Source organism: Cardinium endosymbiont of Oedothorax gibbosus (assembly GCF_936981045.1).
Taxonomy (GTDB): Bacteria; Bacteroidota; Bacteroidia; order Cytophagales; family Amoebophilaceae; genus Cardinium.
In genome coordinates this window covers 865073-922743 of the sequence record NZ_OW441264.1, presented here as the reverse complement: position 1 = coordinate 922743, position 57671 = coordinate 865073, and the positions used below count along the sequence as shown (strand labels likewise).

General features: G+C 36.5%; 41 protein-coding genes and 19 pseudogenes (2 of these 60 running past the window's edge). 34 read left to right on the top strand and 26 right to left on the bottom strand.

The genetic code is table 11. The features are described from left to right. From ltrA (NBW36_RS04330) to NBW36_RS04320, 3 genes and pseudogenes are all read right to left on the bottom strand, one after another. Window positions 1-829, bottom strand: the 5' portion of a protein-coding gene (gene ltrA, locus NBW36_RS04330) for a group II intron reverse transcriptase/maturase (RefSeq protein ID WP_250238031.1). Its footprint begins 362 nt before the window's first position; only the first 829 of its 1191 coding nucleotides appear in the window; it begins with the start codon at window positions 827-829; the stop codon falls past the left edge of the window. Between the two features lie 488 nt (window positions 830-1317). Beyond that, window positions 1318-1917 (bottom strand): annotated as a pseudogene (locus NBW36_RS04325) (IS6 family transposase); the annotation flags it as partial. A 63-nt stretch (window positions 1918-1980) separates the two neighbouring features. Continuing rightward, window positions 1981-2283, bottom strand: a pseudogene (locus tag NBW36_RS04320) (DDE-type integrase/transposase/recombinase); the annotation flags it as partial. Between the two features lie 540 nt (window positions 2284-2823). On the opposite strand from NBW36_RS04320, the gene NBW36_RS04315 reads away from it, so the two are divergent. The 6 genes from NBW36_RS04315 (at window position 2824) to NBW36_RS04290 (ending at window position 8697) form a co-directional block, all read left to right on the top strand. After that, a complete protein-coding gene (locus NBW36_RS04315) occupies window positions 2824-3096 on the top strand; it encodes a BBE domain-containing protein (protein WP_250238026.1) in 273 nt (90 codons plus the stop codon). A 524-nt stretch (window positions 3097-3620) separates the two neighbouring features. Then, window positions 3621-5084 carry an OstA-like protein gene (locus NBW36_RS04310; RefSeq protein ID WP_250238025.1) on the top strand — a complete coding sequence of 488 codons (1464 nt, stop codon included), beginning with the start codon at window positions 3621-3623 and terminating at the stop codon, window positions 5082-5084. Window positions 5085-5333: 249 nt separating this feature from the next. Next, window positions 5334-6200 carry an outer membrane protein assembly factor BamD gene (locus NBW36_RS04305; RefSeq protein ID WP_250238024.1) on the top strand — a complete coding sequence of 289 codons (867 nt, stop codon included), beginning with the start codon at window positions 5334-5336 and terminating at the stop codon, window positions 6198-6200. Window positions 6201-6315: 115 nt separating this feature from the next. Further along, window positions 6316-6603: a DNA-directed RNA polymerase subunit omega gene (locus NBW36_RS04300; protein WP_250238023.1), complete on the top strand. Its 288-nt coding sequence runs from the start codon at window positions 6316-6318 to the stop codon at window positions 6601-6603. A 141-nt stretch (window positions 6604-6744) separates the two neighbouring features. Continuing rightward, window positions 6745-7467 (top strand): DUF4292 domain-containing protein, encoded by a 723-nt coding sequence (locus NBW36_RS04295; RefSeq protein WP_250238017.1) that lies wholly within the window; start codon window positions 6745-6747, stop codon window positions 7465-7467. A 522-nt stretch (window positions 7468-7989) separates the two neighbouring features. Continuing rightward, the gene (locus NBW36_RS04290) at window positions 7990-8697 is read left to right on the top strand and encodes an IS6 family transposase (RefSeq protein ID WP_250239135.1); all 708 of its coding nucleotides are present in this window, start codon (window positions 7990-7992) and stop codon (window positions 8695-8697) included. An 82-nt stretch (window positions 8698-8779) separates the two neighbouring features. On the opposite strand, the pseudogene NBW36_RS04285 reads toward NBW36_RS04290, so the two are convergent. After that, window positions 8780-8857, bottom strand: a pseudogene (locus NBW36_RS04285) (IS6 family transposase); the annotation flags it as partial. Between the two features lie 64 nt (window positions 8858-8921). Here NBW36_RS04285 and secDF point away from each other — a divergent pair. Continuing rightward, complete coding sequence (gene secDF, locus NBW36_RS04280; RefSeq protein ID WP_250238016.1) at window positions 8922-11810, top strand: protein translocase subunit SecDF; 2889 nt, start codon at window positions 8922-8924, stop codon at window positions 11808-11810. Between the two features lie 70 nt (window positions 11811-11880). Further along, window positions 11881-13107, top strand: a complete 1227-nt coding sequence (locus NBW36_RS04275) for an MFS transporter (protein ID WP_250238015.1) — start codon at window positions 11881-11883, stop codon at window positions 13105-13107. A 111-nt stretch (window positions 13108-13218) separates the two neighbouring features. Here the strand turns inward: NBW36_RS04275 and NBW36_RS04270 are convergent, their stop codons facing one another. Continuing rightward, window positions 13219-13926: an IS6 family transposase gene (locus tag NBW36_RS04270; protein WP_250239141.1), complete on the bottom strand. Its 708-nt coding sequence runs from the start codon at window positions 13924-13926 to the stop codon at window positions 13219-13221. 344 nt (window positions 13927-14270) lie between these two features. On the opposite strand from NBW36_RS04270, the pseudogene NBW36_RS04265 reads away from it, so the two are divergent. The 4 genes and pseudogenes from NBW36_RS04265 (at window position 14271) to NBW36_RS04250 (ending at window position 18027) form a co-directional block, all read left to right on the top strand. After that, window positions 14271-14980, top strand: a pseudogene (locus tag NBW36_RS04265) (IS6 family transposase). A gap of 159 nt (window positions 14981-15139) precedes the next feature. Further along, window positions 15140-15343: a hypothetical protein gene (locus NBW36_RS04260; protein ID WP_250238013.1), complete on the top strand. Its 204-nt coding sequence runs from the start codon at window positions 15140-15142 to the stop codon at window positions 15341-15343. A gap of 37 nt (window positions 15344-15380) precedes the next feature. Next, the gene (locus NBW36_RS04255) at window positions 15381-16016 is read left to right on the top strand and encodes a nicotinamide mononucleotide transporter family protein (RefSeq protein WP_250238011.1); all 636 of its coding nucleotides are present in this window, start codon (window positions 15381-15383) and stop codon (window positions 16014-16016) included. Window positions 16017-16473: 457 nt separating this feature from the next. Further along, window positions 16474-18027, top strand: coding sequence for an Rne/Rng family ribonuclease (locus tag NBW36_RS04250; protein WP_250238009.1), 1554 nt, complete (start codon window positions 16474-16476; stop codon window positions 18025-18027). A 115-nt stretch (window positions 18028-18142) separates the two neighbouring features. Here NBW36_RS04250 and NBW36_RS04245 read toward each other — a convergent pair. The 5 genes and pseudogenes from NBW36_RS04245 to mgtE form a co-directional block, all read right to left on the bottom strand. After that, window positions 18143-18310 (bottom strand): annotated as a pseudogene (locus tag NBW36_RS04245) (DDE-type integrase/transposase/recombinase); the annotation flags it as partial. A gap of 58 nt (window positions 18311-18368) precedes the next feature. Beyond that, window positions 18369-19076 carry an IS6 family transposase gene (locus NBW36_RS04240; protein ID WP_250239140.1) on the bottom strand — a complete coding sequence of 236 codons (708 nt, stop codon included), beginning with the start codon at window positions 19074-19076 and terminating at the stop codon, window positions 18369-18371. Between the two features lie 173 nt (window positions 19077-19249). Beyond that, entirely contained in the window at window positions 19250-20500 is a 1251-nt protein-coding gene (locus NBW36_RS04235; RefSeq protein WP_439099488.1) for a dihydrolipoamide acetyltransferase family protein, read from the bottom strand. A gap of 94 nt (window positions 20501-20594) precedes the next feature. Beyond that, window positions 20595-21020, bottom strand: coding sequence for a hypothetical protein (locus NBW36_RS04230; protein ID WP_250238008.1), 426 nt, complete (start codon window positions 21018-21020; stop codon window positions 20595-20597). Between the two features lie 77 nt (window positions 21021-21097). After that, entirely contained in the window at window positions 21098-22489 is a 1392-nt protein-coding gene (mgtE, locus tag NBW36_RS04225) for a magnesium transporter (RefSeq protein ID WP_250238007.1), read from the bottom strand. Window positions 22490-22861: 372 nt separating this feature from the next. Here mgtE and NBW36_RS04220 point away from each other — a divergent pair. Next, a pseudogene (locus NBW36_RS04220) lies at window positions 22862-23170 on the top strand (IS6 family transposase); the annotation flags it as partial. A gap of 132 nt (window positions 23171-23302) precedes the next feature. Here NBW36_RS04220 and NBW36_RS04215 read toward each other — a convergent pair. Beyond that, entirely contained in the window at window positions 23303-24010 is a 708-nt protein-coding gene (locus NBW36_RS04215) for an IS6 family transposase (protein WP_250239133.1), read from the bottom strand. Window positions 24011-24073: 63 nt separating this feature from the next. On the opposite strand from NBW36_RS04215, the pseudogene NBW36_RS04210 reads away from it, so the two are divergent. The 3 pseudogenes from NBW36_RS04210 to NBW36_RS04200 all read left to right on the top strand — a co-directional run. After that, window positions 24074-24445 (top strand): annotated as a pseudogene (locus NBW36_RS04210) (transposase); the annotation flags it as partial. A gap of 29 nt (window positions 24446-24474) precedes the next feature. Further along, window positions 24475-24711, top strand: a pseudogene (locus NBW36_RS04205) (DDE-type integrase/transposase/recombinase); the annotation flags it as partial. 75 nt (window positions 24712-24786) lie between these two features. Then, a pseudogene (locus NBW36_RS04200) lies at window positions 24787-25176 on the top strand (IS1634-like element ISCca6 family transposase); the annotation flags it as partial. A 337-nt stretch (window positions 25177-25513) separates the two neighbouring features. On the opposite strand, the gene obgE reads toward NBW36_RS04200, so the two are convergent. The 5 genes from obgE to NBW36_RS04175 form a co-directional block, all read right to left on the bottom strand. Then, window positions 25514-26515: a GTPase ObgE gene (obgE, locus tag NBW36_RS04195; protein WP_250239138.1), complete on the bottom strand. Its 1002-nt coding sequence runs from the start codon at window positions 26513-26515 to the stop codon at window positions 25514-25516. Window positions 26516-26520: 5 nt separating this feature from the next. Next, a complete protein-coding gene (locus tag NBW36_RS04190; RefSeq protein ID WP_250238006.1) occupies window positions 26521-27099 on the bottom strand; it encodes an adenylate kinase in 579 nt (192 codons plus the stop codon). Window positions 27100-27273: 174 nt separating this feature from the next. Further along, entirely contained in the window at window positions 27274-29604 is a 2331-nt protein-coding gene (locus tag NBW36_RS04185; RefSeq protein ID WP_250238005.1) for a ribonucleoside-diphosphate reductase subunit alpha, read from the bottom strand. A gap of 170 nt (window positions 29605-29774) precedes the next feature. Continuing rightward, the gene (locus NBW36_RS04180; RefSeq protein WP_250238004.1) at window positions 29775-30317 is read right to left on the bottom strand and encodes a GNAT family N-acetyltransferase; all 543 of its coding nucleotides are present in this window, start codon (window positions 30315-30317) and stop codon (window positions 29775-29777) included. Between the two features lie 210 nt (window positions 30318-30527). Continuing rightward, complete coding sequence (locus NBW36_RS04175; protein WP_250237977.1) at window positions 30528-31523, bottom strand: ribonucleotide-diphosphate reductase subunit beta; 996 nt, start codon at window positions 31521-31523, stop codon at window positions 30528-30530. Between the two features lie 575 nt (window positions 31524-32098). Here NBW36_RS04175 and NBW36_RS04170 point away from each other — a divergent pair. After that, window positions 32099-32980, top strand: a pseudogene (locus NBW36_RS04170) (IS982 family transposase). Between the two features lie 265 nt (window positions 32981-33245). Here the strand turns inward: NBW36_RS04170 and NBW36_RS04165 are convergent. The 3 genes and pseudogenes from NBW36_RS04165 to NBW36_RS04155 all read right to left on the bottom strand — a co-directional run. Further along, window positions 33246-33800: pseudogene (locus NBW36_RS04165) on the bottom strand (IS3 family transposase); the annotation flags it as partial. A 370-nt stretch (window positions 33801-34170) separates the two neighbouring features. Continuing rightward, window positions 34171-34629, bottom strand: coding sequence for a transposase (locus NBW36_RS04160; RefSeq protein ID WP_250237975.1), 459 nt, complete (start codon window positions 34627-34629; stop codon window positions 34171-34173). Window positions 34630-34850: 221 nt separating this feature from the next. Further along, a complete protein-coding gene (locus NBW36_RS04155) occupies window positions 34851-35222 on the bottom strand; it encodes an IS110 family transposase (RefSeq protein WP_256465611.1) in 372 nt (123 codons plus the stop codon). A gap of 47 nt (window positions 35223-35269) precedes the next feature. Here NBW36_RS04155 and NBW36_RS04150 point away from each other — a divergent pair. The 3 genes and pseudogenes from NBW36_RS04150 (at window position 35270) to NBW36_RS04140 (ending at window position 37887) form a co-directional block, all read left to right on the top strand. After that, window positions 35270-35977 (top strand): annotated as a pseudogene (locus NBW36_RS04150) (IS6 family transposase). Window positions 35978-36113: 136 nt separating this feature from the next. Beyond that, window positions 36114-37175, top strand: coding sequence for an Mrp/NBP35 family ATP-binding protein (locus tag NBW36_RS04145; protein WP_250237972.1), 1062 nt, complete (start codon window positions 36114-36116; stop codon window positions 37173-37175). A 235-nt stretch (window positions 37176-37410) separates the two neighbouring features. Next, the gene (locus NBW36_RS04140) at window positions 37411-37887 is read left to right on the top strand and encodes an HIT family protein (RefSeq protein WP_250237970.1); all 477 of its coding nucleotides are present in this window, start codon (window positions 37411-37413) and stop codon (window positions 37885-37887) included. An 84-nt stretch (window positions 37888-37971) separates the two neighbouring features. Here the strand turns inward: NBW36_RS04140 and NBW36_RS04135 are convergent. From NBW36_RS04135 to NBW36_RS04115, 6 genes and pseudogenes are all read right to left on the bottom strand, one after another. Then, window positions 37972-38079, bottom strand: a pseudogene (locus NBW36_RS04135) (IS6 family transposase); the annotation flags it as partial. 576 nt (window positions 38080-38655) lie between these two features. After that, window positions 38656-39516 (bottom strand): annotated as a pseudogene (locus tag NBW36_RS04130) (IS982 family transposase). A gap of 100 nt (window positions 39517-39616) precedes the next feature. Beyond that, window positions 39617-39721 carry a group II intron maturase-specific domain-containing protein gene (locus NBW36_RS05665; RefSeq protein ID WP_369127317.1) on the bottom strand — a complete coding sequence of 35 codons (105 nt, stop codon included), beginning with the start codon at window positions 39719-39721 and terminating at the stop codon, window positions 39617-39619. A gap of 12 nt (window positions 39722-39733) precedes the next feature. Then, window positions 39734-40810, bottom strand: a complete 1077-nt coding sequence (gene ltrA, locus NBW36_RS04125; RefSeq protein ID WP_250237969.1) for a group II intron reverse transcriptase/maturase — start codon at window positions 40808-40810, stop codon at window positions 39734-39736. 488 nt (window positions 40811-41298) lie between these two features. After that, window positions 41299-41898 (bottom strand): annotated as a pseudogene (locus tag NBW36_RS04120) (IS6 family transposase); the annotation flags it as partial. A 569-nt stretch (window positions 41899-42467) separates the two neighbouring features. Next, the gene (locus tag NBW36_RS04115) at window positions 42468-42860 is read right to left on the bottom strand and encodes a hypothetical protein (protein WP_250237968.1); all 393 of its coding nucleotides are present in this window, start codon (window positions 42858-42860) and stop codon (window positions 42468-42470) included. A gap of 117 nt (window positions 42861-42977) precedes the next feature. Here NBW36_RS04115 and NBW36_RS04110 point away from each other — a divergent pair, with 117 nt between their 5' ends. From NBW36_RS04110 to NBW36_RS04095, 4 genes and pseudogenes are all read left to right on the top strand, one after another. Then, window positions 42978-43310 carry a DUF4158 domain-containing protein gene (locus tag NBW36_RS04110; protein WP_250237967.1) on the top strand — a complete coding sequence of 111 codons (333 nt, stop codon included), beginning with the start codon at window positions 42978-42980 and terminating at the stop codon, window positions 43308-43310. Window positions 43311-43632: 322 nt separating this feature from the next. Further along, the gene (locus NBW36_RS04105; RefSeq protein WP_250237966.1) at window positions 43633-44580 is read left to right on the top strand and encodes a hypothetical protein; all 948 of its coding nucleotides are present in this window, start codon (window positions 43633-43635) and stop codon (window positions 44578-44580) included. A 239-nt stretch (window positions 44581-44819) separates the two neighbouring features. After that, window positions 44820-45532 (top strand): annotated as a pseudogene (locus NBW36_RS04100) (Tn3 family transposase); the annotation flags it as partial. 123 nt (window positions 45533-45655) lie between these two features. Beyond that, window positions 45656-46000: pseudogene (locus NBW36_RS04095) on the top strand (transposase); the annotation flags it as partial. Between the two features lie 61 nt (window positions 46001-46061). Here the strand turns inward: NBW36_RS04095 and NBW36_RS04090 are convergent. Further along, window positions 46062-46769: an IS6 family transposase gene (locus tag NBW36_RS04090; RefSeq protein ID WP_250239135.1), complete on the bottom strand. Its 708-nt coding sequence runs from the start codon at window positions 46767-46769 to the stop codon at window positions 46062-46064. A gap of 63 nt (window positions 46770-46832) precedes the next feature. Here NBW36_RS04090 and NBW36_RS04085 point away from each other — a divergent pair. The 10 genes and pseudogenes from NBW36_RS04085 to NBW36_RS04035 form a co-directional block, all read left to right on the top strand. After that, window positions 46833-47357, top strand: a pseudogene (locus NBW36_RS04085) (transposase); the annotation flags it as partial. Window positions 47358-47922: 565 nt separating this feature from the next. Beyond that, a pseudogene (locus NBW36_RS04075) lies at window positions 47923-48499 on the top strand (Tn3 family transposase); the annotation flags it as partial. A gap of 280 nt (window positions 48500-48779) precedes the next feature. Further along, entirely contained in the window at window positions 48780-49259 is a 480-nt protein-coding gene (locus NBW36_RS04070) for a hypothetical protein (RefSeq protein WP_250237965.1), read from the top strand. Window positions 49260-49624: 365 nt separating this feature from the next. Beyond that, window positions 49625-50557 carry a tRNA (adenosine(37)-N6)-dimethylallyltransferase MiaA gene (gene miaA / locus NBW36_RS04065; RefSeq protein WP_250237964.1) on the top strand — a complete coding sequence of 311 codons (933 nt, stop codon included), beginning with the start codon at window positions 49625-49627 and terminating at the stop codon, window positions 50555-50557. Window positions 50558-50718: 161 nt separating this feature from the next. After that, the gene (locus NBW36_RS04060; protein WP_305883057.1) at window positions 50719-51441 is read left to right on the top strand and encodes an ATP-dependent Clp protease proteolytic subunit; all 723 of its coding nucleotides are present in this window, start codon (window positions 50719-50721) and stop codon (window positions 51439-51441) included. Window positions 51442-51460: 19 nt separating this feature from the next. Further along, window positions 51461-52726, top strand: a complete 1266-nt coding sequence (clpX, locus tag NBW36_RS04055; RefSeq protein ID WP_250237962.1) for an ATP-dependent Clp protease ATP-binding subunit ClpX — start codon at window positions 51461-51463, stop codon at window positions 52724-52726. 232 nt (window positions 52727-52958) lie between these two features. Beyond that, the gene (locus tag NBW36_RS04050) at window positions 52959-54359 is read left to right on the top strand and encodes a D-alanine--D-alanine ligase family protein (protein ID WP_250237959.1); all 1401 of its coding nucleotides are present in this window, start codon (window positions 52959-52961) and stop codon (window positions 54357-54359) included. 138 nt (window positions 54360-54497) lie between these two features. Further along, entirely contained in the window at window positions 54498-54917 is a 420-nt protein-coding gene (locus NBW36_RS04045; RefSeq protein WP_250237957.1) for a single-stranded DNA-binding protein, read from the top strand. Between the two features lie 212 nt (window positions 54918-55129). Continuing rightward, window positions 55130-56623, top strand: coding sequence for a leucyl aminopeptidase (locus NBW36_RS04040; RefSeq protein ID WP_250237949.1), 1494 nt, complete (start codon window positions 55130-55132; stop codon window positions 56621-56623). A gap of 185 nt (window positions 56624-56808) precedes the next feature. Beyond that, window positions 56809-57671: the 5' portion of a prolipoprotein diacylglyceryl transferase gene (locus NBW36_RS04035; RefSeq protein WP_250237947.1), read on the top strand. Its footprint extends 310 nt past the window's final position; 863 of the gene's 1173 nt are visible here — the first part of the coding sequence; the start codon lies at window positions 56809-56811; its stop codon lies off the right edge, out of view.

Here is a 57671-nt window from a genome sequence, read left to right as displayed (position 1 = left end):
GCGCTAAGCTAGCACTCTTACGACATACCAAAATTGCATCATCACAATACCTATGCAAGGTTGCGCTTAGCTTTTCTGGATACCCCCTTGAGTGCCACACTTGGTCTATAACATTTAGGTAGATATTACTATACAACGGTGATATTGGTGATCCTTGCGGTACTCCAACTTTCTTGCATGTAATTTTACCTTGTTTTACTATTGACGTTGTTAGGGTTTGTTTAATTAGCTTCAACATACTGCCATCTGCTATCCTTTTACTAATAAGTTTTAATAATTTTTCGTGTGAGATGCTAGTAAAGTATGATTGAAAATCAATCTCAACTACGCCCCATGCCTGCTGGTATAGATCTTCTCGGATCACTAAACTCGCTTGTTTGGCTCCTCGTTTCGGTCTATAGCCGTATGAACATTCATGAAAATCAGCTTCGAAGATCGGTTCAATGACTATTTTCATTGCTGTGAGCACTATGAGATCTTCTACGGTCATTACCTCTAGTGGCCTTGTTCCACCTTTAGCTTTGGGTATTTCTACCAACCTGCTTGAGGTAAATTTGTATAGCTTTGCGCGTAGTTGCTGCTGCAATTTATTGATAATCTTTGCCTCACCTTGATCTATTATATCACTTATGCTTTTACCATCAATCCCTGCTGAACCTTGATTTGCTTTGACTTGACGCCAAGCTTCCCAAAGTACATCTTTTAGATAAATTTTATCATATATACTATAAAATCTGACTTCCTTACATTGCTTGGATTTGAGATATAGAGTTCTTTGGAGTTGCTGAACTTTTAATGTTCCGTTCATAGCTTTAGGGCAATCAGACATTCTCAACTCTTTTAAACTCGTTAACTGAAGTAGGGTCCCTTTCCTCTTGAGTGGTTTCCCAATCAATACGAACGGTATTATAGACCCCGCGGACTTCTGATATCACCCTTATTGATTTCGCTTTACTTATACAATAAAGTTTCCAGTGGCCTACTGGATTCATATCAGATCTCCCGGACTACGATGTGAAACATTCATAGCGTGCAACCCCTAACACCCCGGCACTTGTATGATGGTCATGGTCTATTTTTTCCATCCTACTATCAGCCTTCCTGTAGCCACTAGATAGTCGGCAAATGCGCTTAAACGGCTTAACGAGGCTAATTTAGGTTCACTTTTGTTGCAGCCCGCTATTTTGCAGATGCATTTAAAGGTAACTTAAACCTGTAAATCACCCCACAAATCCAACCTCCTGCTAGACTCCCGAAATAGACAAATTAGAGTCAGGGGACTTACACCCCATTTGTTGCACACCTGTGCCGGCGTGCAATGGCTGCAGCCTTAAAACACTTAAAACTAAGCATAGGTTTTAGCCGTTTTTTGATAAACCTATGATCTTGTTCAACTCTATTATTCAAGTATTTGTTTTGAAATATTTGAATGGTATGATCTTGATCAAGTTCTGTATTGATCGTATCAAGGGCAGCTTTATTACTACCGCTTTTGTCAATTACTACTTTCTTAGGAATATTATTTTCTGTGATCGCCTTACGAAAAAAAGAAAAAGCTACAGACTTGTCTCTATGCTCAGATAGAAAAAAGTTAACTGTATCACCATAACGATCTACTGCTCTATATAAATAGATCCACTTCCCGTTTAGTTTAACATAGGTTTCATCCATTCTCCAACTACCACCAACTGGTCGTTTTCTTTTGCTTACTGCTTCATCTATAAGAGGAACAAACTTAATAACCCATCTTTGTAGCGTAGAATGATCAACTCTTGCGCCTCTCATACGCATCATATCTTCCAAATCTCTATAGCTCAAGGAAAAACGACACTTCATCTAGACAAATAACAGGATGACTTCTGCTGAAGAACAATAGCTCTTAAAATAAGGTAATAATTTGGGCGAAATATTAAACATAATAACTACTTTTTTAACTGCAGATACTAAAATGATTTTTTAGAATAAACGCGACAAAACCAAACAGACTCGATCGAAAATATGTACAAAACTGTGGCGATCTTTTTGCCTATTACAAAACTGGATCCCATTGTCTGTGAGTATAGTATGTATTTTATAAGGAGTCGATTTAATCACATTTTCGAGAAAAGTTGCAGCTATCATTTTAGTCATTTTGGGATGTAGCTCCACATAAACAAATTTAGAGGTTCGATCAATGGCTACAAATAAATATAATTTGCCTCCTTCAGTACTCACTTCTGCAATATCGATATGGAAATAACCAATAGGATATACTTTAAACTTCTTTTTAGCTGTATGTTCTTTCTCTACAGATTCACTTATACAGGTCGCCAAATATCATATTAAAAGGTTTTTAGGGGGATGGTCTGTCTAAAATAGAATAAAAGTACTTGAAAATCAATAAATAATAAAATTAATATCTCTATAACATCAAATAACACTAGAAGCAATAGCAAAATTATACTATCGACCTATCACAACGGACTCAGTTTATAGAACACTTCCGGTAAAACATTAAAGGTTATAGATAAATATTATTCCCAACCTAATATTAATGCTAATTATACTATAAACGTGAGTTCGGGATTAGATTATTTTTTCATTTGATAATCAATATCAATGAAAATTTATAAAATTTGTTTTATTAGACAGTTAAATAGGTAGTTGAATAACAAATAATACTGGTAATCAGTTTATTATATATATTATATTTATAAAATTAGATATAAAAACTTGTTAAATAGGTGCAAATATTAACTAAATAATTGATATTAAATTGTTGTAAATCAGTCAAATAAATACCGAACTCACGTTATAATTGATAGTTATGGTGGACAAATTAATATGTTGTCTTTAGATTTTAATGCATTTGCTCATAGAGATGCTATAGCCTCTATACAAATCTTGGCATATTGGCAAAATGAGGCTAAAAAGCATATGCAATTAAAATGGTCTAAGCAATATTACTTAGCACTAAAAAAGTTTGGCAAAGGAGTCTACAGAAATTATCCTGATTTATGGTTAAATGATTGGGGTAGAGAATACTATGGTAATAATTGGGGTAGGTTAAAACAGAATAATTTATTTAATTATGAACAATCTATTCTGGCAAAGTGATCGTATCGCTAGGTGTGTAAGTAGAATTTAAATTATATTTATATGTAACTTACGTTGAATAAGCTCTAAACTTTAGACCATTGTGGTATATCCGTTTATGCAATGGTGTCAACTTAAGGAAAATATTTAGTGGTTAATACAAGGCATAGCCTATTGAAAATAAAATTATTCATTCAGAAAGTATGCTACTTGCTAGCCCCTATTACGAAATAGAACGCCCCTTGTAAAAAGTTGCGATTCAAAGATGTATGCATTAAAATTGCATAGAAAATCAGTTTGGTTAAGCTTGCAGAGCGGATGCTGATTTCCCAGCTTTAAGTCATAACACTTTCAGTGGCTTTTTGCACAGGCCTTGTATACTTTTTAAGTAGGTAAAAGGTAAAATACAAATTCCTTATCTTACTTTATTATTAAATTTGACCAAGCAATTCATGTTTTGTTGAAAAGGTAGAAAAGTGGTTAAAAGAGCTATTTATTTTGTTGTATATCTACTGGCTTGGCCCTTTTGCGCTTTGGCTGATACAATGACCTATAAAGCCGATCAGTTGGAAGGTGACGTAGTTAACGATAAACCTTGCAAGAAATTAGAAGGGAATGTGGTCTTTACGTTTCATGCTAGTGGCATGGTGTTGACAGCAGATAAGGCCTATAAATATGATGATCAGGAGCCGATAGAGGCACAGGGCAATGTTAAAATTGTGGATCAAAAAGGTGACGTGATAGAAAGTGAACTTTTAACGTATTATCCAGCACAGAAGCGTGCTATTTTTGAAAATAATGTAAGCTATTCATCTAAAAAAGCTACCTTTTATACCCATAAGCTCATCTACGATGTGGAAAAGAAACAAGGTAAGTTTTTGCAAGGGGGGAAATTGGTACAGGATCAAATGGTTTTAACCAGCAATAGAGGCGTCTATGATGGTGCCAACCATCAAGTTGCTTTTTCAGAAAGGGTGGTAGGAGTGGATCAGGATTATACACTTTATTGTGACCAGTTGCATTACCATACTGAATTAGAAATCGCTGATTTTAAGGGACATACTGAAATTATCCATCAGGATGGGGTCCTTACGACTACTAAGGGTGGGCGCTATTTATTGCCTAAAAAACAGCTTACCTTTGACCAAGGAACACTGACTACAAAAGATATTATCCTTACCGCGGACCGCTTAGAGGTATTTAATGGGCAAGATTGTGTGGCTACTGGTCATGTCTTGCTTCGGGCGCAGAAGCATGATGCAGTAATTGTTGGTGAAAAGGCTAATTATTCTGAAAAAGAGAAAAAAGGAGTAATAACAGGCCACCCATTGTTAACTAAGGTGGTCCATGATGAACCCATGTATTTACGTGCCGATACTTTTATTGTTTTAGAAAAAAATATAAAAAATCAGCCACCAGTGCAAGAAGTTCATGCTTTGCATCATGTCAGGCTCTATCAAACAGATGTACAGGGTGTGGCAGATGGAGCTGTTTATAATACCAGTAAAAATACGATTCATTTACATCATAAGCCAATTATTTGGTGCAGCAATTACCAGATTACAGGAGAATCAGTTTACTTCACTATAGAGGCAGGGGATCAGGTTGAACTGTTTGTGGATAAAAATTTGTTTATGGCATCAGTCGATCCGGTTGGTAATTACAACCAAGTAAAGGGCCATAAGATGGTTGCATGTTTTAAGGAGGGTGCTATTCAGGAAATGTCAATAACCGGTAATAGTGAAAGTCTTTATTTTGCACTTGGCGATAAAAATGAGTTGATGGGTATGAACCATATCAAGTGTGATCAAATGGAAATGACTATGGTAGATAATGCACTAGAGCAAATGACATGCAAACCCAAACCTTGTGGTACCTTTTATCCAGCAAAAAAAATTGAAGCAACGCAAATGAAATTGGATGGTTTTGTTTGGCATGGTGAAAAATGGCCTACTAAAGAAAATATTTTAGAGGCGCTTCCTAAATATGAAACGGATGAAAATGCATAATATGCGTAAGTTTAATATACTTGCGTGGTGCAATGGCTTATGTAAGCCAGATTTTTAGTTTGGTCCATCCACTTGGCTAGCCGTCCTATAAAAGAAACGCCCCTTTTGATTAAGCAAAAAGCATATAAATTCCTTTTTGTTGCTATAAAGCGATGGGCATCTAGCTTTAATTTAGTAAACTTGTGTGCGTAGGGGTTTTATTTCTATTTATTTCTGAAAATGAATAGCGCTATTCATTTAAGTTAGGATATGCCATCTGCATATAGTAGCGGCTATCCTTTTATTCCATTTGCTATGAAAGATTATCTAGTCAATCTATCCTTTATATACAGACTCAGGTGGCTATTTTTATTGCCCTTTACTTTAGTAGGCAATACTTTTTACTTGCTTGCAGCTGCTCCGGACTATAAAAACGAGTCTTTAATCATACAAAAGAAGGAAGAGGTGATTCGGCTTTATGAGCGAAAGCGTTATGCCCAAGCCAATGAGCAGATAGAGCTCTTTTTACCTTTGTTAAAAAATAGGATAGAGCGTTCAAAATTTGAATTGTATCAGGCTTATTGTAGTTTCCATGAAAAAAAATATTTGGTTAGTGCCCATCAGTTTCATTTGTTTATAAAACAATATCCTTCTTTCCCGCAGGTAGAAGAAGCGCTTTTTATGTGCGGATATAGTTTGGCTTGTGAAAATGTAGATATACGGCTGGATCAAACGAATACTTATGATGCGATGCGTTCCTTGGAGCGCTATTTAGCGCTTTATCCTAAGGGTGCTTATCTAGATAAAGCTTCCGATGCTTTACAAAATTTACAAGAGCGTCTTATGCAAAAGAGTTTTCAGGCTGCTGCGCTATATGTTCGTTTGGGCTACTATAATGCTGCCATTGTACCCCTTAAAAACTTTGATCAAGCCTATCCAGATGCTTCTTTAAAGGAAAAAGTACTTCGGCTATTGCTAAAGTGTTATGAAAAGTTAGCTGCCAGCGCATTTAATGAGGGAAGGAAGAAAGAAGTTATAGCCCGTTACCAGTTAGAGGAATATCTGAATAGTAAAGGGCGCAGCAATGTAGTAAAAAAATTAGATAGAGATAGAAGAGATAAAAAAATAAAGCAATAAAAAGTTTCTTTGACTTTTTTAGCAGAAGATAATGATAAAGGAAAAAAGCTTCTGCTGCTTGGTTTAATTATATAGCATAATATTTACAATTATGAGTCTGAATAAAAAAGTATATTTGGCACCTAGAAATATACATGAGTTGATTGCGCCTACTGGTAATATTTATGAAAGTACCGTTATCATTACGAAACGTGCTAAGCAGATTGCTATGAATATGAAAGATGAGCTAGATCGTAAGTTGGAGGAATTTATGCCTGTTATTGAAGAAAAAGATAGCATAGATGCTCAGCGGCAAGATGAGATTACCAAGTATTATGAAAAGCTTCCTAAACCTGTATTAGAAGCTACTAGGGGGTTTTTAGAAGGTGATATTGCCTTTCGCTATATTAATGAAGAGACATAAAAGGAATTTTGATTTTACTTTTAGGAGTTGTTGCCAAAAGGCTAAGTGGAGGTCTCTGTGTTTTTTGTTTATTGCCTAACATGGACATACGATTGAGCAAAAAGTTAGAAATATATTGAATAAATAGGGATGATTAGGCTTATGGACCCATTATATACCATAAAGCGTTTAGTTTTTGTTCAGATCTTTTTGGCAGCTCTCTATTTGTTTTCCGGGTGTGGCATGCAGCAGGCTAGTAAACAGTCGTTTGATGTAACCCATCTGCTCACTACTTTTCCTGCATGTTTCTCTATGCAGGCCGCTTTGCATTTTATGGGCCTACAGCATACTTTTCACTGTCGTGTAGCCTGTTGTGTAACATATGATCAACAAATTGATTTTATTGTAAAGGGCCCTTTGGGTATAGAGGTCATACGTGGTCTCATCGATAAAAAGGGTGTAACGGTTGTAGATCGGTTGCGTCGTCTAGTTTATCAATGGGATTATAAGCGTATCAAGCAACAGTATCATTTCCCTTGCAATTATCTATTCATTCAATCATTGCTTTTAGGTAGGGTTTGTAGCCCTATTGAACAGGGTGTACCAGATGCTTTATGCGCTGACTTAACCTATACCTATGATGACCTTACACGTAAGGTTTCACGGGTTCAATTAATCGATCCAAAACAAGGTAATGGCCTTAAGTTTTTATACCAACACAGAATGGTAGTAGATAGGGCTTGTTTGTCTGGGATTAAAATACATTTTTCGCTTAATGATAAAGGACAATTCCATCAAGGCAACGTAACATTACATAAGCTGCATTTTAAAAAGCTGAAAAGGCCAAATATTAAATTGACTATACCTACTTATTATTGTAAATAAGTAGTATGCCCACACTATTTCCGGTTCTGTCGCGTCTATATTTTCGTTAGTAAAGGCTTTTCTTTTAAGGGTTCTGTCGCGTCTACATTTTCGTTAGTAACGTCTTTTCTTTTAAGTGAAGTTTTGGATATATATTGGGTATTATTCGCCCATTAGCATAACAAAATTCTCAAAAGTAAAAAGATGATTTTTAGCTCCGATTACGGTTCTGTCGCGTCTATAGTTTTCTTAGTATAGGTTTTTCGTTTAAGTCAAATTTTGGATATTATGCGGCCATTAAGATAGCAAAGTTCTCAAAAGGGTTCTGTCGCGTTTATTCTAAAAAATGATTATTTTAGTATCGGTATTTAAAAAAGTAGTTATTATGTTTAATATTTCTGGTTCTGTCGCGTTTATTCTAAAAAATGATTATTTTAGTATCGGTATTTAAAAAAGTAGTTATTATGTTTAATATTTCTGGTTCTGTCGCGTTTATTCTAAAAAATGATTATTTTAGTATCGGTATTTAAAAAAGTAGTTATTATGTTTAATATTTCTCCCGAGTTATTACCATATTTTAAAGGTTATTGTTCTTCATCAGAAGTCATTCTGTTATTTGTATACATGAAGTGTCGTTTTTCCTTGAGCTATAGAGATTTGGAAGAGATGATGCGTATGAGAGGCGCAAGAGTTGATCATTCTACGCTACAGAGATGGGTTATTAAGTTTGTTCCTCTGATAGATAAAGCAGTAAGAAAAAGAAAACGACCAATTGGTAGTAGTTGGAAAATGGATGAAACCTATGTTAAACTAAACGGGAAGTGGATCTATTTATATAGAGCAGTAGATCGTTATGGTGATACAGTTGACTTTTTTCTATCTGATCATAGAGACAAGTCTTCAACGCTTTCTTTTTTTCGCAAGGCGATCACAGAAAATAATATTCCTAAGAAAGTAGTAATTGACAAAAGCGGTAGTAATAAAGCTGCCCTTGATGCGATCAATACAGATCTTGATCAAGATCATACCATTCAAATATTTCAAAACAAATATTTGAATAATAGAGTTGAACAAGATCATAGGTTTATCAAAAAACGGATAAAACCTATGCTGGGTTTTAAGAATTTTTATTCTGCTTCCATTACTATTTCAGGGATAGAAAACATTCGTATGATTCAAAAAGGACAAGTAAGAGGAGCTAAAAATCATCTTTCTACTTTTGAGAACTTTGCTATCTTAATGGCCGCATAATATCCAAAATTTGACTTAAACGAAAAACCTATACTAAGAAAACTATAGACGCGACAGAACCGGAAAAACGATACTTCATCTAGACAAATAACAGGATGACTTCTGCTGAAGAACAATAGCCCTTAAAATAAGGTAATAATTTGGGCGAAATATTAAACATAATAACTACTTTTTCAACTGCAGATACTAAAATAATGATTTTTTAGAATAAACGCGACAGAACCATGAGATCTAAACAAATAGTACTTTTTTTGACCATTCTTGCTGCCTTGCTCTCACTCTATTATCTTTCTTTTACTTTTGTAGACTACCGGGTGCAACGCCAAGCAGCACAACAAGCAATGGATAAACAGGGCAGAATAGACTTTGATAAAAGTCAGGCATATTTAATGCATATATGGAAAAAACCTGTTTACAAGCTGTTTGGTTCTGTCTATACCTATGAAGAGGTAAAGGAGCGTTCACTTAAACTAGGCTTAGATCTTCAAGGTGGTATGCATGTCACCATGGAACTTGTTCCTATGGAGTTTGTAAAAAGGTTGGCTGCCTATAATACAGATACTGATTTTTTAGAAGCGCTCCAATCAGCACAGCGGGAACGAGAAAAGGGTAGCCCTGCTTCTTTTGGCAAGCTTTTTGTCGCAGCCTATAAAAGGCTTGCCCCAAATGGTAATTTAATAGATATTTTTACTGCTGCTGGAGTAAGGTCTTATACTTTTTCTACTGAAGATGATGTTACAAAAGCAATTGATCAAGAAATCGTAAATGCATTAGATCGTTCGCTTACCATTATAGGTTCTAGGTTAGACCGCTTCGGCGCTACACAAACCAAGATTCAAAAGCTACCTGGAAATGCAAGGATTCAAATAGAGCTACCAGGTGTTACCAACCCCAAACGGGTTAGAAAATTATTGCAGGGTGTAGCACAATTGCGCTTCTGGGCAGTAGCAGAAGCCAATACATATAGCTCAGCACTAGAAGCTGTCAATACTTTCTTACTGAACAAAGAAAAAACAACCATAACTGCAACCTTTCCAAAAGGGCTTACAAACGAGGAAAAAGCACAACGCATGCCTAAGGAGTCCATACTCAAAAGGCTTTGCAAATACCCCTTCCCTTACACACTGGCCTATGCGCCTGAAAAGATTAGCCAAATAGAAGCCATACTACGCAGAAAAGAGGTTAAGGCTTTATTGCCTAAAGAGATTGTCTGGATGTGGGAAAAAAAAGCACACACCCTAAACGATGGAACGCAAGCCGTTACCCTTTATGCCATCAAACAGCCCAGGGATAACAAACCTCTTTTAGAGGGAGATATGATTACACATGCAGCCCAATTCTTTGATAAAAATAGACGACAACGAGTTGTAAATTTACAAATGCATCAGAAAGGTGTACATATTTGGAAACGCATTACGGCAAGTCATATTGGTAAACGTATAGCTATAGCTTTAGATGATCGAGTTTACTCCGCACCAGTAGTTAATCAAGAAATTCCAAATGGTAAATCTCAGATATCCGGCCATTTTACTGTAGAAGAAGCCAAAGACTTAGCCAGTGTATTAACAACAGGCTCTTTACCAGCACCCCTTAGAATGGTTGAAGAAGCCATTATAGGCCCAAGCTTGGGAAAAGCAGCACAAAGCCAAGGTCTTATGGCCACAGCAGTAGGTTTAGGCCTGGTGCTGCTTTTTATGTTCCTTTATTATGCAAAAGGAGGCATTATAGCCAATATAGCACTCTTATTTAATTTACTTTTTATTGTGGGCATTTTGGTAGAACTGGATGCTACTTTAACCCTACCAGGTATTGCTGGTCTTGTCCTTACGCTTGGTATGTCCATCGATGCGAATGTCTTGGTATTTGAACGAATACGAGAAGAACGCGCACAAAAAGTTCATATAAAAGAGGCCATCCAACGTGGATATGCGAAATCATATAGCTCTATTGTGGATGCAAATATTACCACCTTTCTTGCTGGGGTAATACTCTACTACCTGGGTCAGGGGCCGGTCCGTGGTTTTGCCCTTGTCTTAATGATTGGTATCCTCACTTCTGTATTTTCTTCTATATTTATTACAAGGTTGATTTTCTACTTCTTTATGGACAACTGCCCTGCCCCAAATTTAACCTTTTCTTATCCAGCTATACCTATGCTTTTTAAGAACGTACAGATTAATTTTATTAAAAATCGTCACCGTTTTTACGCATGCTCCTTATCATTTATAGCAGTCGGTGCTTTCTGCTTCTACCATTATAAAGGGCTTACCTTGGGGGTGGATTTTGCCGGAGGTCGTTCATACACGGTGCATTTTTCTAAGCCTATGGATGCTTCCTTACTCAAAGAAGGACTATCTACTAAATTTAAGAAAGGTGTAGAAGTGCGTACCTATGGCGCCAATAATGTGATGCAAATCACTACTAGCTATTTGCATCACGAGGATATTATTGCCTCCGATGAAAAGGTGCGCAATAAACTGGTTACGGCCTTGAAAGATTTAACCCAATTAACAGAAAATCATACTGCTTCAACCGATCATTATTTTAATATTACAAGTAGTACCAAAGTAGGTGCTACTGTGGCACAGGATGTCCAAAAAAGTGCAAAAAAAGCAATGACACTTGCTATATTGAGTATATTTATTTACATTGTATTGCGCTTTAGAAGGTGGGGATTTGGTTTAGCAGCTATATTAGCGCTTATACATGATGCTTTAGCAGTCATAGCTGGATTTTGTATAGCACGCGCTTTAGGCGTAAGCTATGAAGTGAATGAAGTGTTCTTAGCTGCTATGCTCACAGTTATTGGCTATTCCATAAACGATACAGTGGTTATCTTTGACCGTATAAGGGAAAGGTTAGCCAATAAGGCTACGGCTATACCCATAGCCATGATCAATGATGCGATTGGAGAAACCCTAAGTAGAACCGTTATTACCTCTTTTACAACATTATTAACTGTTGTTGTGCTTTTCTTCTTTGGAGGAGAAGCATTACGGAGCTTCTCTTTTGCATTATTACTAGGTGTATTATTTGGCACTTATTCTTCTATCTGCATTGCAGCCCCTCTTTTAGCAGATTTTGGTCGTAAGCTTTCTATGAATAAGGGGTAGATACGAATTAAATACCAAAATCGATAACGTAATGGCCTACAATAGGCATTATAACCCAAATCAATAAGGTATGTCTATGAAAATAAAACAAATTATTCCTATTTACATGGTCTTAAATGGCCTTGGAACGATAGTGCCCACTATTCTAGTGATTGGCTTTTCAATCACTTTATTTGACAAAGATACCAGTGGCATTTCTGCAGCCTATTTGGAGCCAGCTAGCTTATTAGGGATTGGTTTCGCTGGACTAATTGGAGGCTTTTTTTTCAAACGTTTTTCTTCTTATACCATAGGTATAGGCACACTCTTATGTGCAACATCTACCTTGTTCATCTTCTCTTTATATAATGATGTGAATCTGCGCATCTGGACCATTACATTATGGGCGCTTGCCTGCATTATGAGTATTGAGCATTCCAATGGTCTTGCTTTTATTAGTAGGCAAATAGGAACACATGACAAGCCTTTCTTTTTTTCCACTTTTCAAATTTTTTTACAGTGTTTTAATGTGTTAGCACCTATAATAGCTAAAAACTTATTGGCAATCATAGGATTGAAAATGCTTCTATTACTTTGTAGCTTTATCTACATTTTGCGTATAATACCCTGGCAGCTATTCCGAAATCTTGGTGCAAAAGAGATGGCATTACAACCATCGGGCATGTTAACGGGCTTTAAGGAAATCGCTCAAAATCCTGGGCTATTACGCATAACTAGTTTCCGTCTGGTAAGCTATATAGCAACCATAGCCTATACGGTCAGTTTACCCATTTTGGTCGCAAGAATAGCTAACGGTAATAGTCAAGTCAATGCACAATTGCATAGCTATAGCATCAGTATGATGCATCTAGGCTTTATTGTAAGTGGCATATGTGGTTCATGGATCTTAAAAAGAAAACCTAAATGGATCATTTGTTTTTTTAATATTAGCCCTATTTTTATCGTACTAGCTTCGATTATGGCTTTTTATGTGACGCAACCCTGCTATCTTCAAGCAACTGCACTATTGTATGGAATGGGACTGTATTTACTCAGAACAGCTATTGGTATTATAGGGCAAGCTTTAACGCAAAACGATAAACTGGCCCACGTTATTTTAGTGGGAGATGCAGTGGTCAAGTTTTTTGCTTATGGCATTGGCTCCTTGATACCATTTTGGATCGTCCTTCCCCCTGTATGGGGCATAGCGCCTCCATTTGTAGGATTTGTCTTATGTTCTTTACTCTCACTGGGCATAACCAAACCCATTACTAAAATATATTTGGCATCTTTATGTAAAAAAAATAGCACAAAGTAGAGGAGCTTTTATCACACTTATTTCTTAATAAAAAAGTTTATAAAACATCCGGTTCTGTCGCGTCTATAGTTTTCTTAGTATAGGTTTTTCGTTTAAGTCAAATTTTGGATATTATGCGGCCATTAAGATAGCAAAGTTCTCAAAAGTAGAAAGATGATTTTTAGCTCCTCTTACTTGTCCTTTTTGAATCATACGAATGTTTTCTATCCCTGAAATAGTAATGGAAGCAGAATAAAAATTCTTAAAACCCAGCATAGGTTTTATCCGTTTTTTGATAAACCTATGATCTTGTTCAACTCTATTATTCAAATATTTGTTTTGCAATATTTGAATGGTATGATCTTGATCAAGATCTGTATTGATCGCATTAAGGGCAGCTTTATTACTACCGCTTTTGTCAATTACTACTTTCTTAGGAATATTATTTTCTGTGATCGCCTTTCGAAAAAAAGAAAGCGTTGAAGACTTGTCTCTATGATCAGATAGAAAAAAGTCAACTGTATCACCATAACGATCTACTGCTCTATATAAATAGATCCACTTCCCGTTTAGTTTAACATAGGTTTCATCCATTTTCCAACTACTACCAATTGGTCGTTTTCTTTTTCTTACTGCTTTATCTATCAGAGGAACAAACTTAATAACCCATCTCTGTAGCGTAGAATGATCAACTCTTGCGCCTCTCATACGCATCATCTCTTCCAAATCTCTATAGCTCAAGGAAAAACGACACTTCATGTATACAAATAACAGGATGACTTCTGATGAAGAACAATAACCTTTAAAATATGGTAATAACTCGGGAGAAATATTAAACATAATAACTACTTTTTTAAATACCGATACTAAAATAATCATTTTTTAGAATAAACGCGACAGAACCCAAGTGGACCATCCCTATTCATAATTGGAGTGAAGCTATGGCACATTTTTTAATTAAATTTGAAAATAGAATCTAATAAACCAAAAAAATAATTTACACACTTAATTGGACAAAGCCTCTGAATCTGATATCCAACAACTTTCTTAAGATCAGGTGTATTACTTTATTTTGCCCCATTATTATAAGAACATTTATATTTTTAATGCATAGATTTGTGGTTCTTTGGCGTTTATTCTAAAAAATGATTATTTTAGTATCTGTAGTTAAAAAAGTAGTTATTATGTTTAATATTTCGCCCAAATTATTATCTTATTTTAAAGGCTATTGTTCTTCATCAGCAGTGATCCTGTTATTTGTATATATGATAATGTCGATTTTCTTTGAGCGATCGGGATTTAGAAGAAATGATGCGTATAATGAGGAGCCAAGGTCGATCACTCTACTTTACAGAGATGGGTTATTAAGTTTGTTCCTCTTATAGATGAAGCAGTAAGTAAAAGAAAACGGCCAGTTGGTGGTAGTTGGAGAATGGATGAAACCTATGTTAAACTAAACGGGAAGTGGATCTATTTATATAGAGCAGTAGATCGTTATGGTGATACAGTTGACTTTTTTCTATCTGAGCATAGAGACAAGTCTGCAGCTTTTTCTTTTTTTCGTAAGGTGATCACAGAAAATAATATTCCTAAGAAAGTAGTAATTGACAAAAGCGGTAGTAATAAAGCTGCCCTTGATGCGATCAATACAGATCTTGATCAAGATCATACCATTCAAATATTTCAAAACAAATACTTGAATAATAGAGTTGAACAAGATCATAGGTTTATCAAAAAACGGTTAAAACCTATGCTTAGTTTTAAGTGTTTTAAGGCTGCAGCCATTACCATTGCAGGGATAGAAAACATTCGTATGATTCAAAAAGGAAAAGTAATCGGAGCTAAAAATCATCTTTCTACTTTTGAGAATTTTGTTATGCTAATGGCCGAATAATACCCAATATATATCTAAAACTTCACTTAAAAGAAAAGACGTTACTAACGAAAATATAGAAGCGACAGAACCCAATGGCGTTATAAGACATAAATGTTATTGATTATTAGATGAAATTGACTGAACGGATATACTTGTTTTTAAATAAATCATAGTTATATGCAGCCAAATACAATAGCACTCAGGTTAGATATCGCTGAAGTGAATGTAATTATTAAAGCCTTGTCTGAAAGGCCTTTTCGGGAAGTGTATGAATTAATAGGTAAAATTCATGCACAATCTAATGCACAACTCAAACCAAATGGCACCCAGCTGCAATCTAATGAACCAGTAGATACGCATTATGTACATGATAAAGGTTAGTCATATATTTTAACTTCATTTACATTACTTTTTACATATGATAACCGATCAACTGTTGACAGCCATTATAGGTGCAGGTAAATGGCTAATCTATGACCAACAAAGACTATTGGAATTTAGTGTAGTAGTTGCATCGATTTTTGCCCATTTTTTAGAGGCACGCCAAAGTATTTGGAGCAAAATTTTGGCCTTTCCTATTGCTTTTACAAATATTTATGTCTATTCCGTTAGGCGACTCTATGGAAAAGTAACTTATAGTATCATTTTTATATTCTTCAATCTGTATGCCTATCTAAGATGGAAAGGAACGATATATCGAAAACCTGTAGAAGTGAGCAGAACATCCTATAAGATACTTTTGTTTATTGCTGGTATTAGTATGTTGGGGGGCATTGGTTGGAGCTTTATAGCAGGTAAATATTTTAATAACGCATTATCTATATCTATGTATGGGGATGCCTATTACTTTTCTTTTGGTTTTATGGACAAGTGGCTTATGGCACATAAAAAATTAGAAAGATGGGTGATCGCCCTTTTTCGCTATATAGCCTTCTCTCTGGCCTGTTATCAAACGGGAGCGATCATGCTGAGCATGCACTACCTTGTTCTATCATGTATAGGCGTTTATGGTCAAATAAAATGGTATGTATCCTACAAAGGAATGAAAGTATAAAACAGACCTTATAGCGCTATCATAGTTAGAATCATGAGAAATATGTGTGTAATTAAAGAAAAAAACAGTAAATTGGAAAAGTTAATGTTCGGTGCTTAAACCGTATTGGGTGGCCAGTAGGCTTTATCATCTTAGTTGATAAGCTATTTTAAACGTAAGCGAATAGAATCCCTTTAACCTGACCAAGATATAGGTAGGGAGGTTTTTCTATTCCAGGGTGGTATAATAAATATAACTTATGAAATCTTAGTAAAATGCCTTGTGGTAGGAAAAGAAAAAGACAAAAGGTAGCTACACATAAGCGTAAAAAACGTCTTAGGTTAAATAGACATAAAAAGAAAAATAGATAGCGCTTAAGTGTCAAAAAGCGTTATTATCTGCTTTGTGTAACTATTTAATTTAAATATGCTACTAATTGCTTTCTGGGTTTCTGTAAAAACGTAAACAAAATTAGCACGTGGGTAATGAATTAATCATTAATAGTACGGATAATAATTGTAGAATAGCACTGCTAAAAGATGGAAATCTTTTTGAATATCAGGTAGAAAAGGAAGAAAACAAGTTCAAAGTAGGTGATATTTATTTGGGGATTATTAAAAAAGTAGTGCCCAGTTTAAATGCAAGTTTTGTGGATGTAGGATACAAAAAAGATGCTTTTTTGCATTATTTGGATCTTGGTTCACAGTTCAATTCTCTAAAAAAGGCTATTCAACTGGTTAGGCATCAACAAGGTAATCTAACAAATCTAGCTGACTTTGTAGTTGAGCCGCCGATAGATAAGCTTGGTAAAGTTGGCGATCTATTGACAAAAGGGCAAGAAGTATTGGTTCAAATCGTAAAAGAGCCTATTTCAAGTAAGGGTCCCCGTATAGCTTCTGGGTTGACTTTACCTGGTCGTTACATGATACTAATACCCTTTGTAGACACGATTAGTATTTCCAAAAAAATTACAAATGCTGAAGAGCGAGATCGGCTACACCGCTTAATCGCTTCCATTAAGCCTAAAAACTTTGGCGTAATTGTACGCACCGTAGCAAAAGGAATCGATGTGGCTACATTAGATAGAGATCTCAGAGATCTTATTGATAAATGGAAAAGGGGGATAGAGCAACTGGTTACTGCATTACCTGGGGAAAAAATTATAGGAGAAGTAAATAGAGCCTATACTATTCTACGGGACATGCTCAATGAGTCTTTTGACAGTATTATTGTGGATGATCAGCTCCTTTATACCGAAATAAAGCAATACATACATACTATTGCACCTGACAAGGAGAAGATTCTTAAATTCCATCAAGGTAAGATCAAGCTCTTTGAGCAATTGGGTATAGAACGGCAGCTGAAAACGCTTTTTGGTCAAACGGTTGGTATAGAAGGGGGAGGTTATTTAGTGATTGAGCACACTGAAGCCATGCACGTCATTGATGTGAATAGTGGTAACAGAGCTGTAGACGAAGAGGGGCAAGGGAAAATGGCCTTAAATGTTAATTTGTCTGCTGCACAGGAAATTGCACGCCAGTTGCGTTTGCGCGATATGGGAGGGATTATAGTAGTGGACTTTATAGACATTAAGGGCATAGAAGACCGTAAGCTCCTTTATCAAAAAATGAAGGAGCTGATGAAAGAGGATCGTGCTAAGACTTCTATTTTACCATTGTCAAAGTTTAGCATCATGCAGATCACACGCCAGCGGGTGCGCCCAGAAATGAATGTAGTCACAAGGGAGCTTTGCCCATCTTGTAATGGCACAGGAAAGATCGATGCTTCTATATTGGTTTCAGAAAGAATTGAAGAAAACTTGCGGCTTGTTTTAATGAATCAGAATGAAAAGGGTATCAGACTTTTGGTTCATCCTTACCTCTATGCCTTTTTTACCAAAAATTTGATCTCAAAAAGGTTGAAATGGTTCCTAAAGTATGGTAGATGGGTTACATTAGTTGAAGATTCTTCAATGGCGATAACAGATTACAAACTTATCAACCGAAATCACGGGGAAATAGAACTCCATTAGTGCTTTTTTATAAGGTTCTGTCGCGTCTATATTTTCGTTAGTAACGTCTTCTCTTTTAAGTGAAGTTTTGGATATATATTGGGTATTATTCGGCTATTAGCATAACAAAATTCTCAATGGCTGCAGCCTTAAAACACTTAAAACTAAGCATAGGTTTTAGCCGTTTTTTGATAAACCTATGATCTTGTTCAACTCTATTATTCAAGTATTTGTTTTGAAATATTTGAATGGTATGATCTTGATCAAGTTCTGTATTGATCGCATCAAGGGCAGCTTTATTGGTTCTGTCGCGTCTATAGTTTTCTTAGTATAGGTTTTTCGTTTAAGTCAAATTTTGGATATTATGCGGCCATTAAGATAGCAAAGTTCTCAAAAATAGAAAGATGATTTTTAGCTCCTCTTACTTGTCCTTTTTGAATCATACGAATGTTTTCTATCCCTGAAATAGTAATGGAAGCAGAATAAAAATTCTTAAAACCCAGCATAGGTTTTATCCGTTTTTTGATAAACCTATGATCTTGTTCAACTCTATTATTCAAATATTTGTTTTGCAATATTTGAATGGTATGATCTTGATCAAGATCTGTATTGATCGCATCAAGGGCAGCTTTATTACTACCGCTTTTGTCAATTACTACTTTCTTAGGAATATTATTTTCTGTGATCGCCTTTCGAAAAAAAGAAAGCGTTGAAGACTTGTCTCTATGCTCAGATAGAAAAAAGTCAACTGTATCACCATAACGATCTACTGCTCTATATAAATAGATCCACTTCCCGTTTAGTTTAACATAGGTTTCATCCATTTTCCAACTACTACCAATTGGTCGTTTTCTTTTTCTTACTGCTTTATCTATCAGAGGAACAAACTTAATAACCCATCTCTGTAGCGTAGAATGATCAACTCTTGCGCCTCTCATACGCATCATCTCTTCCAAATCTCTATAGCTCAAGGAAAAACGACACTTCATGTATACAAATAACAGGATGACTTCTGATGAAGAACAATAACCTTTAAAATATGGTAATAACTCGGGAGAGATATTAAACATAATAACTACTTTTTTAAATACCGATACTAAAATAATCATTTTTTAGAATAAACGCGACAGAACCCTGAATAATACCCAATATATATCCAAAACTTCACTTAAAAAAAGCCTTTACTAACGAAAATATAGACGCGACAGAACCGAAGTAGCATACAACCTTTCTTTCTCCTTCCTTATGCAAATGGATACTGTTCTATGTTATTGACAAAAGATGCCAATTCCTTTGCCAAATACTTTAAAAATCCTCCCCCTATTGCCCCATCTATAATCCGGTGATCATAGGTATGGGATAAAAATAGCTCATCGCGAATCGCTATGGCCTCTTTTTCCTCAAAATAGACCACCGCAGGGCGTTTTTCAATAAGGCCTAAGGCAAGAATAGCTACTTGTGGTTGCACAATAATAGGTGTTCCCATAAGGTTACCAAAGCAACCGATATTAGAAATGGTATAGGTAGCACCGGTTAATGCATCTGGCATAATGGTACCACTACGTGCTTTATCGATTAAAGCATCGATCTGTTGTGCCAATGTAACCAAGCCAAGCTGCTCTACTTGCTGCACTACAGGCACCAATAGATTACCATCTGACAACGCTACAGCAAAACCTATATTAACATGCTTTCGTTTGATAATCCGATCGCCCACCACCACCGCATTGAGCAGGGGGAATCGTTGCAAGGCACGCGCAATCACTGCCATAAAAATAGGATTATACGTCAATTTAATCCCATATTTTTCTTCAAAAGTAGCCTTATGCTGATTTCTCCAGGTAACGAGTGCCGTTACATCAGCACGTATAAAGGAAGTAACATGAGGCGCAATTTTCTTAGATGCAACCATTCGATCTGCAATGAGTTTTCTAACACGATCCATTTGGACCACCTCATCTCCCTCTAGAGGGGTAATGGTTCCATGAAATAGATGGCGGTCAACAGTGTCGGTATGAATGGGTACGCGCTTGCTTAAATAATCCAAAATTGCTTCTTTAGTAACCCGATCATCCCTAGCACATCCAGCTAATCTGGCTAACTCATCTGCTGGAATAAGATGTTTTTGAGCCATATGTTTGGCCAAAGGGGTTAATTTTACTTTGCTAAAAGACTCTAAAGGAAAGGATTTAGCGTCTGAATGATGTGTTGGAATAGGAACCTGCCCAACAGGTTTTAAATCTACAAAAGATTGTGCACCGGCTGCAGATGATACAGCTACATTTTCTACTTCTAATAAAGCAATAGGCGCTCCAACAGGTACCACGGCTCCTTTTTCTACTAGTAATTTTTTAATCTTACCAGCGTGAGCAGCAGGAATTTCTGCATCAACTTTATCGGTGGAAACCTCCAACAAAGGCGCACCTTCTATAATCCCTTCTCCGTCTCTTACACACCAATGCAATACTATAGCTTCCATCACACTTTCACCCATCCTAGGTAAATAAAGCGTTATTAAGGGCATGTTAACTGTGCTTAAAAATTGAACGCTACCATTAGCCTGCTGGCCTACGACGGGTAGTAGATCTTTACGACATATCCTTTTTAGCCATTAAAGAAGATATATATTGAGCCAGCTGATTCCATTCTTTCCTAAATTGTTTTTGCTCTAGGCTATCAGGCAAGCTTTCTATATCCTGTTTTAATGTGTTTAATATTTCATGCATCTCCTTTAATGCGCTTTGGGAGATTTCATATCTTGTAATCTTTGGATAACCTCGTAATCTTTTTTCCACATGTGCGCACAATTCATGCGCCTTCGTGAAATTTATTTCACAAGGTACTCCACTAATGATCTGGCCACGGTCATCTATCTCTTTTTGTTTGCCGGTAATATACGACGATGCCTCCATCAGAGGCACCACCAACTCATCTCGTAAAATCAATACATCCTCCCCATGATCTGACTTACATGAAGCAAAAAAAAACTGAACAGGAACAGCAAAGTCCAGCATTTCATTAAATAAAACAGCCTTAAGATCATTACATGTAGTGCTTAAGCCAAAGAAAAAAAGTAGATATAAATTGGTAATTAACAGCTACCGACTGGATTAATGAGCCAACAAATTACTACATAATAAATGATCACACCCAATAGTTCTACAGTTGTATTAATCGCAGGATTGGCTGCTACTGCAGGATCTCCATTAAAATATTTAGCAGCTAATGGAAAAGTCGCTCCTATAAAAGCAGAAAAAATAACTTGTAACACAATACTCAATGCCACTACAAACATTACCTGGTAGTGCCTGTTGACTTCTGAATCCAGACTGGAGGTCAAGAATACTTTAATATAAGCAAGAAAAAATAAAATAGAAGCCAACATAATGGCAATCCTTAATTCCTTTAAAATAATCCTAGCCCAGTCAGACAGCGTGAGCTGGCCTCGATTCAATGCTTGCAGTACTACTGAAGCTACTTGACTGCCTACGTTGCCTCCAGTATCCGTAATCATACTCAAATAGAAAATCAAATTAAATGGCGTAAAAAAAGCACTTTTAGCATGTGTAAAAGCGTGGCCAACGATGCTGGCCATAAATACTACTACAATCCATTTAATTCTCTTTTTAAGATGTTGTAGACTGGAGACCTTTAGATAATCTGGTGCATCTTCTTCTGAAGTAATACCCATAAATTTATCCATATCCTCAACTTGCTCCACCCTGATAATATGTATGGCATCATCATAACTTACAATACCTACGATTTGTTCTTCTTGATTCAAAATAGGAATAGCTACCAAATCATATTGTTCAATTTTTTTAGCGACAACTTCTTGATCCTCATCTACCGTAGCATAGACAAAATTTGCATTGAGTATAGTCTCTATCTTCTCTTTAGGAGAACGGATCACTAAATCCTTTAAAGAAATAAAACCTACCAATTTCATCTTTTCATCTACTACATAGATGTAATAAAGCATCTTTTTAGAAGGTGCATCCTCACGGATTTTAGCGATAGCTTCTTCTACAGTCATTGAATTTAAAACAGTCGCAAAATCTGTATTCATGATACCGCCTGCCGTATCTGGTAAATAGGCATTGAGCATAATTACATCTTCCCGAACCTTTCTGTTTAAATAGGGTAACAAATGGGCATGTTCCTTATTGCTCAATCGTTGGTAAAAATCAACGCGCAAATCAGAAGGCATACAAGAAAAAATCTTGGCAAAGCTGCTTTTAGGAATAGCGTGGTAGATTTGCATCTGCAACGCATTATCATTCAATAAGGCAAATATTTCCCCTTGTCGTGGAATAGACAAGGTGCGAAATATTGCTATAACCAGCTCAAAAGATTGCTTTTCTAAAAACCTGGACACCTCTATAGGCGCTGCACGCTCCAAACAATAGGCCAACCGCTTCTCTTGCTGCTGGTTGAGCAAACGCATCCACTTAAAAAACTTATTTTCTCCTTTTAGTTTCATAATCGTAGTTTTTTGGTCTTATATGATACAACGATGCTTAACAAGCCTAGATGAGAAAATAGATTTGTAAAAACCCTAAAAGCACGCGCGCAACCAAAGGTTTTATATCATGAACAAAAAAGGTATGGCCCCCACGCTAAAACCCAGCTCCAACCTATCCTAACCACAAGTAGAGTCAACAAGAAGACTTAACGAAAGGTAAATTTAAGGGAATCTGAAGTAAATTACCAACAAAGTAGATCCAAATCTATATCCATTTTATATGGATAGAACCCACCATACCAATAGAACGGTTAATGGCTTCAACTGGTTCTGTCGCGTTTATTCTAAAAAATCATTATTTTAGTATCTGTAGTTAAAAAAGTAGTTATTATGTTTAATATTTCTCCCGAGTTATTACCATATTTTAAAGGTTATTGTTCTTCATCAGAAGTCATCCTGTTATTTGTATACGTGAAGTGTCGTTTTTTCTTGAGCTATAGAGATTTGGAAGAGATGATGCGTATGAGAGGCGCAAGAGTTGATCATTCTACGCTACAGAGATGGGTTATTAAGTTTGTTCCTCTGATAGATAAAGCAGTAAGAAAAAGAAAACGACCAGTTGGTAGTAGTTGGAGAATGGATGAAACCTATGTTAAACTAAACGGGAAGTGGATCTATTTATATAGAGCAGTAGATCGTTAGGTTCTGTCGCGTCTATAGTTTTCTTAGTATAGGTTTTTCGTTTAAGTCAAATTTTGGATATTATGCGGGGTTCTGTCGCGTCTATAGTTTTCTTAGTATAGGTTTTTCGTTTAAGTCAAATTTTGGATATTATGCGGCCATTAAGATAGCAAAGTTCTCAAAAGTAGAAAGATGATTTTTAGCTCCTCTTACTTGTCCTTTTTGAATCATACGAATGTTTTCTATCCCTGAAATAGTAATGGAAGCAGAATAAAAATTCTTAAAACCCAGCATAGGTTTTATCCGTTTTTTGATAAACCTATGATCTTGTTCAACTCTATTATTCAAATATTTGTTTTGAAATATTTGAATGGTATGATCTTGATCAAGATCTGTATTGATCGCATCAAGGGCAGCTTTATTACTACCGCTTTTGTCAATTACTACTTTCTTAGGAATATTATTTTCTGTGATCGCCTTGCGAAAAAAAGAAAGCGTTGAAGACTTGTCTCTATGATCAGATAGAAAAAAGTCAACTGTATCACCATAACGATCTACTGCTCTATATAAATAGATCCACTTCCCGTTTAGTTTAACATAGGTTTCATCCATTCTCCAACTACTACCAACTGGTCGTTTTCTTTTTCTTACTGCTTTATCTATCAGAGGAACAAACTTAATAACCCATCTCTGTAGCGTAGAATGATCAACTCTTGCGCCTCTCATACGCATCATCTCTTCCAAATCTCTATAGCTCAAGGAAAAACGACACTTCATGTATACAAATAACAGGATGACTTCTGATGAAGAACAATAACCTTTAAAATATGGTAATAACTCGGGAGAAATATTAAACATAATAACTACTTTTTTAAATACCGATACTAAAATAATCATTTTTTAGAATAAACGCGACAGAACCAAACTAATGATAGGCTTCCTGTAGAAAATTTGTGTAAACACTTCATGGGTAAAATGTTTGCCAATAAAGGTTACATAAGCAAAGATTTATTTAAAAAACTGATCGAGAAAGGCGTGGAACTCATTACCCAGATCAGAAAAAATATGAAAAATGCTTTTATGCCACTCTGGGATAAACTGATGCTTAGAAAACGATCTATAATTGAAACTATTATAGATCAGCTCAAAAATATTAGCCAGATAGAACATTCCAGGCATAGAAGCATACCTAATTTTTTAGTCAATTTGATAGCTGGAATTACAGCTTATGCACTAAAAGAGAAAAAACCTTCTATAACTAATATATATATGACTGGTTCACAATACGTCTAATCCCGAACTGAGGTTAGTAAACACTTCCTGATCAAGATCATACCATTCAAATATTTCAAAAAAAATACTTGAATAATAGAGTTGAACAAGATCATAGGTTTATCAAAAAACGGCTAAAACCTATGCTTAGTTTTAAGTGTTTTAAGTCTGCAGCCATTACCATTGCAGGGATAGAAAACATTCTTATAATTCAAAAAGGACAAGTAATCGGGGCTAAAAATCATCTTTCTACTTTTGAGAATTTTGTTATGCTAATGGCCGAATAATAACCAATATATATCCAAAACTTCACTTAAAAGAAAAGACGTTACTAACGAAAATATAGAAGCGACAGAACCGGAAAAGCATTTGCTTTACTCAGTAAGCCATTTATATATCATGATTTAGCAGTCACACAAGTGGAAGAAGTTACCCAACATAGTGGACAAGGAAGACCTAAAAAGGATACTAAACCTACTGTCATAGGTTATAAATTACGTACGCAACTAGTTACTAATGAGTCCAGAATAGCCCTATTGCGTTCCCAACAGGGGCGATTTATTTTAGCTACTAATCAACTAGATAACAATGCTTTAAGCGATCAGGAAATGCTGCAGGAGTATAAAGATCAGCACAAAACAGAATAAGCATTTCGATTTATTAAAGGTAATGCCTTTGAGGTATCCTCTGTCTTTCTAAAAAAAGAGAGTCGTATACAAGCCCTGATGATGATAACGCTATGTTTAATGGTCTGAGGCCGTTGCAATAGAAAACTAAGTTTTTATAAGATAGAGGTAATTATCGCCTAAAAGTTACTTTTAAGTATTAAAAATACATAAACAATAATATTTCTAGTCTAAAAACATTACAAATATGTCCGAATTATTATAGTAAAACCATGTAAAATTTTCTATTGCAATGGCCTCAGTATGTTACTATAGCGCTGATTGCAAGGCATTTATTAACTATATCTTACCAAAGCTTAAATATAGCGCTGATTGCAAGGCATTTATTAACTATATCTTACCAAAGCTTAAATATAGCGCTGATTGCAAGGCATTTATTAACTATATCTTACCAAAGCTTAAATCATGATTTTATTGCAGCAAGTTTTTCCCAGATGAAGTCTTTAAGGCGTACAATACCTTCTCCCGTACTAGCAGAAATAGGGCAGCATGTTATGCCTTTAGGTAAGTTTTGTAATAAAGTTTTACGTGTTGCTTGGTCTAGCAAGTCTATTTTTGAAACAACCAGTAGCCTGGGTTTGGCTAGCAATAAGGGATGATGTACTTCCAGTTCGCGCAGCAACATTTTATAATGCCTATTGATATCATTAGATTCTACGCTAACCATAAATAGTAAGACTGCATTGCGTTCAATATGGCGTAGAAAACGTGTACCTAAACCCTTTCCAGCTGCTGCGCCCTCTATAATCCCTGGAATATCTGCCATTACAAAAGAATGGTGCGCTCGATAGGCTACTACACCAAGGTTGGGTACTAAAGTAGTAAACGGATAGCTGTCAATGCGGGGCTTAGCCGCTGATACAACCGAAAGCAGCGTAGATTTACCTGCATTCGGTAGTCCTACAAGGCCTACATCAGCCAATAATTTTAATTCCAATACCATCCAACCCTCCATTCCAGCTTCTCCTGGATAAGCAATACGAGGTGTTTGATGGGTAGGGGTTTTAAAGTGGGTATTGCCCCAACCACCTTTCCCTCCTTGCATTAAGATATATTTTTTTTTGTCCTCCAATACCTCTACCAATACCTCGTCATGATCTGCTCTTTTGGCTACTGTGCCTAATGGCACATCTATAATCACATCCTTTCCACTGGCGCCTGTTTTGCAGCTATCACCACCGGGTTTCCCATTGGTTGCAATGATATGTTTTCGGTATTTGAGATGGAGTAAAGTTCCATACTGTTTGACACCACGTAAAATAATATGGCCCCCTTGGCCACCATCTCCTCCATCTGGTCCTCCTTTTGGAACAAACTTGGCACGTACGAAATGGATGCGTCCAGCTCCTCCTTTTCCAGCGCGTAGGTAAAGCTTAACGTGATCAATAAAGTTGGGTAGTGACATGGTCATTATGATCTTAGTCCATCGATAATGGTTTCAATCGCTTTTATTACCTCATCCACATTTTGTGTGCCATCTACACTATGTAATTCCCCTTGGGCTTTATAATAGTTCACAATAGGTAGCGTCTCTTGTTCATATATGTGCATACGTGTTTTGATTTTGTTATCATCCTGGTCATCAGGCCTTTCTTCAATGATTGCACGATTTTTAAGACGTTTTAGTAAGATCTCACTGGGTACATCTAAAAAAATCACGCCATCTGTTTTAGCATGGAATTGTTTTAAAAAATTCTCTAAGAAGGTTACCTGTGCAAGGGTTCTAGGAAAACCGTCAAATAAAAAAGATGTATTGGAAGGTTGTGCTTGCACCAATTGCGTTACCAACTCAAAGGATAGATGATCTGGTACCAATTGACCACTGTTTATGTATCCTTCAATTAATGCTTTATTGGCCCCATTTTCTGCCATTTGTTGGCGCAATAAAGCACCCAAAGCAATCGGTATAAAGCCATATTTTTGAACCATTCGTTCAGATTGTGTGCCTTTTCCCGACCCAGGAGGTCCCACTAGAATAATATTAAACATAAATGAAAATGATTTTTTAAAAAGCTAAAAATTAATATACAATTAAGAAAATTGGTTACTGGTGCTTAAAATTTGTACTTAAAAGACTTTTAACGGGTAAGTTAAAGCATATCCATCTGGCTCCACTAGCCAAAAACAAGAAAAAAGCAAGATGCAAATTCCTTTATAGGTTAACTAGCTACTGCACATTAAGCATTCTTCTTCTCCTTCACCCGGAAAATGTGTTTCAACTTTTTCTCTCTTTTGTATGGTAAACTTAATAGCATCTGCTGCAGGCTTGGTACGTAAGTAATACATGCCTGTTTTCAGTTCTTTTTTCCAAGCATAAAAATGCATAGAAGTTAATTTAGCGATAGTCGCATCCTTCACATAAAGATTTAAGCTTTGGCTTTGACAGATATAGGGAGCTCGGTCTGCTGCCATATCGATAATAGACTTTTGAGGAATCTCCCAAACCGTTCTATACAGGTTTTTAATGTATTGCGGAATACATTCAATCTGCTGAATGGAGCCATTGCCCATCATCAGCTCCTCTTTCACCCGTTCATTCCAAAGGCCAAGCTCGATGAGATCCTCTAGTAGGTATTTGTTTACCACAATAAACTCTCCAGAAAGCACCCTTCGGGTATAAATATTGGCGGTATAGGGTTCAAAGCATTCGTTATTCCCCAGTATTTGGGAAGTAGAGGCTGTGGGCATTGGCGCAACCAATAGTGCGTTTCTTATACCATATTGACCTATTTCTTTACGTAAATGATCCCAATCCCATCTTCCGGAGGCAGGGGTTACGCTCCACATATCAAATTGAAGAATACCTTGAGAAATGGGGGATCCAGGGTAGCTTTCATATACCCCCTCTTCTCGTGCCAAATCTTTAGAAGCCGTTAATGCTGTAAAGTAAATGGTCTCAAAAATTTCCTGGTTGAGTAATCGCGCTTCTGGACTGTCAAAAACAAGTTTCATTTTAAGAAAGGCATCTGCTAATCCCTGTACCCCAATACCAATGGGTCTGTGCCTTAAGTTAGAAGTACGTGCTTCAGGTAAAGGATAGTAATTCCGATCGATCACTTTGTTAAGGTTTTTAGTGATCAAGTAGGTTACCGAATATAATTTAGTATGATCGAAAGATCGATCCCCATCTACAAACATCGGCAGTGCAATAGAAGCAAGGTTGCAAACCGCAATTTCATCGGGTGAAGCATATTCTATAATCTCTGTACAGAGGTTACTGGACTTTATAGTGCCCAAGTTTTTTTGATTAGACTTTTGGTTGGCTGCATCTTTATAGAGCATATAAGGGGTGCCTGTTTCTATTTGAGACTCCAGAATTGCAAACCAAAGCGTTTGTGCTCTAATAGAGGTACGTGCCTTGCCTTCTTGTTCATACTGTTTGTATTTTTGTTCAAATGCTGCTCCATAGCAGTCCGAGAGGCCTGGTGCTTCGTTGGGACAAAAGAGTGACCACATCTCATCTTCCTCTACACGTTGCATAAATAAATCTGGGATCCACAATCCATAGAAAAGATCCCTGGCTCTTCTTTCTTCTTTTCCATGATTTTTCTTCAACTCTAAAAAATCAAAGATATCCGCATGCCAAGGTTCTAGATAGATGGCAAAACTACCTTTGCGTTTACCCCCTCCTTGATCTACGTAGCGGGCCGTCATATCAAAGTTCCGCAACATAGGCACAATCCCATTAGAGATACCATTGGTCCCTCGAATATAAGAACCTGTGGCACGTATATTGTGAATGCTTAATCCAATGCCTCCAGCATGTTGTGATATTTTTGCACATTGTGTAAGGGTATTGTAAATGCCTTCAATGCTATCGTTTTGCATCGTTAATAAAAAACAGGAAGAAAGCTGTGAGTTAGGTGTGCCTGCATTAAAAAGCGTAGGGGTGGCATGGATAAACCACTTTTCAGACATGAGCTGGTAGGTTTCAAGTACAGCGTCCAGATCATCACCATGAATGCCTACTGCTACACGCATCAACATGTACTGAGGACGTTCCACAACCTTTCCATTTATTTTAAGCAGATAAGAACGTTCTAATGTTTTAAAGCCAAAAAAATCGTAGGTAAAATCACGTTCATGTACAATGGAATTGTCTAAAATTGCGGCATGGCTGGCAATAATTTTATAAATGTCCTGGGCTATAAGGGCAGCGTTCTGACCAGTTGAAGGATTTACATAGGTATAGAGCCTTTTTATAGTACTAGAAAAAGATTTACTTGTTTCTTTATGCAGATTGGAAATCGCTATGCGAGCAGCTAGGATGGCATAATCTGGATGGTACACAGCCATCGTTGCCACTGTTTCTGCCGCCAAGTTATCTATAGCTGAGGTAGTTACCCGATCATAAATCCCTTCAATAATCTTTTTAACAATAACAATAACATCGATGTAATCCCTATTTAACCCATAACAGAGTTTCTCTATTCTAGCAGTTATTTTATCGAATTTAACGGATTCTAAACGTCCATCTCGTTTTACAACTAACATCTACTTTTTATAAATTTTTGATTATTAATCGAATGATAAGCGGTGCTGTGTTAAGTTTGTTACTACTGAACTGCCTATATTGTACCTAACAGTGGTACTAGCTAATGGTTTGATCATACCTAATCCAACCCCCATGTGTTAACGACATAGGGTTGCAATCAGCTATCTGTTCAGCCAAAAGTTGATGCCATTACCTGATAAGACTTTTCTTTTTTTGGTACATGCTCAGTTTTTTTAAATCCTAAACGAATAGGTATGCTTTGACTCTTAGTATTTTTTATCGCACATCTAATAAAATGTCCTTTTAAATCTAATTGGTTGAAACCAATATCAATAAGTTTGGAACAAGCGCGTGTCACTAGGCCTAAGCCTTGAAATGCTTCCCCTATCAAATAACCAATTTCACCTTTACCATCCGATAGATCAATCGTATTAAAACTTATCATTCCAGAAATTTTTCCCTTGTAAAATATGCCAAATGTAAGTCCACTATTTTTGAGAAGGCCATGATTGGCACTAGTGATAAAATTTAAAGTATCACTTTGACTAATGCATGAATCTACCCAAGGTAACCATCTGTTCAAGTATGATCTATTTTGATCTGTTAAGGCGAATAACACTTCTGTATGAGATTTATTTAACTGCTTCATCATTAAATCTCTATTTAACGCGACTGATTTAGGAACCTTTGACAAGTTTTTAATGCCATTCATTATAATGAACATATAGATTGTATAAAGCTTTTTAACTGATTATTACTTCATATTAGTACCATCAAAAGTGTCACTCAGGTTGGAAGGTTAATATATTTATATACTTGATTATCAGGCGTAAGAATATTCTAACACTAAACGCAAGTTGCGCATAAAGTGATGCATTGCGCATTCATGTTACTGGTTGGTCCTATTACGAAAAATATGCCCCTAAAACTCCTCATCTAGTTTAAATCGCGCTTTTTCTTTGTCTTCAGAGATGCTGCTCATGACCCCTGATTTTTGGTATTCGCCTACCCTTTTTTCAAAGAAATTGGTTTTACCCTGCAAGGCAATCATTTCCATAAAATCAAATGGGTTGGTTACATGATAGATTTTTTTGCATCCTAATTCTAATAGTAGTCTATCGGCAACAAACTGAATATATTGGGTCATCAACGTTGCATTCATACCAATCAGTTTAACCGGCAATGCATCGGATACAAATTCACTTTCAATTGCTACTGCATCAGCTATAATTTGGGCAACCCGTTCCTCTGGGAGTTTATGTTTGATATGTTGGTTATACAGCAAACAAGCAAAATCACAGTGTAGCCCTTCATCTCTGGAAATGAGTTCATTAGAAAAGGTTAGTCCTGGCATTAATCCTCTTTTTTTAAGCCAAAAAATAGCACAGAAACTACCAGAAAAGAAGATCCCTTCTACCGCTGCAAAGGAAATTAATCGCTCTGTAAACGAACCTTTGTTAATCCAACGCAGCGCCCAATCTGCTTTTTTGCCTACCCACTCAATGGTTTCAATGGCGTTGAATAACCTATGGCGTTCTTTAGGATCTTTGACATAGGTATCGATCAGTAAAGAGTAGGCTTCAGAATGGATGTTTTCAATAGCAATCTGGAATCCGTAAAAAAACTTGGCCTCTGTATACTGTACTTCATTGGAAAAATTTTGAACCAAATTTTCATTTACAATACCATCGCTGGCAGCAAAAAAAGCAAGCACATGGGTAATAAAATGCTTTTCACCAGATGTTAAGTTTTCCCAGTCTTTTATATCTTGACTAAGATCGATCTCTTCCGCGGTCCAAAAACTGGCCTCTGCTTGCTTATAAAAGCTCCAGATATCGTGATGCTCAATAGGAAATAAAACAAATCTATTTTTATTCTCTTGCAAAAGAGGTTCATCTGCATAAGTATGGTTGCTCATTTGATTTTTTCGTTTTACGAGTTGGTAAGTGGCATATAATTTAAGGCTATAATTAAGGCCATAAACTGATGTGTACAACAAACTTAGCTAAATGCAACCAAAGGTTCAACACTACCCACCTGAGTTCGGGATTAGATTATTTTTTCATTTGATAATCAATATCAATGAAAATTTATAAAATTTATTTTATAGACAATTAAATAGGTAGTTTAATAACAAATAATTCTGGTAATCAGTTTATTATATATATTATATTTATAAAATTAGGTATAAAAACTTGTTAAATAGGTGCAAATATTAACTAAATAATTGATATTAAATTGTTGTAAATCAGTCAAATAAATCCCGAACTCACGTTACCCATAATTTCTAATGCGGTTTACCCCAATTGCATCAAATTCATTTAATTGAAAACTAAATAAATAATCTAATCTGAATGCCTGAATCTGGCCTTAGCACCTGCTTTATAACCTAAGTTCGGGATTAGCTTGTTAAAAAATAGCTTTAAAAAGCTCCTTTGTGTTTTAAATTTGGAGATAAAAAAATACTAACCAGATTACCCAAAGGAGCTAGTTATGAATGTAGAAAAATTAGTTGAAATATATTATGCTGTTGATGAATTTCTCATAAAGTTTATGCCGTATATGGAAAAACAACTGTTAACCAACTCTAAAAGAAAACCCACTAGAACTTGTTCATTAACTTTGAGTGAAATAATGACTGTTCTTATTGCCTTTCATGTGATTGGTTTTAGAAATTTTAAGTCTTATTATATTCATTTACAGCAATTTTATTCTAGTAAATTTGGAAAATTAGTAAGCTAGAATAGATTTATAGAACTGATCCAAAGAACGTTAGTTCCCTTGTACTGTTTTACACAAAGTTTTTCTAAAACAAAAACAGGTTGTTATTTTATGGATGCAACAGCCATCAAGGTTTGCCATATCAAAAGAGCCTATACGCACAGGGTTTTTAAATCGATTGCTACTAAAGGTAAAACCAGCACCGGTTGGTTTTTTGGATTAAAGTTGCACTTGATAGTCAATGATTTAGGAGAAATTATGAATTTTCAACTGACCACAGGTAAAACTAATGATAGGCTTCCTGTAGAAAATTTGTGTAAACACTTGATGGGTAAAATGTTTGCCGATAAAGGTTACATAAGCAAAGATTTATTTGAAAAACTGATCGAGAAAGGCGTGGAACTCATTATCCAGATCAGAAAAAATATGAAAAATGCTTTTATGCCACTCTGGGATAAACTGATGCTTAGAAAACGATCTATAATTGAAACTATTATAGATCAGCTCAAAAATATTAGCCAGATAGAACATTCCAGGCATAGAAGCATACCTAATTTTCTAGTCAATTTGATAGCTGGAATTACAGCTTATGCACTAAAAGAGAAAAAACCTTCTATAACTAATATATATATGACTGGTTCACAATACGTCTAATCCCGAACTGGGGTTAGTATTATTTTTTTGATTTTTAGTGTTATGGGTCTAAATATTCTTATTATTTATTGGTTTTCAGGTTTATTTCAGTTCATTTTTGATAGACCATTCGCCTAAACACCTTTTAATATGCTATTTGGCGACCTGTATAAGTTATAGGCTATTGCTTCCAAAACGTGTTGTGTATGGGTTTTAGAAAGACTATACTGGACTGATTTATTCGGACATTTTTTTCTTAATTTTATTTTCTATTTTTTCCCATTTGCTAGTCTACCAATTTTACATGGTTAAGATGGACGTTCATAGGTTTTTGATAGTTAATACTAGAATGAAACCTTTGGTAATTGTATTTAGTAATGTACCTGTTAATTCCCTCTTTTAACACTTTAATATTTTTAAAATCATTGATAAATATGGAATTATATTTTAGGGTTGTAAAAAATCTTTCCATTACAATATTATCAATGCTTCTACCTCTGCCATTCATAGAAATTTGAATATTATGCCTTTTTAATAAGTCTGTATGCTTATGACTAGTATATTGACTGCCTTGATCACTATTAAAGCATTCTGGTGGAGGATATTTACTCAGTGCCTCTTGCAAGGTATCTATTACAAGCGTTGTATCCATAGTATTGGATACCTTATAACTCAATATGGCTTTACTGTGCCAATCTATAATAGCTGAGAGGTAGATAAACCCAATACTGGTGCGAATATAAGTAATATCCCCACTCCAAACTTGATTCGGTTTAGGTACATGCACCTGCTTTGTTGTACCAGCGTTGACCCAATATTTATCCAACAAGTAACTATATACGAACTATGTTAAAAAACAAATCTGATCGTAGAAATTTTTATAATTATTTGGTTCATTAATCTCAAACAAGAGCGCTTTAAGATGCTCCTAAAAGTCTTCTCTTAACTGCTAAGAAGTTACTTTCAGCTTAGAAAGGTACCCATCAATATAGCAAGTATGGTCCCTAAGAATAGCAAACACTTGTCTAATCACGTGAGTTCGGGATTTATTTGACTGATTTACAACAATTTAATATCAATTACTTAGTTAATATTTGCACTTATTTAACAAGTTTTTATATCTAATTTTATAAATATAACATATATAATAAACTGATTACCAGAATTATTTGTTATTCAACTACCTATTTAATTGTCTAATAAAACAAATTTTATAAATTTTCATTGATAGTGATTATCAAATGAAAAAATAATCTAATCCCGAACTCACGTTTATTAAACCGTATAGCAGACCAAGAAGCCATATAGAGCAAAGAACGCAGCTGGGAGTTCCCATGACGGTTGATATGCCCCTTCTTCCTTATGGAAGAGCCTGAATGCTCATAACTAGGAGCTAAGCCAATGAACTTAGAAAACTGTTTAGCCCTTTGAAAATGTTCCCCCCCTCCAGTGGAAACAATAAGCTGCAGAGCGGTTCTATCTCCAATGCCCTTAATAGAACTAATGCGCTTATAGAGCTCATTATAGCTCTCCTGGGTGATAGAAAGCATTTGTTGCTCCAGAAGCTCTATCTGTTCTTCCAGGCAGGCTATAGTTTCCTTGAGTGTTCTTAAGGCGAAGTCATCTGCTTGAGGCAACACATTAAAAGACTCTAGCAGATTATAGAACATAGTAACGTGAGTTCGGGATTAGATTATTTTTTCATTTGATAATCAATATTAATAAAAATTTATAAAATTTGTTTTATAGACAGTTAAATAGGTAGTTGAATAACAAATAATTCTGATAATCATTTTATTATATATATTATATTTATAAAATTAGATATAAAAACTTGTTAAATAGGTGCAAATATTAACTAAATAATTGATATTAAATTGTTGTAAATCAGTCAAATAAATCCCGAACTCACGTTAGTAAGTTGTTTTTTTAGCTGAACAAGAAGCGTTTTTTGTTGATTTAACCCTTGTATATTTTGGGGAAGCATTCTGTAAGGGGCAGGTTGCATCTTTTCTCCATCAAGGGCAATAAGTTGGGCATCTACCTTATCGGTTTTGGTTATAACTAGCATCATCCGAGCAAAATGTTTGGTTTGCTTGGGATTGACCATCGACACAACTATTTCATGCTCTGTAAGTATCTGCAGTAATAAAGCGACATAGTTGCCTGTGGCTTCTAAGACACAGTGATGCGTTGTTTTATCAAGTTGAGCTAAAAAGGTTTCAATTCCTTTGGGATCATTCTTAGGTTCTGTCGCGTTTATTCTAAAAAATCATTATTTTAGTATCTGTAGTTAAAAAAGTAGTTATTATGTTTAATATTTCGCCCAAATTATTACCTTATTTTAAGGGCTATTGTTCTTCAGCAGAAGTCATCCTGTTATTTGTCTAGATGAAGTGTCGTTTTTCCTTGAGCTATAGAGATTTGGAAGAGATGATGCGTATGAGAGGCGCAAGAGTTGATCATTCTACGCTACAAAGATGGGTTATTAAGTTTGTTCCTCTTATAGATGAAGCAGTAAGCAAAAGAAAACGACCAGTTGGTGGTAGTTGGAGAATGGATGAAACCTATGTTAAACTAAAGGGGAAGTAGATCTATTTATATAGAGCAGTAGATCGTTATGGTGATACAGTTTACTTTTTTCTATCTGAGCATAGAGACAAGTCTGCAGCTTTTTCTTTTTTTCGTAAGGCGATCACAGAAAATAATATTCTTAAGAAAGTAGTAATTGACAAAAGCGGTAGTAATAAAGCTGCCCTTGATACGATCAATACAGAACTTGATCAAGATCATACCATTCAAATATTTCAAAACAAATACTTGAATAATAGAGTTGAACAAGATCATAGGTTTATCAAAAAACGGCTAAAACCTATGCTTAGTTTTAAGTGTTTTAAGACTGCAGCCATTACCATTGCAGGGATAGAAAACATTTGTATGATTCAAAAAGGACAAGTAATCGGAGCTAAAAATCATCTTTCTACTTTTGAGAATTTTGTTATGCTAATGGCCGAATAATACCCAATATATATCTAAAACTTCACTTAAAAGAAAAGACGTTACTAACGAAAATATAGACGCGACAGAACCGGATGTTATCCACCTATCTATAATATAAGGGCCAAATGCGTACGATGAACTGAAACAGACAATCATGAACACATTAAAAACAAGGGTATTAGAAGCTTTACGTAAGGTAGATGATCCTGATTTAAAAAAAGATTTAGTGTCCTTGGGAATGATTGATCAGCTGTATATAGATGGCGCTACCATTTCTTTTACCATTATACTGACTACCCCAGCCTGCCCATTACAAAAAATGATAAAACAGGCATGTATACAAGCCATTCGTCAAGAGGTAATAGATGATTTTGAAATTGTAATTACGTTCACATCAACAGTCACTTCGGGACGTTCCCGATCCTCTTCTATACTGCCTGGCGTCAAAAATATTATCGCTGTTGCTTCTGGAAAGGGTGGCGTTGGCAAATCTACCATTGCTACACATTTGGCGCTTGCACTATCCAACCATGGTGCGTATGTAGGACTTTTAGATGCGGATATATTTGGGCCATCTATTCCTACCATGTGGGGTTGCGAAACCACCAAACCAACTGTGGTCAAACGGGACGGCAAGAACCATATCATTCCTATAAACCGTCATAATGTGAAGTTGCTTTCTATTGGCTTTTTATCCAATATGCAAGAGGCCATTGTATGGCGTGGGCCTATGGCCAGTGCGGCTTTTAAGCAATTATTACAGGATGCAGATTGGGGTGCATTAGACTATTTATTGATTGACCTTCCCCCCGGCACCAGTGATATTCATCTTACTTTGGTGCAAACGGTTTCCATTACAGGCGCTGTAGTGGTTACTACACCGCAAAAAATTGCATTAATCGATGCCATAAAGGCAATTGCTATGTTTAAAAAAGAACAAATCAAAGTGCCCATCTTGGGATTGATAGAAAATATGTCTTATTTTCTAACAGAAAAAGAAGATGCAAGCAATCCATATTATATTTTTGGAAAGGATGGGGGCAAACTGCTAGCAGAAAACGAATCCATACCTTTTTTAGGCCAAATTCCACTGCTTTCCATGATTTGCCAACAGGGCGATTTAGGTACCATGCCCTATAAACCAATTATGCCTTTTAATAAAATTGCTGCAATGCTAGCACAACAAGTAGCTATCCAAAATGCCATATATCAATAGGATCACTATTCAGGAAAGAGTGTCAACTGAAACGGTCCATTTTTTGGGGTCGCCTCTATCTACGCAATAGATGGTGGGATAGCTTATACTAAGCTTGATTTGTTTAGATTTGTTGACTAAATTTAAAGCGTCTAATGTAGTCTAAACTATTGATTACTTTTAACGGTAGTTTGGCCAGTTGAAGCAAATAGATGATTAAAAAGATTGCAAGCAAAGATAACATACCTAAGATACCATGCACTTACCTACTGATGTATCCACACAAGAATGTGTTTTTTGTAAGATTGTAGCAGGATTGGCACCTTCTAATAAAATATGGGAGGATATAGATTATATGGCTTTTCTATCCATATTTCCTAATACAGAAGGGTTTACAGTGGTGATCCCTAAGCACCACCTGAGCAGTTATATTTTTGATCATGCATCAGAAGAGATCAATGACTTAATGGGAGCAGCCAAACAAGTGTCCGACTTGTTGGTCCATAAATTTCCAACCGTTGAGAGAACAGCTCTTGTATTTGAAGGGTATGGCGTTAACCACTTACATGCTAAATTGATCCCTCTGCATGGAACCAAAGATGGTAGCTGGAAGAGGCTTGCAACCACTATTAAAACTAAATTTGACAGATATCCTGGTTACATTTCCTCTCACGATGCAGAACGGGAATCAGATGAAAAATTAATGCAAATAGCTAATTTTTTAAAAAGTTAGTACCCATTTGGAGGTTCTGTCGCGTCTATATTTTCGTTAGTAACGTCTTTTCTTTTAAGTGAAGTTTTGGATATATATTGATTATTATTCGGCCATTAGCATAACAAAATTCTCAAAAGTAGAAAGATGATTTTTAGCTCCGATTACTTGTCCTTTTTGAATCATACAAATGTTTTCTATCCCTGCAATGGTCTAGAGTAAAGAAATGGGTGGACACTTAAAATTAAGCATATCTATTGCTTCTGATTGCTCGCAATACAGTAACTGACTAACTTGATTCTTCATTGTTTACCCATTCCCTTCTCATCTCACCGTACGTTCAGTTTTCCCGAATACGGCGGTCCGGCAGTCTTCTTCATAAACCTCGCACAACTTTCTCAGGATACTTAATCATTCCACTACCAATTACAACATCCCCATTGTATAGAGTTTGCTATTGGGATAGCTTTGCCACCCACACCCACGGCCTTTTCTTCTATGGGTTAACCTCAGTTCGGGATTAGACGTATTGTGAACCAGTCATATATATATTAACGTGAGTTCGGGATTTATTCGACTGATTTACAACAATTTAATATCAATTATTTAGTTAATATTTGCACTTATTTAACAAGTTTTTATATCTAATTTTATAAATATAACATATATAATAAACTGATTACCAGAATTATTTGTTATTCAACTACCTATTTAATTGTCTAATAAAACAAATTTTATAAATTTTTATTAATATTGATTATCAAATGAAAAAATAATCTAATCCCGAACTCACGTTATATTAGTTATAGAAGGTTTTTTCTCTTTTAGTCCATAAGCTGTAATTCCAGCTATCAAATTGACTGGAAAATTAGGTATGCTTCTATGCCTGGAATGTTCTATCTGGCTAATATTTTTGAGCTGATCTATAATAGTTTCAATTATAGATCGTTTTCTAAGCATCAGTTTATCCCAGAGTGGCATAAAAGCATTTTTCATATTTTTTCTGATTTGGGTAATGAGTTCCACGCCTTTTTCCATCAGTTTTTCAAATAAATCTTTGCTTATGTAACCTTTATCGGCAAACATTTTACCCATGAAGTGTTTACACAAATTTTCTACAGGAAGCCTATCATTAGTTTTACCTATGGTCAGTTGAAAATTCATAATTTCTCCTAAATAATTGACTATCAAGTGCAACTTTAATCCAAAAAACCAACCGGTGCTGGTTTTACCTTTAGTAGCAATCGATTTAAAAACCCTGTGCGTATAGGCTCTTTTGATATGGCAAACCTTGATGGCTGTTGCATCCATAAAATAACAACCTGTTTTTGTTTTAGAAAGACTTTGTGTAAAACAGTACAAGGGAACTAACGTTCTTTGGATCAGTTCTATAAATCTATTCTAGCTTACTAACTTTCCAAATTCACTAGAATGAAATTGCTGTAAATGAATATAATAAGACTTAAAATTTCTAAAACCAATCACATGAAAGGCAATAAGAACAGTCATTATTTCACTCAAAGTTAATGAACAAATTCTAGTGGGTTTTCTTTTAGAGTTGGTTAACAGTTGTTTTTCCATATACGGCATAAACTTTATGAGAAATTCATTAACAGCATAATATATTTCAACTAACTTTTCTACATTCATAACTGGCTCCTTTGGATAATCTGGTTAGTATTTTTTTATCTCCAAATTTAAAACACAAAGGAACTTTTTAAAGCTATTTTTTAACAAGCTAATCCCGAACTCAGGTGGTTAAGTATCTGCGAAATCGGTTATTAATAAAGTCCTGCAATCTAACAAAAGCTTCACTGGAATTCGTATGTTTAAAATAGTTAACCCATCCTAACACTACTGGTTTTATTTACTCGATGAATGCTTGAGGTTTGATTGGTGCTCTTCTACAAGTCAGGTATTTTAGTCTGTTACGGATGCTTTGTTGGGATTGTTTCGTTGGAAATACATAAATGCTATTTCTGCCACTTGTTGGACTCTTTCTTTTTACAAAGTAAAAACCTATGAAGTTAAAGCCTTCTTTCAGTTTCGTTATTCGTGTCTTTTGGTGGTTAATAATGAGCGATAACCTCTTTACTAATTCTGTGAATTTCTCCAGCGCTAAGCTAGCACTCTTACGACATACCAAAATTGCATCATCACAATACCTATGCAAGGTTGCGCTTAGCTTTTCTGGATACCCCCTTGAGTGCCACACTTGGTCTATAACATTTAGGTAGATATTACTATACAACGGTGATATTGGTGATCCTTGCGGTACTCCAACTTTCTTGCATGTAATTTTACCTTGTTTTACTATTGACGTTGTTAGGGTTTGTTTAATTAGCTTCAACATACTGCCATCTGCTATCCTTTTACTAATAAGTTTTAATAACTTTTCGTGTGGGATGCTAATAAAGTATGATTGAAAATCAATCTCAACTACGCCCCATGCCTGCTGGTATAGATCTTCTCGGATCACTAAACTCGCTTGTTTGGCTCCTCGTTTCGGTCTATAGCCGTATGAACATTCGTGAAAATCAGCTTCGAAGATCGGTTCAATGACTATTTTCATTGCTGTGAGCACTATGAGATCTTCTACGGTCATTACCTCTAGTGGCCTTGTTCCACCTTTAGCTTTGGGTATTTCTACCAACCTGCTTGAGGTAAATTTGTATAGCTTTGCGCGTAGTTGCTGCTGCAATTTATTGATAATCTTTGCCTCACCTTGATCTATTATATCACTTATGCTTTTACCATCAATCCCTGCTGAACCTTGATTTGCTTTGACTTGACGCCAAGCTTCCCAAAGTACATCTTTTAGATAAATTTTATCATATATACTATAAAATCTGACTTCCTTACATTGCTTGGATTTGAGATATAGAGTTCTTTGGAGTTGCTGAACTTTTAATGTTCCGTTCATAGCTTTAGGGCAATCAGACATTCTCAACTCTTTTAAACTCGTTAACTGAAGTAGGGTCCCTTTCCTCTTGAGTGGTTTCCCAATCAATACGAACGGTATTATAGACCCCGCGGACTTCTGATATCACCCTTATTGATTTCGCTTTACTTATACAATAAAGTTTCCAGTGGCCTACTGGATTCATATCAGATCTCCCGGACTACGATGTGAAACATTCATAGCGTGCAACCCCTAACACCCCGGCACTTGTATGATGGTCATGGTCTATTTTTTCCATCCTACTATCAGCCTTCCTGTAGCCACTAGATAGTCGGCAAATGCGCTTAAACGGCTTAACGAGGCTAATTTAGGTTCACTTTTGTTGCAGCCCGCTATTTTGCAGATGCATTTAAAGGTAACTTAAACCTGTGAATCACCCCACAAATCCAACCTCCTGCTAGACTCCCGAAATAGACAAATTAGAGTCAGGGGACTTACACCCCATTTGTTGCACACCTGTGCCGGCGTGCAATGGCTGCAGACTTAAAACACTTAAAACTAAGCATAGGTTTTAGCCGTTTTTTGATAAACCTATGATCTTGTTCAACTCTATTATTCAAGTATTTGTTTTGAAATATTTGAATAGTATGATCTTGATCAAGTTCTGTATTGATCGTATCAAGGGCAGCTTTATTACTACCGCTTTTGTCAATTACTACTTTCTTAGGAATATTATTTTCTGTGATCGCCTTACGAAAAAAAGAAAAAGCTGCAGACTTGTCTCTATGCTCAGATAGAAAAAAGTCAACTGTATCACCATAACGATCTACTGCTCTATATAAATAGATCCACTTCCCGTTTAGTTTAACATAGGTTTCATCCATTCTCCAACTACCACCAACTGGTCGTTTTCTTTTGCTTACTGCTTCATCTATAAGAGGAACAAACTTAATAACCCATCTTTGTAGCGTAGAATGATCAACTCTTGCGCCTCTCATACGCATCATATCTTCCAAATCTCTATAGCTCAAGGAAAAACAATACTTCATCTAGACAAATAACAGGATGACTTCTGCTGAAGAACAATAGCCCTTAAAATAAGGTAATAATTTGGGCGAAATATTAAACATAATAACTACTTTTTTAACTGCAGATACTGAAATAATGATTTTTTAGAATAAACGCGACAAAACCGAAAATCTTTATTTATCCAATTGTATTTCAGTATAAAAATACTCTGCTACTTAAAAATAATATAAAATTTCCATATGCGATATTTGTATAATTATAGAAACTTACTTAAAATTGCTATCTAAATGAAGTATTGCAAGCTCCAGTTTATAGGCTTATACCTTAGATGGTAGCTATATAAGCATCGATTAAAGCAATCGAAAACCATACGAAAACCTTATTAAGAATGGAACACAACATAAAAATCTTTTCAAAGCGTACTGCATTGTACTTTGCTATAGTGGTTTTAACTGGAGCTGAATGCAAAAATAGACTAACAGATAGATTAATTGCAGATATAGATGGGGATAATGCAACAACAACACAAAATCAACCAATAACAGAAACCACAACAGCAGAAACAGCAGAAATAACTACAACAACCACACCAGCAGAAACCAACCACAACAACTACACCAGCAGGAACAGTAGCTACCAATCACAACAGCACAAACCAACCACACCAGCACTAACAACAACACATGCATCCCCACAGGTCGAACCACAGGCCGAACCACATGCATCCCCACAGGTCGAACCACAGGCCGAACCACAGACCGAACCACAGACCGAACCACAGACCGAACCACATGCATCCCCACAGGTCGAACCACAGGTCGAACCACAGGTCGAACCACATGCCGAACCACAGGTCGAACCACATGCCGAACCACATGCCGAACCACATGCCGAACCACATGCCGAACCACAGGTCGAACCACAGGTCGAACCACAGGTCGAACCACAGGTCGAACCACAGGTCGAACCACAGGTCGAACCACATGCCGAACCACATGCCGAACCACATGCCGAACCACAGATCGAACCACATGCATCCCCACAGATCGAAAACAAAGACCAAGAATGGGCAAGAAACTGGTTACTTCCAATGGAAGCGGAGCTACAATATGACGGCATTTGCGACATCTTTCAAGAAGAAGAGTAGTATCTTATAGTATTCACAGGTACTGGAATATTTATGTATGACTGGCAAGATAAATCTGAATGGAAAGATGTCTGGCTATTGACTCCAGGGCAAATTTCTTTATTGACTAGCATGACTGATAAAGGTCGCTTTGGATTTTCTGTCCAGTTAAAATTTATGAAGGTATACGGCAAGTTTCCTGGATCGGTCGAGGATATCAGTTCTGATGTTATTGAGTACTTTTCTCAACAACTCGGGGTTCCTGACAATATTTTTTCTTTGTACGAACCTACCGATCGCCAGGGTCAACGACATCGTCAGGCTATTTGTCGTTTACTTGGATATCGTCCTTCCTCTGATACTGAACTAAGAAAACTTTTTAACTGATTATGTGTTGAAGTATTACCTATGGATCCGAAGGCGCCTCATGCCAAAGAGGCTGCTCTTGACTGGTTCCGTGATCAGCGAACAGAACCACTGGCAATGGCACATCTGGAAAGGGTTGTTCGTTCGGCAACTTATCATTATGAAGCAACGATTTTAAATTCCATTTATGCCAGACTCAGTGATACAACACAGATGAGTGTGATAATAAAGAAAACGCTTTTAGAAAGGATGTAAAAAAAGAACCGGGAAAACCCAGCCTTTATAATATTTTTTTGTTATCTCTCAGCTCTCAATTCTGGATAGCATATTGCTACATTCTGATTTGATTCATGCTGTTTCTCCAAAGTTTATAGAAATATTCCGACAGCGTTGTGCTACAGAGTCGGTAAGGGAGATTCGACGACATCCGGATAGCATTCGTTATCCAATGGTTTTCATGTATTGCTGTCGTCGTCGACAACAATTGACAGATGCATTGATTGAAATGTTAATGCAGTTGATCCACAATCTGGTAACTCGAGCTGAAAAGAAAGTAGACAAAAAACAGTTTTCTGTATTCAAAAAAGTAAGGGGGAAAGCCAATCTACTTTTCCAAATGGCAGAAGCCACAGTTGACCAACCTGACGGGATTATAAAAGAAGTAGTTTATCCTGTTGTAACCCAAAAAACACTGCAACGGATTGTCCATGAATTTAAAACACTAGGAAACGATATAGAACTTGAAGTCCATGAATCCATTCGGTCATCTTATGCTAGACACTACCGTCGGATTTTACTTCCCGTACTTGAAGAACTGGAATTTGAGTCTAGCAATCATTTACACAGACCTGTTATTGATGCTATCAACGTAATAAAAACCCACAAAAACAGCAACCAACGTTATTATGCTACTGATGAAGTCCCTATTGACTATATCATTAATAAGAAATGGAGAAATATTGTTATTGTACTGAATGCAAAAGGCGAAGAAAAAATTAACCGGATTAATTATGAAATTTGTGTATTACGCGCTTTAAGAAATAGTCTCAGGAACAAAGAGATCTGGGTAAAAGGAGTTGATCGTTACCGTAATCCTGAAGAGGATTTACCTGCTGATTTTTGTGATAACAGGGTACACTATTATTCCCTTCTTGGCGTTCCATTAGACGGTGAAGAGTTTATCTGTCAGTTTAAAAACACTCTGCGTCATTGGCTCGGTATCCTAAACGATGGCCTTCCGCGAAACCAGAAAGTCAGACTCAGAACCCATGGCAAGAACTGTATAACGTAAGGTCGGGATTTATGTGACTGATTTACAACAATTTAATATCAATTATTTAGTTAATATTTGCACCTATTTAACAAGTTTTTATATCTAATTTTATAAATATAATATATATAATAAACTGATTATCAGAATTATTTGTTATTCAATTACCTATTTAACTGTCTATAAAACAAATTTTATAAATTTTTATTAATATTGATTATCAAATGAAAAAATAATCTAATCCCGAACTCACGTGTATACATTTGACACCTTTGACCAGAAAAGAAGAACCACTAAACACATTGGAGCTGAAGCGTGAAATTGGATACCGCTGGGCTGATCTTGAATTAATTGATATACTGAAGGAAGTTGACCTGCGGGAGAAATTTTCATCATTATTCAGAACATCAGGAAGTCGCGAGGTCATTAACCCTGAAATATTACAATGGAGGTTGCTGTTATGTTTATTCGGTCTGGGAACTAATATCGGCCTAAAACGTATTGCTAGTCAACAACCAAGCGTCAGCTATGAAGAGTTGCGTTATATTAAACGAAAATTTATTCAGAAGGTTCCTTAAGAGCCGCTATATCGCAGATAGTCAATGGGATATTCAAAATAAGACAGCCCACTATTTGGGGCAATGCAACAACGTCTTGTGCAGCAGACTCCAGAAAATTTAGTGCTTATGATCAGAATCTGATGACGGAATGGCATGCCCGGTATGGTGGCCGTGGCGTGATGATTTACTGGCATGTTGATACGAATTCAACATGTATTTACTCTCAGATACGCCGTTGTTCCTCCTCAGAGGTTTCTGCCATGATGAAAGGTGTGCTTCGACATTGTACTGACATGGCAATAAATCAGCAGTATGTAGACAGTCACGGACAGAGTGAAGTAGCATTTTCTTTCAGTTATATCCTTGGATTTGACTTATTACCCAGACTAAAAAACATTGCTAGGCAAAAACTCAATTTGAGGCCGTTGCAATAGAGTTTTAAGCTTTGGTATAAAAAGTGACTTTTAGTGTTATACAATGGTTAAATTATGTTACTTCTTTAATCGTTTATACTTAAGCTTTTTAATAGTATTGTTATGGCAATTCAAACAAGTGGTCAGTTAAGTTTGGCAGATATTTCAGCGAACAGGGGTAAATGCAAACATACCTTTTTTGATCAAATTAATAAGCTAGTTAATTGGTCATCAGTAGAAAAATTACTCCGCTCATATTACCCTAAAGGCTTACATTTATCAGGAAAGCCAGCGTATAGTCCGTTGCTTTTGTTTAAAATGCTCTTGCTTCAGACCTGGTATTCACTCAGTGACTATCAAGTAGAAGAAGAAGTAAATGATCGTATTACTTTTAGCAGATTTTGTGGTATTTCGATGGATAGTTCTGTTCCAGATCATAGTGTATTAAGCAGATTTAGGACTTCCCTTGGTTCTGTCGCGTCTATAGTTTTCTTAGTATAGGTTTTTCGTTTAAGTCAAATTTTGGATATTATGCGGCCATTAAGATAGCAAAGTTTTCAAAAGTAGAAAGATGATTTTTAGCTCCTCTTACTTGTCCTTTTTGAATCATACGAATGTTTTCTATCCCTGAAATAGTAATGGAAGCAGAATAAAAATTCTTAAAACCCAGCATAGGTTTTATCCGTTTTTTGATAAACCTATGATCTTGTTCAACTCTATTATTCAAATATTTGTTTTGAAATATTTGAATGGTATGATCTTGATCAAGATCTGTATTGATCGCATCAAGGGCAGCTTTATTACTACCGCTTTTGTCAATTACTACTTTCTTAGGAATATTATTTTCTGTGATCGCCTTGCGAAAAAAAGAAAGCGTTGAAGACTTGTCTCTATGATCAGATAGAAAAAAGTCAACTGTATCACCATAACGATCTACTGCTCTATATAAATAGATCCACTTCCCGTTTAGTTTAACATAGGTTTCATCCATTTTCCAACTACTACCAATTGGTCGTTTTCTTTTTCTTACTGCTTTATCTATCAGAGGAACAAACTTAATAACCCATCTCTGTAGCGTAGAATGATCAACTCTTGCGCCTCTCATACGCATCATCTCTTCCAAATCTCTATAGCTCAAGGAAAAACGACACTTCATGTATACAAATAACAGGATGACTTCTGATGAAGAACAATAACCTTTAAAATATGGTAATAACTCGGGAGAAATATTAAACATAATAACTACTTTTTTAAATACCGATACTAAAATAATCATTTTTTAGAATAAACGCGACAGAACCCTTCCCTTACCGAACAAAAGGCCTTAGAAAAGTTATTGAAAATCATTAATGATCAGCTAGCTGCACATGGAGTACTCGTTCAACATGGTGCAGTTGTTGATGCCTCTATTACCCCCACGCCTAGACGGCCTAAAGGTAAAAAAAGCTATGATCTCCATGAAGATGGCACTATAACTGTAGCCGAAAGTTATCAAAAAGGTGTAGATCCAAAAACGAGTTGGACAAAAAAAGGAGATAATCTCTACTATGGGTATAAGCGACACGTTCTTGTGGAAAGTAAAGAAGGCTTAGTCCTAGCAGTCAGTACCACAAAAGCATCTAGTCATGATAGTGCTCATTTACACGTCTTATTGGATAAAGTAGAGCTAAAAGCAGGTAGTAGGCTATATGCAGATAAGGGCTACAGCGGCTCACCTAATGAAACCTTATTAAAGAATAAAGCCTTAAAATCAGCTATGCAGAAGAAAGCTACTAGAAATAATCCCTTATCACCTACTGCCAAGCGGTTTAATAAATTAGTAACGTGAGTTCGGGATTAGATTATTTTTTCATTTGATAATCAATATTAATAAAAATTTATAAAATTTGTTTTATTAGACAGTTAAATAGGTAGTTGAATAACAAATAATTCTGGTAATCAGTTTATTATATATATTATATTTATAAAATTAGATATAAAAACTTGTTAAATAGGTGCAAATATTAACTAAATAATTGATATTAAATTGTTGTAAATCAGTCAAATAAATCCCGAACTCACGTTAGTAGCTCAAACTCGGTATAAGGTGGAACGCGTATTTGGAAGTATCAAAAGTTAGTTCCGAAGTTCAAGAGCGCGTTATATAGGTCTTTCTAAAACCCATACACAACACGTTTTGGACACAATAGCCTATAATTTATACAGGTCGCCAAATAGCATATTAAAAGGTGTTTAGGCGAATGGTCTATCAAAAATGAACTGAAATAAACCTGAAAACCAATAAATAATAAGAATATTTAGACCCATAACACTAAAAATCAAAAAAATAATGCTAGAAAAATAGAAAAATTATGCTATCGACCTATCACAACGGTCTCAATTTATGTTCCTCCAGTGATGCTGTATTGTATCCTGAACTATCACCTATATTGGCAAGAGAAATAAACTGGGAACTGATCCGACAACAATATGATGAAATTATAAAATACACAACAGCACTTAGAACCAGGAAGGCAGAGCCTCAAGCTATAATTAAGAAGATTTACTCGGAATAATTCGCAACATCCAACATACAAGGCACTGACCGAATTAGGCAAAACAGTTAAGACCATTTTTATCTGTCGTTATTTAAACGACGAATCATTACGATATGAAATAAATACTGGATTGAATGTAGTCGAAAACTGGAACAGTGCCAATGATTTTATTTTCTATGGTGATCATAGTGAATTCACCTCCAATAAACCAGAGGAACAGGAAATATCCATACTGTCACTGCATTTACTACAGATTAGCCTGGTGTATATAAATACGCTTCTGATTCAGAGGGTTTTGTCAGAACCATCGTGAAGAAGCAAAATGACAGATGAAAACTGACGTAGGTTAACGCCGATGATATACCATCATGTAAATCCATATAGTCGAATCGAACTAGATATGAGTAGCAGGCTCAAACTTGCTGCATGATGGCGACCGAAATCATTTGGTTTTTATACATTAAAAGGATAAATGTTGTCATATTGTAGCTTCGCTCCCATTGGGCCTACTTCAAGAGAAAACGCCTCTTTTTACGTAAAGAGAAGAGCTATACAAAAGAAAATATAGACGCGACAGAACCATCAAAATAACCCATACTAGTTAAATCCATGCTATTAAATTTATATTCATACAATATTTTTGCTTAACCTTTTTAATAGCCACTAATTGCAACAGTATTAAAAAAAGCAACTTACCCATACCAGATCCAATGGGTCAGAAAAAGCCATGTGTAATCATGTCATTAGTAGGCCCCTATGCCCAACTGCGCACTGGGCCGAACAATATACTGTATATAGAGACAACGGATCCAAACCTTCAGGCCAACCAAGACGGCACATCTATCACCGTCACCCCAACAAACCCTAACAGCACCATAGAGGTAAGATTTAATAGTGGCACCCAATCTACACCTACTCAACCACAACAACCACAAAAGCAGAAACAAGAGCAACAACCAGCAGCAACACAAACGCAAACAGCAACAGCAACACAAACGCAAACAACAGCAGAAACCAACAACAAGAGCAACAACCAACAGCAACAGAAGCAACACAAATGCAAACAACAGCAGAAACACAAACGCAAACAACAACAGCAACACAAACACAAACGCAAACAACAACAACAGCAGCAACAACAACATACTACAGAGGTTTTTGAACAACATGACGTCGTTTTTTCGGCGTAGGAAGCCGTCTACTTCATAGCTGTCATTTTGTGTAAAATTTTCATTTTTATGTATAATGTAACCTACATTAACCACTAACAACATCCAATAACAACGTGAGTTCGGGATTATATTATTTTTTCATTTGATAATCAATATTAATAAAAATTTATAAAATTTGTTTTATAGACAGTTAAATAGGTTGTTGAATAACAAATAATTCTGATAATCAGTTTATTATATATATTATATTTATAAAATTAGATATAAAAACTTGTTAAATAGGTGTAAATATTAACTAAATAATTGATATTAAATTGTTGTAAATCAGTCAAATAAATCCCGAAATCACGTTAACAGACTCATTTCCTATACACCCATACCCCATGTGCTCAAACCCCATCACCACAGCCAAGCGTAAGCACTTAATCGTTATGGTTGGCCCAACTGCTATAGGTAAGACTGCACTCTCTATTCAACTGGCTGAAGCGCTTCAAACAGAGATCATATCAGCTGATTCTAGGCAATTTTATCGCGACCTAGTGATTGGTACCGCACAACCTACCCAAGCCGAAATGAGGGGCATCCCCCACCATTTTTTAGCTTTCTTACCCATTCAAGCAAACTATACAGCTGGTAGATTTGCCAAAGAAGCCTTACAGAAACTCCATAACCTTTTTGCCTATCAAGATGTAGTGATCGCAACCGGTGGCTCTGGACTCTACCTAAAAGCACTCTGTGAAGGGCTAGCCGAAATGCCTACCCTATCCCCCAGCCTACGTGCTACCCTAAATGCTGCCTTAGCAGAAAAAGGACTCCCCTACCTCACCCAGCTGCTGGCAGAAAAGGATCCTACCTACTACAACACAGTAGACCTTAACAACCCTAAAAGAGTCATCAGAGCATTAGAAGTCTGCCTAGGTACAGGACAACCTTACTCTACCCTGCGCAAACAACCGACAAAAGAAGCCAGACCATTTAACATTATCACCATAGGCCTAACGCAAGATAAACCATTACTCCACAAACGGATCAACCTGCGTGTGGATGCCATGCTGGAACAAGGCTTGCTGAAAGAAGTTGAAAAACTCTATCCCTACAAAGCCACCAATGCATTGCAAACATTGGGCTATAAAGAATTATTTGCCTATATGGATGGCCAATATAGTTTAACAGAAGCAATCAACCATATCAAAACTAACACAAAAAAATATGCAAAAAAACAAATAACTTGGTTTAAAAAAGATAAACATATAACCTGGTTTGCACCCTATGACTTACCTAAAATACAAACCCATATTGGTCCTATGATAGGCTAATGACTGTAACCTGTTGCATCCATTTTAGCACCCAAACCAAATGGGGATTATAAAATGAAATATAATATAAATATGTATTTGCTTAATACAGTATTTTGTACTACCTTTCAAAAAGCTACCTATGTAGAAACCAGAATACACTTTACCCCTCATATTTACCTATGTTATTAGATCAAAAAGAATTTAGAAAATTTGCAGTTAAAAATGGTTATGCAACTGGATTTCAGGTTCATAACTATGTGTCAAATATTGAAAACATGACACGATCTGTCATTGAACAACGGTCCGCTCACTTTAGAGAGGTGGACGTCTTCTCTAGGCTGATCATGGACAGAATCATTTTTCTGGGCACACAAGTAGATGATAATATTGCTAATATTATTATTGCGCAGCTGCTTTTTTTACAATCCGTTGATGCCAAAAAAGATGTTTTGCTGTATATCAACAGCCCAGGAGGGTCTGTATACCCAGGCTTAGGCATTTATGATACCATGCAATATATTTCACCTGATGTAGCCACGATTTGCACAGGCCTTGCAGCTTCTATGGCTGCTGTACTATTGGCTGGAGGCGCTAAAAACAAACGCTGTTCTCTTCCACATGCCCGGATTATGATTCACCAACCACTAGGAGGCGCGAAAGGAACCGCTGCAGATATGGAAATTACCGTACAGCAAATCATTGAAATTAAAAAGGATATTTATAACATTCTATCTAAACATACGGGTCAAGACTATGCTTCTGTAGAGCACCATTCAGATAGGGACTATTGGATGCGTGCAAATGAGGCCAAAGCGTATGGAATCATTGACTTCGTGCTCGAGAACGAGAAAGGAAAAGAGAAAGACAACGAGAACGAGAAAGAGGACGAGAAAAAAAAATAATCATGCAATTACTACCATTATGAAAACCCATTGTTCTTTTTGTAAAAAAACGAGTGAAGTAGTCACCATGATGGTAACTGGTCCAGAAGGACGCATTTGTGACCAATGTGTGACGCAAGCTTCACAAATTATTCAACTTCAAAAGGAGGATAACGTCATCAATGATATAAAGCCGGTTAATCTATTACGGCCACAAGAAATTAAAGCTTATTTAGATGAGTATGTGATTGGGCAAGAAGAGGCTAAAAAAGCATTGTCTATTGCAGTCTACAACCACTATAAGCGTCTGGCTTACCCGGCCAGTATAGAAGATGATGTGGTCATTGAAAAATCCAACATATTACTGGTTGGAGAAACAGGTACAGGTAAAACCTATTTGGTCCGTACGCTGGCACAAATGCTAGAGGTGCCTTTTTGTATTATAGATGCAACAGTTTTAACAGAAGCAGGCTATGTTGGAGAGGATGTAGAAAGTATCATCAGCCGGTTGTTATATGCTGCCAATTATGAAGTAACAGCAGCTGAGAGGGGGATTGTCTATGTAGATGAAATCGATAAAATTGCGCGTAAGGGAGACAATCCATCCATCACTCGAGATGTAAGCGGTGAAGGGGTACAACAATCTTTGCTAAAACTATTAGAGGGCTCTATTGTAAATGCGCCGCCACATGGTGGAAGAAAACATCCAGACCAGAAGCTAACAGCGGTCAATACAGAAAAGATTTTATTCATTTGCGGAGGCGCTTTTGATGGCATTGCCAGAACCATTGGGAATCGAATTAATTTTAATAGCATAGGATTTGAATTTTCTGCAAAACGTAGGGCTAAAATAGATGATAAAGATATGCTTAAATATGTTTCTTCCTCAGATATAAAAGGGTATGGGCTGATTCCTGAACTAGTAGGTCGCCTTCCGGTTATAAAAGGACTTGAACCGCTTACAAAATCTGATCTACGGCGCATTCTTACAGAACCTAAAAACGCATTGGTGAAACAGTATATCAAGTTGTTTGCAATAGATGGCATTACCCTAACCTTTACGGACGAAACCCTTGACTTCATTTCAGAACAAGCTATATCGCTCAAACTAGGCGCCAGGGGGCTGCGTTCTATCTGTGAAAGCATTATGCATGAATTAATGTACACGGCTCCATCCTTAAAAGACCACCATCAATTAGTAATTGATAAAAATTATGCATTAGAACAATTGAGCAGAACACGATTAGAACTGCTCAGACAAATAGAAAACAACAGCCAAGAAGGTGGACTAAAAAAAATGGCCTAATGAAACAGGTTTTCTACTGATCTTTAAGGATAGACTTTCTAATCACAACTTTTTACAATGAGTGTTTTTTCTTGTTCTTAGGTAATGCTGCTAGAAGGCTGAATCGAAGCCCAACCATTAGGGACGTTAGAAGAACTTACTAAGGGTGGGCACCCTTAAGTCCCTACCATTCGCTAAACAGATGGTTGTAAAAACAGCATGCCAATGCTTCTGACCATAACTTTATTTTTTTGTGTATAATTGTTTATCAACGCCCATTAAGGTAGGGGTATTTTTTGGAGGACCATCCAGAGAACGTGAAATTTCTTTTGCAGGCGGGCGTACGATATACGACCACTTAGATCGGAAGCGGTTTCAACCCGTTCCTATTTTTGTAGATAGCCTAGGCAACTTTATCCTACTCCATACACAATACCTTTATCAGGGTACCATTCGAGAATTTTATCCATCTGCTGCTACAGCTAATTTTTGGGGCATTCCTCTTTATATAGAATCGCTACCTACTACCGAAAATTATGCACTATTTATAGAAAAGATAGGACAAAAAATAGAACCCGCTGATTTTTCAAAATACTTCGATATAGCTTTTCTTTGCTTGCATGGGCCTTATGGAGAAGATGGAACGATGCAAGGACTATTAGAATGGTACCAAATGCCCTATACAGGCTCCGATATATTATCAGCTGCACTGGGGATCAATAAAATATTTCAAAAAAAACTTTTGAAAAATTCGGGTTTTGTAGTGCCGCCTTCTTTCATTTTGGCACAAAAAGAATGGCTAAACAGAGGTGATACAAGCAAGCTACTAGATCAAATCATCGCTACCGTTGGTCTACCTTTCGTTGTGAAAAGCAGCAGGAACGGTTCCTCTATAGGCGTGACTATTGTGCAGCACCGTGCGCTCCATGCCTTTATCACTGCGGTTCATAAAGCATTTTTTATTGAAGAAATCAACTATGATAGCTGGAAAAGTTATACACCAGCAGACAAAAAAGTTTGGTTCAATATCCTTATAGATGTACGCGAGGGCATAGGATTTCCCTTACTGATGGCGGATCAAGTTTTCCATACACCGCAAGCCTTACTAGACTATATAGAGCTTTATTTTCAAAGGAACCAGAATCCTATTGTATTAATGAGCGCACAAGCAGAAGAAGCGATCCTTATAGAAGCCTTTATAGAAGGACGAGAATTTTCTTGTATTGTACTAGAAGCAGCAAAAGGTCATCCCATTGCACTGGCACCAACTGAAATGCTAAAAGGGAAGCTGCATTTTGATTATAGAGCAAAATATTTGCCTGGTATGGTCCGGAAACAAACCCCCATGGTGTTGTCTGGTCCCTTACTGGATGCCATTCGTAAAGAGGCTGTTGCCTTGTTCCAACTGCTGAATTGTCAGGTATATGCCCGTATAGATGGCTTCCTTACCAATGATCACCAAATCATTTTAAATGATCCCAATACTACAGCCGGTATGAACTCTGCTTCTTTTTTATTCCATCAAGCAGCAGAAATTGGTCTCCACCCCACTCAACTGCTTACCTTTATTATCAAACGTTCGCTTGAAGTTAGAAGGAATAAAGGATACCTGATCGCTGGTGCGCTTTTGAAAAGACTTGAAGCCAGCCTATGACCTCCAAAATATCCCACTTCTAACCACCATATCCACTACTTCCTTCTATGGTTGCACAACCTACTTGCAAAGTAGGTATGAATGTCTTAGATTGAGTATAGCAATAAAAGGGATGTTTATCCATCGTCAACCATCGATATGGGAAGTGTTAATAAAGTGATTATCTTGGGCAACCTGGGCAAAGATCCAGCAGTACACCACTTAGAAAATGGGCGCATGCGCGTACACCTTACGGTGGCTACACATGATGCCTACAAAACCAAAGAAGGTGAAAAAATCAATCATACAGATTGGCACGAAGTAGTACTTTGGACACCTCATGCAGAAATTGCGGCGCAATATTTAAGCAAGGGGGGGCAAGTATATATAGAAGGAAAGTTAAACCATAGGTTCTATATAGATAAAGATGGACAGCAAAAACATACTATACAAATTGTTGGACAACATGTCGTATTATTGAGTGGTGGCAAAACTAAAAATGAAGGGGTACATGTAATCAATCATACGCCACAAAATAGGCCACACGAAAAGGATGATATAAACGAGCTGCCACTATAAAACCATCTTATGGAAGATAACTTGTTCATGTAGCCCCTTCAGTAGTCCCTATCAATAGAGCGGATAGCTATTTTGAGGCTTTCAAGTAGGCATTTATTCTTTATTTATTAGTTATACTTAGAGCAGTCCTGGTTGTAAACAAAGGGTTGTACAGCGCTTGATACAAAAACACAAACTATCTACTTCAACTTTAAAACAGTTACTACCTTATTATGCAATATCCTGAATTTCAATTTTTAAGCAGCCAAACCGCACAAGTAGCACAGGGCTGTTATGCATTTGGTATCTTTGAAAAGAATGATACTACGCCTGACACCACGCATCTGGTCCATACACCTTTTTACCATGATGTCTTGATACCCTTGATAAAAGAGTCTCAATTTACTGGAAAACAAGGGACGACCGCCATGGCCAATTGTTTTCATGGAGGAGGTAAAGTGATACTGGTTGGCCTGGGCAAACAAGAAACGGTTGACGAAGAAGTGATTCGAAAAGCTGCAAGCATGGTCTATAGCGCATGTGTCCAGCTACACAGCCCATCGGTAATCGTCTATTTTACGACACTATTAAATGACAAAACCCACTTAAAAGCTTTTGCCGAAGGTATCTTACTTTCTGCTTATTTAGATCAACGTTTTAAATCCAAAAAGGAGACAAAAACTACCTGCCTTAAACAGGTATCGCTGCTAGATGCCATAGCGAATGACCAAACCATTCAACTGGCCCAAAAAATTACAGCAGGCGCAAACCTGGCAAGGGCCTTGGTAAATGCGCCAGCCAATCATGTAACCCCTGCTATGTTGGCCCAAACCGCCACTGAATTAGCCCAAAAGCATCACCTGCAATTAAATATTTTAGAAAAAGAGGATTGCCAAAGATTGGGCATGGGGGCTTATCTTTCCGTTACAAAAGGTTCCAGTGCACCACCTAAATTTATTCATCTTTGTTATAAGCCAAAATCGCTTGATACCCAATCCCCTTTCCAAAAGATTGCCCTAATAGGCAAAGGTGTCACCTTCGATTCTGGTGGACTCAACTTAAAGACAGGGAATGCAAAGATTGAGTTAATGAAATTTGATATGGCCGGTGCAGCAGCGATGCTTGGCGTAGCAGAAGCTATTGGCGCTATTAAACCTAACAAAGAGATCCATTTTATTATTGCCGCTACAGAAAATATGATTAATGGAAGCGCTACCAAGCCTGGTGATGTAGTAACCGCTTCTAATGGTAAGACCATTGAAATAGACAATACAGATGCCGAAGGAAGGCTTACGCTGGCAGATGCCTTGGTCTATGCAGAAAAGCTTGGTGTAGATGCAATAGTAGACTTAGCTACTTTAACAGGTGCCACGGTTGTTGCACTCGGCATACGTATAGCAGGTATATTTGGTACCAATTCACAACTGGTCAACAGCCTGATGGCTGCCTCCCCAAGAACAGGTGAAAAAATTTGGCAAATGCCATTAGAAGCATCCTATTTTGAACATATGCATTCTATTATTGCAGACATGCGCAATACAGGGAGCAAACAAGGGGCTGGATCCATTACAGCTGCGCTATTCTTGAAACAATTTGTTGAAAAAACAGCTTGGGCACACCTAGATATCGCGGGTACCGTCTGGACAGAGAAACCTTGGTACTACTATAAGGCAGGTGCCACAGGTTTTGGCGTGCGCTTGCTAGTAGACTGGATCCTAAATAGTTAGTACTTTATTCTTAAAGTCAATCTTTGTAAGCCTATGACTATTATAGATGGGCTGCCCTACCTATGGTTGCTGTGTTGGAATGCATACAAAACATATTTAGTAAGTGGCCGTAGCCCTATTCTACATCACACAGTGTGTTGCACACTTAACAAATTGTATACAACTTTATCTATATTTTAACACTTATGCCAAGTATTATATGGGATGTGTCTCCAGAGCTATTCACAAAAGGATTTTTAAACATTCGCTGGTATAACTTGCTCTTTGCCGCCGGTGTATTAGGAGGGCTTCCTATTTGGTATCATATGTTTGCTAAGGCTGGTAAAACAAGAGAAGAAGCCGACCAAATCAAAGACTATATTGTACTGAGCGTATTACTTGGCGCTCGTTTGGGGCATGTTATTTTTTATGAATGGAATTATTACAAAGATCACCTCTTAGAAATATTTTTACCTGTTATCTTTTCCCCTAATTTTAAAATAACTGGTTTCGGTGGCTTGGCCAGTCATGGGGCTGGTATTGGAATGGTACTTGCTGTTTTCCTATATGTAAAACGGATTATAATTTCTTTTTTTCCGCCTCACATCCGTTTTAAAAATCGTCGATCTCCTGGAGAATTTTTATGGATTATAGACCATTTGTCTATTCTATTTCCTTTGGGTGCCGCACTGATTCGGATTGGAAATTTTATGAATTCTGAAGTCATTGGCAAACCAACTCGGGCCAGCTATGGCGTAATATTTGTCAGAGATTTGCATGAAAATTTATGCAAAAAGTATGCTTCTACAATTGATAATCTAGTGATCCGTAAAGCATCTACGGTCCACACGCTACCAATCAAAGTCCATTACCCATCCACTGAATTAGCCATTGCTTTTAATAAAAACATTACAGACGAAAAGAAGATTAAAAATTTCCTTGAGCAGTCTTTAAAAAATCAATTGGTTCAGGAGACTTATTTTAGCATATCACCTAAAATCTATGAAATCTATGGTACCCCTCTATCCTACACCCTACAAAAACAAAATGGAGGCTATCAAGCGCGTGT

Coding starts and splice junctions, on each gene's coding strand:
- NBW36_RS04315 (WP_250238026.1), top strand. CDS start 2,824: ATGTTGTCTTTAGATTTTAATGCATTTGCTCATAGAGATGCTATAGCC.
- NBW36_RS04310 (WP_250238025.1), top strand. CDS start 3,621: ATGACCTATAAAGCCGATCAGTTGGAAGGTGACGTAGTTAACGATAAA.
- NBW36_RS04305 (WP_250238024.1), top strand. CDS start 5,334: ATGCCATCTGCATATAGTAGCGGCTATCCTTTTATTCCATTTGCTATG.
- NBW36_RS04295 (WP_250238017.1), top strand. CDS start 6,745: ATGGACCCATTATATACCATAAAGCGTTTAGTTTTTGTTCAGATCTTT.
- NBW36_RS04290 (WP_250239135.1), top strand. CDS start 7,990: ATGTTTAATATTTCTCCCGAGTTATTACCATATTTTAAAGGTTATTGT.
- secDF (WP_250238016.1), top strand. CDS start 8,922: ATGAGATCTAAACAAATAGTACTTTTTTTGACCATTCTTGCTGCCTTG.
- NBW36_RS04275 (WP_250238015.1), top strand. CDS start 11,881: ATGTCTATGAAAATAAAACAAATTATTCCTATTTACATGGTCTTAAAT.
- NBW36_RS04270 (WP_250239141.1), bottom strand. CDS start 13,926: ATGTTTAATATTTCTCCCGAGTTATTACCATATTTTAAAGGTTATTGT.
- NBW36_RS04260 (WP_250238013.1), top strand. CDS start 15,140: ATGCAGCCAAATACAATAGCACTCAGGTTAGATATCGCTGAAGTGAAT.
- NBW36_RS04255 (WP_250238011.1), top strand. CDS start 15,381: ATGATAACCGATCAACTGTTGACAGCCATTATAGGTGCAGGTAAATGG.
- NBW36_RS04240 (WP_250239140.1), bottom strand. CDS start 19,076: ATGTTTAATATCTCTCCCGAGTTATTACCATATTTTAAAGGTTATTGT.
- NBW36_RS04235 (WP_439099488.1), bottom strand. CDS start 20,500: ATGGGTGAAAGTGTGATGGAAGCTATAGTATTGCATTGGTGTGTAAGA.
- NBW36_RS04230 (WP_250238008.1), bottom strand. CDS start 21,020: ATGCTGGACTTTGCTGTTCCTGTTCAGTTTTTTTTTGCTTCATGTAAG.
- mgtE (WP_250238007.1), bottom strand. CDS start 22,489: ATGAAACTAAAAGGAGAAAATAAGTTTTTTAAGTGGATGCGTTTGCTC.
- NBW36_RS04215 (WP_250239133.1), bottom strand. CDS start 24,010: ATGTTTAATATTTCTCCCGAGTTATTACCATATTTTAAAGGTTATTGT.
- obgE (WP_250239138.1), bottom strand. CDS start 26,515: ATGTCACTACCCAACTTTATTGATCACGTTAAGCTTTACCTACGCGCT.
- NBW36_RS04190 (WP_250238006.1), bottom strand. CDS start 27,099: ATGTTTAATATTATTCTAGTGGGACCTCCTGGGTCGGGAAAAGGCACA.
- NBW36_RS04185 (WP_250238005.1), bottom strand. CDS start 29,604: ATGTTAGTTGTAAAACGAGATGGACGTTTAGAATCCGTTAAATTCGAT.
- NBW36_RS04180 (WP_250238004.1), bottom strand. CDS start 30,317: ATGAATGGCATTAAAAACTTGTCAAAGGTTCCTAAATCAGTCGCGTTA.
- NBW36_RS04175 (WP_250237977.1), bottom strand. CDS start 31,523: ATGAGCAACCATACTTATGCAGATGAACCTCTTTTGCAAGAGAATAAA.
- NBW36_RS04160 (WP_250237975.1), bottom strand. CDS start 34,629: ATGTTCTATAATCTGCTAGAGTCTTTTAATGTGTTGCCTCAAGCAGAT.
- NBW36_RS04145 (WP_250237972.1), top strand. CDS start 36,114: ATGAACACATTAAAAACAAGGGTATTAGAAGCTTTACGTAAGGTAGAT.
- NBW36_RS04140 (WP_250237970.1), top strand. CDS start 37,411: ATGCACTTACCTACTGATGTATCCACACAAGAATGTGTTTTTTGTAAG.
- ltrA (WP_250237969.1), bottom strand. CDS start 40,810: ATGTCTGATTGCCCTAAAGCTATGAACGGAACATTAAAAGTTCAGCAA.
- NBW36_RS04110 (WP_250237967.1), top strand. CDS start 42,978: ATGTATGACTGGCAAGATAAATCTGAATGGAAAGATGTCTGGCTATTG.
- NBW36_RS04090 (WP_250239135.1), bottom strand. CDS start 46,769: ATGTTTAATATTTCTCCCGAGTTATTACCATATTTTAAAGGTTATTGT.
- NBW36_RS04070 (WP_250237965.1), top strand. CDS start 48,780: ATGGGTCAGAAAAAGCCATGTGTAATCATGTCATTAGTAGGCCCCTAT.
- miaA (WP_250237964.1), top strand. CDS start 49,625: ATGTGCTCAAACCCCATCACCACAGCCAAGCGTAAGCACTTAATCGTT.
- NBW36_RS04060 (WP_305883057.1), top strand. CDS start 50,719: ATGTTATTAGATCAAAAAGAATTTAGAAAATTTGCAGTTAAAAATGGT.
- clpX (WP_250237962.1), top strand. CDS start 51,461: ATGAAAACCCATTGTTCTTTTTGTAAAAAAACGAGTGAAGTAGTCACC.
- NBW36_RS04045 (WP_250237957.1), top strand. CDS start 54,498: ATGGGAAGTGTTAATAAAGTGATTATCTTGGGCAACCTGGGCAAAGAT.
- NBW36_RS04040 (WP_250237949.1), top strand. CDS start 55,130: ATGCAATATCCTGAATTTCAATTTTTAAGCAGCCAAACCGCACAAGTA.